A 57,671-nucleotide genomic window follows, 5' to 3' on the forward strand; every position below is an offset into this window, starting at 1 on the left:
TGTCCCACGCTACAGAACCAGTCGTCATGGCCGAACCCTCGGTGATCGCCGGACTGGACTATTGGCGTGAGCTGCCGATCAAGCAGCAGCCGTCGTGGCCGGACCAGGCGGCAGTGGCCCGTGCATCGGCCGAACTCGCCACGCTCCCGCCGCTCGTCTTCGCCGGCGAGGTCGACATCCTGCGCGACCGGCTGGCCCGCGCGGCGAGTGGGAACGCGTTCCTGCTGCAGGGCGGCGACTGCGCCGAGACCTTCGCGGGCGCAACGGCCGAGCAGATCCGCAACCGGGTGAAGACGGTCCTCCAGATGGCCGTCGTCCTGACGTACGGTGCGTCCATGCCCGTCGTCAAGATGGGCCGGATGGCCGGTCAGTTCGCCAAGCCGCGTTCGAACGACTCCGAGACGCGGGGCGACGTCACCCTGCCCGCCTACCGCGGCGACATCGTCAACGGCTACGACTTCACGCCGGAGTCGCGGACCGCAGACCCTGCACGCCTCGTGAAGGGGTACCACACCTCGGCCTCCACGCTGAACCTCATCCGTGCGTTCACGCAGGGCGGGTTCGCCGATCTCCGCGAGGTGCACAGCTGGAACAAGGGCTTCGCAGCCAACCCGGTGAACCACCGCTACGAGGGACTCGCCCGCGACATCGATCGCGCGATCAAGTTCATGGAGGCGGCGGGTGCCGACTTCGATCAGCTGCGCGGCGTCGAGTTCTACTCCAGCCACGAGGCGCTGCTCATGGACTACGAGCGTCCGATGACGCGCATCGACTCCCGGACGGGGACGCCGTACAACACCTCGGCGCACTTCGTGTGGATCGGCGAGCGCACGCGCGAGCTCGACGGGGCGCACGTCGACTTCCTCTCCCGCGTCCGCAACCCGATCGGCGTGAAGCTCGGCCCGACCACCTCGGCCGACGACATGCTCCGACTCATCGACAAGCTCGACCCCGAGCGCGAGCCGGGACGCCTCACGTTCATCACGCGCATGGGCGCGGGCAAGATCCGCGACGCCCTCCCGCCGTTGCTCGAGGCGATCAAGGGTGCCGACGCGACGCCGTTGTGGGTGACCGACCCGATGCACGGCAACGGACTCACGACGCCGACCGGCTACAAGACCCGTCGTTTCGACGACGTGGTCGACGAGGTCAAGGGCTTCTTCGAGGCACACCGCGCCGCGGGGACCCACCCCGGTGGCATCCACGTCGAGCTCACCGGCGATGACGTGACGGAGTGCCTGGGTGGCTCGGAGCAGATCGACGAGGCGACCCTCGCGACCCGCTACGAGTCCCTCTGCGACCCACGCCTGAACCACATGCAGTCGCTCGAGCTCGCCTTCCTCGTGGCCGAGGAGCTCGCCGCCGCGAAGTAGTCACGATCGACGAAGCGCCCATGCCGGGGAGACCGGGCATGGGCGCTTCGTCGTGTGACGCGCCGTTGGGGCCGTCGCAGCACAGCTCATGGAGACGACTAGAGACCGAAGTCCGTGATGTTCACGGTCGAGCCCTTCTTCACCGACTTGCCTGCGGGCGGGTCCGTCTTCTTCACCTTGAAGAGGTCCCTGAACGACTCGTTCACCGCGATGTCGCCGACGGCGAACCCCGCGTCCTGCAGGGTCTTGATGGCCTGGTTGATCGTCTGACCGGTGGTGTCAGGGATCGCGACGAGCTCGACACCCTTCGAGACGATGAGGGTGACGTCGTCGCCTGGGATGAACGCCGTCTCATTGCCGTCAGCGTCGGTCTTCGCCTGGATGCCGATGACCTGTCCGGACGGGATGGTGTCGTCGAACGCCTCCTCGGAGGTGCCGACCCCGAGCCCGACCGCCTCGAGGGCGTCGCGCGCCTGGTCGGGCGTCATGCCGGAGACCGACGGCACCTGGCCGGCGGAGACGAGCAGCGTGACCGAGGACCCTTGGAACGACGGCCCACCCTGGCCGTAGTCGGCCCCTGAGGTCGTGTCGGACGCGGCCAGGACGATGTCCTTCGCGATACTCGGGTCGAACTGCTGGTTGACACCTGAGACCGAGACGCCCAGCGCTTGAAGCTGCTGCTCGGCGTCGGACTGGGTCAAGCCGGCGAGCACCGGGATGTCGACGGGCTGCGGGCCCTGCGAGACCAGCACGGTCACGGTCGCACCCTTGTCGATCTTCGAACCGGCCGGCGGGTCGCTGCCGGCGACGGTTCCGGCGGGGACGGTGAGACTGTAGGTCGCGCCCTGGGCCGGGACGAATCCGAGCTCCGTGAGCTTCGACGCCGCTTGGTCGTAGTTGAGCTCCGTGACCCCGGGGACCTCCACGAGCGAACCTGGGCCCTGCCCGAAGTACCAACCGGTGCCGCCCGCGAGTGCCGCGAGCATGAGCACGATCGTGAACAGGGCGACACCCACCCGGCTGCGCTTGCGAGCCTTCACGGCGAGCTTGCCGGGTCCGTCCGTCGCGGCCGCACGCACGGGGACCTGCTGTGGCTTCGTCCCGCGCCCGATCACCTGGGTGACGTCGTCGGCGTGCTCGCTCGAGTACGACGCGGGCATGACGATGGTCGGCTGTGCGCCCGTGGCGACGGAGGTGAACCCGAGGTTCGACTCGATGGACCGCAGCCGCTCGAGCATCTCGCCGGCGTTCGACGGGCGATCGTCCGGTTCGCGTTCGGTCGCCCAGAAGACGAGGTCGTCGAGCTCCTTCGGGACCACGGGATTCTTCGCACTCGGAGCGGGCACCGACTCGTTCGCGTGCTGGTACGCGATCTGCATCGGCTGCTCGCCCTTGTAGGGCTGCTCACCGGTGAGCATCTCGTAGAGCATGATGCCGAGGGCGTAGATGTCGCTCCGGGCGTCGGCCTGTCCGCGGGTGACGAGTTCGGGGGAGAGGTAGGCGATCGTCCCGAGGAGCGCCTGGCCGGTCGCCGTGTTCGCACTCGCAGCCCTCGCGAGCCCGAAGTCGCCGATCTTGATGCGTCCGTCGTCGGCCAGGAGGACGTTCTCCGGCTTGACGTCACGGTGCACGATGCCGGCGCGGTGCGCTGCCGCGAGACCCGACAGCACGGCGTCGAGGATGTCGGCCGCCTGACGCGGGGTGAGAGTGCCGTTGTCGCGGATGAGGTCGCGGAGGGTGATGCCCGGCAGGTGCTCCATGACGAGATAGGCCATGTCGGAGTCCTGGCCCTGGTCGAACACGCTCACGACGTGGGGGTTCGCCAGGCGGGCCGCCGAGCGTGCCTCCTGGATGAAGCGGTTCTTGAACGTCGTGTCGTCGGACAGGTGGCCGTGCATGACCTTGATCGCGACACGTCGTTCCAGGCGCAGGTCGGTGGCCAGATAGACCGTGGCCATGCCGCCCCGGGCGATTCGTGAGCGCACCTGATATCTCCCGTCGAGGAGACGCCCGATCATCGGATCGGTCTGCTGATTGCTACTCACCAGTCGAGTGTATGGAACGACGACCACGAAGAGCTGTCAACACCCCGGGATGGAGCGGAGGCGGGGTGATCGTTACCCGAACGCGATCCACGGCGCGGCCGGAGCACCCGGCCGGACGTCGATGCGAACGGTGCCGAGCGGGCCGTGCTCGTGGCAGACTGCTCTGCGTGACTGAGCAGAATACCGAACTCGTGTGGTTCACCCTTCCCGACCTGGCGACCGAACTCGGGTTGCCGATCCGACGCATCCGTCAGTACCTCGAGGAACGCGACCTCCTGGCCGTGCGTCGCGACGGCGTCCTGCAGGTGCCGTCGTCGTTCATCTCGGACGGCGGACCGGTCCACAACCTCCGCGGCACCCTGACCCTGTTGTCCGACAACGGGTTCGACGACGAGGCTGCGATGGTCTGGATGCTCGAGGACGACGACGCCATCGGGACATCGCCGATCGAGGCACTGCGCGCTGGCCGCCGTTCCGAGGTCCGTCGCGTCGCCCAGGCGCTCGCCTGACGCCCCCTGAGGATCGCCGGCATGACCGCCGACGGTCCGGCGCGGCTCAGGTCTCGCGGCGGGCGACCGAGACGGCGAGGCCGCGCAGGTGGGCTCGAGCGTCGTCGTTGATGGGGGCTTCGCCCAGCGCTGAGAGTGCACGCGCGACGTGGTCCTGGATGAGCTTCTCCACCTGATCGACGGCGCCGCTGTCGCGGATCGTCGCCTGGAGCAGACCGATCTGGTCGTCGTCCAGCTCCGGGTCGCCGAGCATCTCGTCGAGGATGGTCCGGGCTCCCGGCTGCAGCGCCTCCCGCGTGAGGGCGATGAGGATGGTCCGCTTCCCCTCGCGGAGATCGTCGCCGCTCGGTTTACCGGTCACGGCCGGGTCGCCGTAGACGCCGAGCAGGTCGTCGCGGAGCTGGAAGGCGATGCCGAGCGGGAGGCCGTAGGCGCGCAAGGACGCGAGTTGCTGTTCGCTCCCGCCGCCGAGGAGGGCGCCGAGGGCGAGCGGCGACTCGATGCTGTACTTGGCGGACTTGTAGATCAGGACCCGTTCGGCCCGACGGCGCTGCTCGTCGTCTGCGGCGTCGCGCCACGCGCGCTCCTCGAGGATGTCGAGGTACTGTCCCGCCGTGACCTCGGTCCGCATGCGGTTGAACTCGGCACGCGCGGAGCGCGCGGCGCGTCGGTCGTCGAGGAGGTCGAGGCCGTCGTCGAGCAGTTCGTCGCTCCACCCCAGCAGCAGATCGCCGAGGAGCGTGGCCGCGCCGGTGCCGAAGGTGGCGGGGTCGCCGTCCCACCGGCTGCGACGGTGCAGTTCGGCGAAGGAGACGTGCGCGGACGGGCCGCCGCGGCGGGTGTCGGAGTTGTCGATGATGTCGTCGTGGACGAGCGCCGCCGCATGGAAGAGTTCGAGGGCTCCGCAGGCCGCGACGACGGTGTCGATACCGCCCTGACCGCCTGCGTGCCGGCCGGTCGAGACGGCCTGCCAGCCGCGGAAGCAGAACTGTGCTCGGAACCGCTTCCCACCGCTGAGAAATTCCCGGGAGAAGTCGAGGAACGGGGAGAGCTCCGGGCCGATCTGCGCGACAATGGAGCTTCGCGAGGAGAGAAAGTCGGAGAGCCCGCGGCCCACCAGGGTGGCGAGTTCATTGCTTTCGATCACGCACCTAGCCTAGTCATGCTTCGGTGACTAGACTCGATCAACAACGTCGCGTCGTGTGACCTTGAGGGGAATCAGATGCCACTTTCTGAGCAGGAGCAACGGCTCCTCGATGAGATGGAACGCCACCTCTACCGCAGCGATGCCGAATTCGTCTCCAAGGTCAGCGCTGGCGCAGGCAAGCCGAGTTACCGCGGAATCGCGCTCGGCTCCCTCATCGCGGTGGTCGGGGCGATCGGCCTCGTGCTCGGAGTCGTGATCCAGCAGCCTCTCGTCGGCCTGCTCGGATTCGCGATCATGCTGACCGGCGTGCTGGTGGCGACGAAGCCGACCCGCGCACCGCTCGAACAGCCGAGCCCTCGCCAGACCGCGCCCGCCGGCGGCCAGAAGTCGTCACGGCTCATGGACCGCTTCAACGACCGCTGGGACAAGCGGCAGTCCGGCGACGAGCGGTAGCAAGACCCCGGCGGTCCGCCGGACGGCGGTCCTCCGCTCGCGTCCACGCGACTCCACTTCCCTCCCTCGCGGCTCCGCCGCACCACGACCCAGAACGGGGTCGATCTTCGGATCGGCCCCGTTTCGTCGTTAACGCGGCGCAGCAGTGCTCCCGACTCACCCTGAACCCTCCATTTCCCTCCACCCCGTGAAGCCCAGTCTTCACGGGGTTTTTTGCGTGCTAAGCGAGGCAAAACACCCCGATATGCTGCGTTGGTGGTGCAAAGTGGAGTAAAGTGGAGCCCAACCAAGATGTTGGCCGAAACGATTGGGGGCGGGGGCGTATGTTCCTCGGTAGTCACGCCCCCAAACTCGACGAAAAAGGCCGCATCATCCTGCCGGCGAAGTTCCGCGAGGAACTCTCCGGCGGGGTCGTCATGACCAGGGGCCAGGAGCACTGCATCTACGTCTTCAGCACTCGGGAGTTCGAAGCCCTCCACGAGAAGATCCGGCAGGCCCCGGTCACCAGCAAGCAGGCGCGTGACTACCTCCGCGTGTTCCTCTCCGGAGCCAGCGCCGAGACGCCCGACAAGCAGCACCGCGTGACCATCCCCTCGAACCTCCGTCAGTACGCCGGGCTCAGTCGCGACCTCGTCGTCATCGGAGCCGGAAGCCGCGCGGAGATCTGGGATGCCGAGGCATGGGAGTCCTACCTCGCCGAACAGGAGAGCGTCTTCTCCGAGACCGCCGAGGAGGTGATCCCCGGACTCTTCTAGTGCCCTGCCCCCTGACTCCCAGCCGTCACGCCCTGACACACTTCCCCGGTGCCAGGTCGGATCCCGCCCTGACACACTTCCCCGGTGCCAGGTCGGAACGGATGGGGATCAGGGGACAGGGACCGTCCGGACGACGCATATGGCCATCAACGACATCCACACCCCAGTCCTCCTCGAGCGCTGCATCGAGCTGCTCGCTCCCGCCGTGTCCCATGAGGGCGCGGTCCTCATCGACGCCACGCTCGGCATGGCCGGTCACGCCGAGGCCATGCTCGAGCGGTTCCCGCAGTTGACACTCATCGGCCTCGACCGCGACCTCGACGCACTCGACATCGCCCAGGAGCGGCTCGCCAGGTTCGGCACCCGCGCCAGGTTCGTCAAGGCCGTCTACGACGACATCGACGAGGCGAGCGAGGAGCTCGGCTTCCCCGAGGTCGACGGCATCCTCTTCGACCTCGGCGTCTCCTCCCTGCAGCTCGACCGGACCGAACGCGGGTTCTCGTATTCGCAGGACGCTCCACTCGACATGCGGATGGACGCGTCGAGCGAGTTGACCGCCGAGACGATCCTCGCGACGTACGACGAGGTCGCGCTCCGGAAGATCTTCTGGGAGTACGGCGACGAGAAGCTCGCTCAGCGATACGCACGACGCATCGTCGAGGAACGTCAGCGCAGTCCACTGACGAGCTCCGGCCAACTCGTCGAGCTCATCGACCGAGCCACGCCTGCCGCCGCGCGCCGCACCGGACACCCGGCCAAGCGCGTCTTCCAGGCACTGCGGATCGAGGTCAACGCGGAGCTGTCAGTCCTCGAGTCAGCGGTGCCGCGGGCGCTCGACCTGTTGCGGGTCGGCGGTCGGATCGTCTTCCTGTCCTACCAGTCGTTGGAGGACCGGATCGTCAAACGCGAGCTCCAGGCGCGTGCGAAGTCGACCACGCCGGCCGGACTGCCGGTCGAACTCCCCGAACACAGCGCTGAGCTGAAGCTCCTCGTCAAGGGTGCGGAACTCGCCACCGACGCCGAGATCGATGAGAACCCCAGAGCGAAACCCGTGCGACTCCGCGCGGCCGAACGGCTGAGGAGGCCAGCATGAGCGGAGCGACCGCAGCACTCGATCTCGCACCGGAACGGCTCGGACGAGCCCGGCCGCAGCCGACCCGCGTCGCGCCGGAACGTCGGCCTCTCCGTGCCGTCGTACCGAGCGCGCGCCCGACGTTGCGCCCTCGGCCGATGTACGCGGTCGTCGTCGTCGGCGCCGTCGTGGCGATCGTCGCCGGTCAGCTCCTCCTGAGTGTCGGACTGAGCCAGGGTGCCTACCAGATCCAGCAGCTCGAGGGGCAGCAGGTCGAACTCGGCCGTACCTCGGCCGCACTGGCCGAAGACCTCGACCGCCTCGCGTCGCCCCAGTACCTCGCGGTCAACGCGCAGGCGCTCGGCATGGTCGGCAACTCCCTCCCGACCTACCTCCGACTCTCGGACGGAGCCGTGCTCGGCACCCCGACGCCCGCGTCGGCCGCCAAGAGCCCGATCTTCAACGCCGCCCTCGTGCCGAACGCGCAGACGGCGACGATCCCGCCCGTGAGCGGCCAGAACGTGCCCGCGGCCGACGGCGCGTCGGGCCAGGAAGCGACCACCCCGCCCGTACCGTTGCAGGACGGGTTGCCGTCGCCCACCACGCGATGACCGGACTGTTCACGGTGCGGGACGGCTCGCCCATATGCGGGGCGATGCCAGGAGAGGACGCGGCGACGACATCATGGTGAGGCACACGAAGACCACACGGCGCCGTCTGGCGTTCACCATCGTCGCGGTGTCCATCGTGATGACCCTCTTCGTGCTCCGGCTCGTCGACATCCAGGTCGTCCGGGCGAGTGCTCTGAGTGCCGAGTCCCTCGAGAAGACCGAGACCGGCGACACGATCCTCGCCACGCGCGGCAGCATCCTCGCCTCCGACGGTTCCGTCCTCGCCGAGGCGGTCATGCGGTACAGCATGGCGGCGTCGCCGAAGGACGCCGGCCCGTTCGAGCGCGAGGTCGACGGTGCCGAGCAGACGATCACGCTCGAGCAGGCCACGAACGAGATCGGCGCCATCATCGGCAAGCCCGGCCCGGAGGTCCTGGCGCTCATCACCGACGCCCTCGCGGCCGACAAGGACTCGCTCTACGCGCTCATCGCCAAGAAGCTCGACCTCGATCAGCTCCGAGCGCTCAAGGCGCTGGAGATCCCGTGGACCACGTTCACCGAGGACCCTTATCGCGTCTACCCCAACGGTGCCGTCGCCGGCAACGTCGTCGGGTTCGTCGGAGAAGAGGGGGAGCCGCAGGCGGGCGTCGAACTCATGGAGGACTCCTGTCTCGCCGGAGCGAACGGTCGCACGACCTACGAGAAGGGCAGTGGCGGCCTGCCGTTGCCCGGTACCACGGTGACGAAGCCCGCGAAGGACGGCGGCGACGTCGTCCTGACGATCGACAAGGACATCCAGTGGTTCTCGCAGCAGTCGTTGGCGGCGCAGGCTGAGGCCGTCGGCGCGAGCTGGGGCATCGTCACCGTCATGGAGGTGAAGACGGGCAAGCTGCTCGCCGTCGCCGAGTACCCGTCCGTCGATCCCGGCAACGTGAGTGCGACGCCCGCCGAGGATCGCGGATCACGCGCGTTCGCCGCGCCCTTCGAGCCCGGATCGACGTACAAGTCGCTGACGGCCGCAGCCCTGATCGACCAGGGCGTCGCGAGTCCCAACTCGCAGGTCATCGCGCCCTTCCGATACAAGCCCTCGAACGGTGCGGACATCAACGACAGCGAGTTCCACCAGGACATGCGGTTGACCCTCTCCGGAGTCATGGTGCAGTCGTCCAACACGGGTATTTCGCAGTTCGGCGAGAAGATGAGCGCCGACACCCGGTACGCCTACTTCCAGAAGTTCGGTCAGCTGCAGAAGACCGAGGTCGGATTCCCCAGCGAGTCCGGCGGCCTCATGGCCGACCCCGCTGACTGGGACAACCAGACGGACTACGCGACCATGTTCGGACAGGGGTTCTCGACGACCGCCGTCCAAGGCGCCAGCCTCTACCAGACGATCGCCAACGGCGGCGTGCGCATGCCCGTGCAGCTCGTCGAGGGCTGCCGGAACGCCGACGGCACCATGACGGACGTCCCGGATGCCAAGGGGACGCAGGTGGTCTCCCCGGATGCGGCCAAGCAGGTCAGTGAGATGCTCGAGATGGTCGACCAGCAGAGCTGGGTCGCGGAGAACGTCGACGTGCCCGGGTACCGGGTCGCGATGAAGACCGGAACGGCGCAGCAGCCCGACGGCGACGGCGGGTACAGCTCGAGCTACCTCGTGTCGATGGCCGGATTCGCGCCCGCCGAGGCGCCGCAGTTCGTCGTTTCGGTGAACCTGGCGGACCCGGTTAAGATGAATTCATCGGCTGCGGTCGCTCCCATCTTCCGGGACGTGACCACCCAAGTGCTGAAGAGCAGGGGAGTGCAGCCCTCAACGGAGCCGGCACCGAATCTGCCGCTCGACTTTTGAACGACCTCATGAAGGATGGGCTCAGCGTGAACAATCAGGGCCCGATCAGTCTCAGACCGGAGCATCCCCAGCGACGGGCACTCTCGCAGCTGGTGACCGAATTCGACCTCGACCTCCACGGTTCCTCCGACGGCGTGGAGATCAGCGGCGTCAGCCTCAGCTCCGGCTCGGTGGAACCGGGTGACCTCTACATCGGCATGCCGGGTGTCCGCACCCACGGAGCCGCGTACGCCACACAGGCTGCGGAACGCGGGGCGGTCGCCGTCCTCACCGATGCCGACGGCCTCGACCTGGCCACGGCGGCAGGGCTGCCGATCATCGTCGTGCCGGAGCCTCGTGCAGCGCTCGGGCACCTCGCCGCCTGGGTGTACCGCACGGCGGAGGAACCGCCGACGCTGTTCGGCGTCACGGGCACCAACGGCAAGACGAGCGTGGTGTACCTCCTGAGCGGCATGCTCGCGCAGCTCGGGATCGTCTCGGGGCTGAGCTCCACGGCGGAACGGCGCATCGGCGACCTCGCGGTCACCAGCTCCTTGACCACGCCGGAGGCCAGCGAACTGCACGCCCTGCTCGCGCGGATGCGTGAGTCCGAGGTGCGCGCCGTCGCCATCGAGGTCTCGGCCCAGGCGTTGACGAGGCACCGTGTCGACGGGATCGTCTTCGACGTCGTCGGCTTCACCAACCTCAGTCACGATCACTTCGACGATTACGGGGACTTCGACGAGTACTTCGCCGCCAAGCGCGAACTCTTCGAACCCGACCGCGCGCGCCGTGGCGTCGTCACCATCGACTCGGAGTGGGGAGGACGGCTCGTCGAACAGAGCCGCATCCCCGTGACCACGTTGACGGCACGTCCCGAGGTCGACGCCGACTGGCGGATGACGATCCTCGAGGAGGCCGCCGGTTCGACCACGTTCCGACTGGACGGCCCGGAGGACCGCACCCTCGTGACGAGCGTGCCGCTCCTCGGATGGTTCATGGCCGCGAACGCGGCCCTCGCGATCGTCATGCTCGTGGAGTCCGGTGTGGAGTTCGACATGATCGCGGGAGCGCTCGAGCGCGACGGCGGCATCGACGCCTACATCCCCGGCCGGGCCGAGCGCATCAGCGGCGATCGTGGGCCGGTCGTCTACATCGACTACGGGCACAGCCCGGACGCCTTCCTCAACACGCTCGCGGCGATCCGAGCGGTCACGCCAGGACGCGTGATCATGGTGTTCGGCGCCGATGGCGACCGCGACACCACCAAGCGTCGCGACATGGGTGCCATCGCAGCCCGCGGGGCCGATGTCGTGGTCATCACCGACTTCCATCCGCGGAGCGAAGACCCGGCGGCCATCCGGCGGGTGCTCCTGGAGGCAGCCCGGGAGGCTTCCCCCGACGGCGAGCTACTCGAGGTGGCCGACCCGGCGACCGCGTTCCGCGCCGCGCTCGCACTGGCCGGGTCGGGCGACACGATCCTCTACGCCGGCCCAGGGCACGAGGACTATCACGAGGTCGCCGGTGTGAAGATCCCGTACTCCGCCCGCGACGATTCGCGCGAGGCACTGCGTGAGGCGGGGTGGCTCTGATGATCGACCTGACGCTCACCGAGATCGCGGCGGCCACGAACGGTCGGCTGCTCGCCGGTGCCGCCCACGGCGACCTGGTCGTCTCCGGCGTCGCCGACACCGACTCCCGGCTCATCACGCCCGGCGACATCTTCGTCGCGAAGCCGGGCGAGGAGACCGACGGACACCTGTTCGCGGATGCCGCCGTCGCGAACGGCGCCGCGCTGCTGATCGTCGAGCGGGAACTGCCGGTGGCCGCTCCGCAGATCCTCGTCGAGGACTCCGTCACCGCACTCGGTGCCCTCGCCACCGAGGTCATCCGTCGGGTCCGCTCGCGGGGCGGGCTCCGGATCGTGGGCATCACCGGGTCCAACGGCAAGACCACCACCAAGAACCTGCTCGCCGCCGTCCTGGGGCGGGTCGGCGAGACCGTCAGCCCGAAGGCCTCGTTCAACAACGAGGTCGGCGCGCCGATCACCATGCTCCGGGTCACGGACTCGACGAGGTTCCTCGTCGCCGAGATGGGTGCCAGCGGCATCGGCGAGATCGCCAGACTCATCCGCATGGCGAAGCCCGACATCGGTGTCGTCCTGAAGGTCGGCCTCGCCCACGCCGGCGAGTTCGGCGGGATCGAGGCGACCGTCACGGCCAAGACCGAGATGGTCTCCGATCTGCTCCCGGAGGACGTCGCCATCCTCAACCTCGACGACGCCCGCGTCGCCGGTATGGCCGACGCGACCCCGGCGCGTGTGCTCTGGTTCGGTCTCGACGACCGGGCTGCGGTGCGGGCGACCGATGTCGTCGCGACGGCTTCGGGGACCGCCTTCACCCTGCACCTCCCCGACGGATCGTCGGCACCGGTCAGCTTCAAGGTGCTCGGCGAACACCACGTCATGAACGCCCTCGCCGCGGCGGCGGCGGCATACGAACTCGGTGTCCCGATCGACGTCGTCGTCGACGCGCTCGAGAGCGTGAGCCGGGCGGAGCGCTGGCGTATGGAACCCCTCGGCGGACGCGACGGCGTCTCCGTCATCAACGACGCGTACAACGCGAGCCCCGACTCGATGTCGGCCGCCATCAGGACCCTCGCACAGATCGGGGCGGAGCGCGGTCGGACGATCGCCGTCCTCGGCGCCATGAGTGAACTGGGCGACTGGGCAGGGGAGGAGCACGATCGCATCGGCCTGCAGGTCGTGCGTCTCGGCATCGGTCGCCTCGTCGTCGTCGGACCGGAAGCCCGGCGGATGCACATCACCGCCATCAACGAGGGTTCCTGGGACGGGGAGTCGGTGTACTTCCCGACCGCGGACGAGGCGTTCGACTATCTGAGCACCGAGATCGCCGCCGGCGACACCGTGCTCGTGAAATCCTCCAATGCGGCCGGTCTCCGGTTCCTGGGGGATCGACTGGGGGAGCTGTACACATGAGAGTCCTCTTGGCCGCTGGAGCGATCTCGCTCGCGTTCTCCCTCTTCCTGACACCGCTCTTCATCAAGGCGTTCCGCAAGCTCGCCTGGGGTCAGTTCATCCGCGACGACGGGCCGCAGAGCCATCACACCAAGCGCGGTACCGCCACCATGGGTGGGGTCATCATCATCGTGGGCACCCTGGTCGGGTTCTTCGCGAGCTACCTGATCTTCCAGGAGCAGGTCGGTGTCTCCGCGCTGCTCGTGCTGTTGATGATGGTGGGCCTCGGCATCGTCGGCTTCATCGACGACTTCCTCAAGGTCCGCAAGAAGCAGAGCCTCGGTCTCGGCGGGTGGGCGAAGGTCGCCGGACAGCTGATCGTGGCCACGGTCTTCGCCGTGCTCGCCATCAACTTCCCGAACACCGAGGGGTTCACCCCGGCCTCGACGAACATCTCGGTGATCCGCGACATCCCGATCAACTTCATGGCGATCGGCATCCCGGTCATCGGTGTCCTGCTGTACATCCTCTGGACCTCGGTGATCGTGGCGGCCACCTCGAACGGCGTGAACGTCACCGACGGCCTCGACGGCCTCGCGACCGGCGCCTCCATCCTCGCGATCGGCTCGTACATCATCATCGGGTTCTGGCAGTTCAACCAGTCCTGCTTCAGCTCCTCGCTCGCATCGGACGTGGCCTACAAGTGCTACGACGTGCGAGACCCCCTGGACCTGGCCGTGGTGGCGGCGGCGATCGTCGGTGCACTCATCGGATTCCTCTGGTGGAACACCTCGCCGGCGCAGATCTTCATGGGCGACAGCGGCTCGCTCGCCCTCGGCGGAGCTCTCGCGGCCCTCGCCATCCTCAGCAAGACCGAGCTGCTCCTCGTGCTCGTCGGCGGACTCTTCGTCATCGAGGCCGGTTCGGTCATCGTGCAACGCGTCTACTTCAAGGCGACCCACGGCAAACGCATCTTCCTCATGAGCCCCATCCACCACCACTTCGAGCTCAAAGGCTGGGCAGAGGTCACGGTCGTCGTGCGCTTCTGGATCATCGGCGGGCTCCTCGTCGCGGCCGGTGTCGGTTCCTTCTACCTCGAGTGGCTGAGCCGATGAGCGCCGACCGCCTCGACGATCTGCACAGTTGGCACGCCGACTGGCGCGGGCTGCGGGTCGCGGTCCTCGGCCTCGGCATGACCGGCTTCTCGGTGGCGGACACCCTGACCGAACTCGGATCGGAGGTCCTCGTCCTCGCGGGTGAGGCCGCCGACGAACGGGCGGAGCTCGTCGGGGTGATCGGTGCCCGGCTGATCCAGCGTGACCTCACGAGCGTGCCGGCCGAACTCGTGGAGTTCGGCCCGGAGCTGGTCGTCGTGTCCCCGGGATTCCACCCCGACCACCCGGTGGTGCTCTGGGCCCAGGAGGCGGGCGTCCCCGTGTGGGGCGACATCGAACTCGCCTGGCGCGTCCGCGACAAGGGGGGCACACCCGCCGAGTGGATCTGCGTCACCGGCACCAACGGCAAGACCACGACCGTCCAGCTCACGGCGTCGATGCTCGTGGAGGCCGGGTTCCGGGCCGCACCCTGCGGCAACATCGGTGTCCCGGTCCTCGATGCGGTCCGCGACCCGCAGGGGTTCGACTTCTTCGTCGTCGAACTGTCGAGCTACCAGCTGCACACGCTGGGCTTGCAGGGCGGGCGGAGCATCGTGACGCCGCTTGCGAGCGTCTGCCTGAACGTCGCCGACGACCATCTCGACTGGCACGGCTCGGCTGAGGCCTACCGTGCGGCGAAGGCCGTCGTCTACGAGAACACCAAGGTCGCCTGCGTGTACAACCGCGCAGACGTCGCGACGATGTCCATGGTCGAGGACGCGGAGGTGACCGAGGGGGCCCGTGCCGTCGGGTTCGGCCTCGACGTCCCAGGGCCGAGCGACTTCGGTGTGGTCGATGGCATCCTCGTCGACCGCGCGTTCCTCGACGATCGCCGGACGAGCGCCCTCGAGATCACCACGGTGGAGGCGCTCGCACAGCGGGGTCTCGCTGCTCCGCACATCGTCGCGAACATCCTCGCCGCAGCGGCGCTCGCCCGGGCGGCGGGCATCCCGCTCGAAGCGGTGCGCGACACCCTGCTGTCGTTCGGTCTCGACGCCCACCGGATCCAGCTCGTCGCCCGCAGCCTCGAGGTCGACTGGGTGGACGACTCGAAGGCGACCAACCCGCACGCGGCGGACGCCTCGCTGGCCGCCTACCGTTCCGTGGTCTGGATCGTCGGAGGTCTCCTCAAGGGGGTGTCGATCGATCGGCTCGTCGAGCGGCATGCGGATCACCTCCGCGCTGCGGTCGTGATCGGGGCCGACCGTTCGGAGGTCCTCGACGCATTCGCACGACACGCGCCGACGCTGACGGTCATCGAGGTCGACGAAGCGGAGACTGAGTCCGTGATGCCGGAGGCCGTTCGCCGGGCTGCCGAGGTCGCGCAGGCGGGGGACACCGTCCTCCTCGCTCCTGCCGCCGCCTCGATGGACCAGTTCTCGGACTACGGCCACCGTGGTCGCCTGTTCCAGGCCGCCGTCGAAGCAGAGCTGGGAGGTGAGGCGGATGATCGATCCGCCTCGCGCTGACCCGCGCCGGTCGCGGTCCGCATCGGCGTCCGGTCGGTCGACCGACGCGCTGAGCGGTGCAGGTCCGGAAGCGTCGCTGAGAGGCATGTCGAGTGCACGCATCTCCCTCGGCAAGGTGCTCCGACCGGAGTCGAAGAACTACTTCCTCCTCCTCGGGGTGACCCTGTTCCTCGTCGGACTCGGACTCGTCATGGTGCTGTCCTCCTCGTCCGTCGAATCGTACGAGGCGGGAGACGGCTACTTCGGCCTCTTCTGGCGGCAGGCGACCTTCGCGATGATCGGCGTCCCGCTGATGCTCATCGTCAGCCGCTTCCCGGCCAGGTTCTGGAAGAAGTGGGCGTGGATCTTCCTCGTCGTCGCGATGGGTCTCCAGCTGCTCGTGTTCACGCCGCTCGGCTACGAGATCGGCGGGAACCGCAACTGGATCGAGATCGGCGGCTTCACGGCGCAGCCCTCCGAGGCGGTCAAACTCGCCCTCGTCGTGTGGCTCGGACTGGTCCTCACGATCAAGCAGCCCCGATTGCTCGAGTGGAAGCACGCCCTGATCCCCGTCATCCCGTTCGCCGGCCTCTCGATCGGTCTTGTCCTGCTCGGTGGCGACCTCGGAACCGTCGTCATCATGGCCCTGATCGTGTTCTCCGCGCTGTACTTCGCCGGTGTCCGACTCCGGTACATCGCGATCCCGGTGGTCGCCGGCGCAGTGCTGTTCCTCATCATGGCGATCACGAGCGCGAACCGCATGCAGCGCATCATGGCGTTCTTCGGCGACGGCAAGGGCGACTACGAGAACGCCGACTGGCAGTCGACCCACGGCACGTGGGCCCTGGCGAACGGCGGGCTCTGGGGCGTCGGTCTCGGCAATTCCCGGGCCAAGTACGGCTGGTTGCCGGCGATCTCGAACGACTTCATCTTCGCCGCGATCGGTGAGGAGCTGGGACTCATCGGTGCCGTCCTGGTGCTCGGCCTCTTCGTCTTCCTCGCGGTCATGTTCATCCGGGTCATCCGATCGAGCGACGACTCGTTCGTGCGGATCACCACCGGTGCGGTCATGGCGTGGATCATCGGCCAGGCGCTCGTCAACATCGGTGTCGTCCTCGGCGTCCTCCCGGTCCTCGGCGTGCCATTACCGTTGCTCTCCTCGGGTGGCACCGCTCTGCTGACGACCCTCGTCGCGATCGGGATCATCCTGTCCTTCGCTCGAGAACGCGGCCGGACGGGGCCACCGCAGCCCCGGCGCCCAGCTGTCAGACGCCCCCAATCCTCCGGAGTCGCCCGATGACCACCTATCTCCTCGCCGGTGGCGGCACGGCCGGGCACGTGAACCCGTTGCTCGCCGTCGCCGACGGCCTCCGAGCCAGGGATCCCGAGGCGACCATCCTCGTCGTGGGCACCGCGGAAGGGCTCGAGGCCAGACTCGTCCCGGAGCGCGGTTACGAGCTGCTCACGATCCCCAAACTGCCGTTCCCCAGGCGCCCGAACCTCGACGCGCTGCGGTTCCCCGGACGGCTGCGGCGCGCGGTCGCCGATGTGGTCGCGATGATCCGTGACCACGACGTCGATGTCGTCATCGGGTTCGGTGGCTACGCGGCTGCGCCGGCGTACACCGCGGCGAAGCGGGCCGGCGTCCCCCTGGTCATCCACGAGGCCAACGCGCGGCCGGGTCTCGCGAACCGACTGGGCGCGCGGTACACCCCGTACGTGGGCGTGGCGTTCCACCGGACGCCGATCCGCCACGCCCGGTTCGTCGGCATGCCGTTGCGGCGCGAGATCGAGGATCTCGACCGCGACGCGCTGCGGCCGTCGGCGATCGCCGAGTTCGGGCTCGACGCCGATCGTCCGCTGCTGCTGGTCACCGGTGGGTCGCTCGGGGCGAGACGCCTCAACGCGACCATGAGCGAGAGCGCGGAGGACGTCGTCGGTGCCGGCTGGCAGGTCCTGCACATCACCGGCGCGAAGAGCGAGATCCAGGATCCCGGTGTCGAGCATTACCACCTGCTCGAGTACTGCTCCCGCATGGACCTCGCCATCGCCGCAGCCGACTTCGCCGTCTCGCGGGCGGGAAGCGCGACCGTGAGTGAACTGTGTGCCGTCGGGCTCCCGGCCGTGTACGTGCCGTACCCCGTGGGGAACGGGGAGCAACGCTTCAACGCGGCCGACGTCGTGCGCGCCGGTGGAGCGGTTATGGTAGATGACGCGCAGTTCGTGCCGACCTGGGTGCGTGAGCACCTCGTCCCACTGTTGAACGATCGGCACCGGGTCGACGACCTGGCGGCCCAGTCCAAGAGCGTGGGCGTCTCCGACGGAACGGCCCGCGTCGTCGCCCTCATCGATGAGGCGCTCCAACCATCGGTGCAGCGATCGCGCAGCCGGTGACCCAGTCCTTTCAGAAAGCGTGACACCGTGATCAAGCCAGACCCCACCGTCGAGATCCCAGCCGACCTCGGCGTCGTCCACTTCGTCGGCATCGGCGGCAGTGGGATGAGCGGGATCGCGCGTCTGTTCGTGAGCGCCGGTGCTCGCGTGACCGGTTCCGACGTCCGTGAATCCAAGAACATCGAGGCGTTGCGCGCCCTCGGTGTCCCCGTCGCCATCGGGCACGACGCCGCGAACGTCGGTGACGCGGACACCCTGGTCGTGACCGGTGCCCTGTGGGCCGACAACCCGGAGTACCTGCTCGCCAAGGAGCGTGGACTGACGATCCTGCACCGCTCGCAGGCGCTCGCCTGGTTGACGGCGGAGACCCGCCTCATCGCGGTCGCCGGCGCCCACGGCAAGACGACGTCGACCGGCATGATCATCACCGCGCTCCTCGAGCTCGGTGCCGATCCCAGCTTCGTCAACGGCGGGGTCATCGAATCCCTCGGCGTGAGTTCCGCCCGTGGCGACGGCGAGCTGTTCGTCGTCGAGGCGGACGAGTCCGACGGGTCCTTCCTGCTGTACGACACGGCCATCGCGCTGATCACCAACATCGACCCCGACCACCTCGACCACTACGGATCGTTGGAGGCCTTCGAGCAGGCGTTCGTGACCTTCGCCGGGCAGGCCCGCGAGCTCGTCGTCATCTCCTCGGACGACGCCGGCGCCGTGCGCATCACCCCGGCGCTCCGTGCGGCCACGGACGGCAAGCGGGTCCTCACCTTCGGTGAAGCAGCGGACGCCGACGTCCGTCTCCACGACGTGGGCTCGACCGGTCCGGTCTCGTTCCAGCTCAGCTACCAGGGCGGCACGTACGCCGCGACGCTCCGCGTACCCGGTCGGCACAACGCCATCAATGCAGCCGGTGCGTTCGCCGTCCTCGTGGGTGTCGGGTTCGACCCGGCGGAGGCCCTCCAGGCCATCACCGCGTTCGGCGGGACCCAGCGACGCTTCGAGCTGCACGGCGTCGTGAACGGCGTCAGCGTCTACGACGACTACGCGCACCACCCGACCGAGGTCGCCGCCGCGCTGGCGGCGGCGCGGACGGTGGTGGGGGAGGGACGGATCATCGCCGTCCACCAGCCGCACCTGTACAGCCGGACCCGTCTGTTCGCCCAGGAGTTCGCGGACGCCCTCGAACGGTACGCCGACCACACCGTGGTCCTCGAGGTGTACGGTGCGCGGGAGGACCCGGAGCCGGGCGTGACCGGCGCCACGGTGTCGACGCGGTTCGCGGACGCCGATCACGTCGCGTACATCGACGACTGGGCGCGGGCGGCGGACTACACAGCCTCCGTCGTGCAGCCGGGCGACTTCGTGATCACCCTCGGGTGTGGAGACGTGTACCGCATCGTGCCGCAACTCCTCGAGGCCATCGCCGGTCGCGAGTCCGTCTGATGGGCGTCCGGTGAAGCGCCCGGACGGCTTCGACCCCGGGGCGCGACCGAGTCCCGACCGCACGCAACGGACGACGCCGACGGCCTCCAAGCCGGCGCGCGACCGCCCCGAAGCACCCGTGACGGAGCAGGAGACGGACGTCCTCGAGCTCGACGCCGCTCGGCTGACGTCGAAGCGGGGCTCGCCGAAGGTCGCGGCCGGCCCCCGGGCGTCCTCGGCGGGTCGGACGTCGGTGACATCGGCCGACCGCGCATCGAAGACCGACGACCGTGCGTCGAAGGTCGAGGACAGCCCGTCGACGACCGAGGAACGCGATCGTCCCGGGCAACCGTCCGACGAGCACCTGCTCTCCCCGCGGGAGGCCGCTCGGCTCCGTCGGCGGCACGAAAGACAGGAGATCCGCCGGTTCACCGCCCGCAAGCGTGGGCGTCACCGGCCCTGGATGCTCGCGGCCGCCGTCCTCGCCGCGTTGGTCGTCGTGTCGTTCGCAGGCGCCTACTCGCCCCTGCTCGCCGTCCGGAGCATCGAGGTGGTCGGTGCGACGCGTGTCGACCAGGCGGAGATCACGAAGGCGCTCAGCGGCCAGATGGGTCGCCCCCTCGCACTCGTGGATCCCGGCGCCGTCAAGGCGGTGCTCGTCGGATACCCGCTCATCGCCAGCTACTCCCTCGAATCGCAGCCGCCGAGCACGCTGGTCGTCCGCATCGTCGAGCGTGAGCCCGTCGGTGTGCTCCAGTCCGGGACGGTGTACACGCTCGTCGATGCTGCAGGGGTCACGATCGAGCGCAGCGACCAGCCCATCGCCGGGTACCCGACGCTCATGGTCGCCGGTGGAGCGACCTCGAAGGGTTTCATCGCCGCGGCTGCGGTCATCCGAGCACTCCCGGCGGACCTGCGAGCCCGCGTCGCCTCCGTGTCCGCGTCCACCGCGGACGATGTGACCCTGACGCTCGTCGACTCGCCGGCCGAGGTCGTGTGGGGGAGTGCAGAGCAATCCGCTGAGAAGGCGTTGATCCTCGCCAAGACGATGGCGGCCACCGACCCGTCCCAGGTGAACCAGTACGACGTGTCGTCGCCCTCGGCGGCGATCGTCCGCTGACGGCGTGCGGGATATTCCCGTCGATGTGCCGACACGCCCGGACGCGTCCCATCAGGGATGGGGCTGGGCCCTAACGTCGTGCTCAGGACAGAAAATGCATACGCAGCATAACTTTAAACCTTAACCTGAGGTTGAGAGTTCACACGGAGGCCTGAAGTGACTACAAACCAGAACTACCTCGCCGTCATCAAGGTCGTCGGTATCGGCGGCGGTGGCGTGAACGCGGTCAACCGGATGATCGAACTCGGCCTCCGCGGCGTCGAGTTCATCGCCATCAACACGGACGCTCAGGCGCTGTTGATGAGCGACGCCGATGTGAAGCTCGACGTCGGCCGGGAGATCACCCGCGGCCTCGGCGCCGGTGCCGACCCCGAGGTGGGTCGTCGCGCGGCCGAGGACCACGCCGAGGAGATCGAAGAGGCCATCGCCGGCGCCGACATGGTCTTCGTGACCGCGGGCGAGGGTGGCGGTACCGGGACCGGTGGCGCACCCGTCGTGGCACGCATCGCGAAGTCGATCGGTGCGCTCACCATCGGTGTCGTGACGAAGCCCTTCGGCTTCGAAGGACGCCGTCGCCAGGCGCAGGCGGAGCTCGGGGTCGCACGCCTGAAGGAAGAGGTCGACACCCTCATCGTCGTGCCGAACGACCGACTCCTCGAGATCAGCGACCGTGGCATCAGCATGCTCGAGGCGTTCGCCACGGCCGACCAGGTGCTCCTCGCCGGTGTGCAGGGCATCACCGACCTCATCACCACGCCCGGCCTCATCAACCTCGACTTCGCGGACGTGAAGTCGGTCATGCAGGGGGCCGGATCGGCGCTCATGGGCATCGGATCGTCCCGTGGCGCGGACCGCGCGATCAAGGCCGCGGAACTCGCGGTCGCCTCGCCGCTGCTTGAAGCCAGCATCGAGGGTGCCCACGGCGTCCTCCTCTCCATCCAGGGTGGCTCCAACCTCGGTATCTTCGAGATCAACGACGCGGCGAAGCTCGTCCAGGAGGCCGTGCACCCCGAGGCCAACATCATCTTCGGTGCGGTCGTCGACGACACGCTCGGCGACGAGGTGCGCGTGACGGTCATCGCCGCCGGCTTCGACGGTGGCGAACCCCTCACCCGGACGGCGGCCTCGCCGGCCGACGCCGTCATCTCCGGTGGGGTCATGAGCTCTTCCGACGAGGCCGCCGGGGCGCCGATCAGCACCTCCGCGAACACCACGTCCGAACCCTCGGAGCACCGGTCGAGCGCTGCTGCGCCCGTGTCCTCGGGCGGCGACTGGGGATCCAAGCCGAGCGCGTCCTCGCCGTTCTCCGGAGCGACGCACCGTCAGCCCGAGACGGTCGTCGAGACCGCCGTCCAGGACCCCTCGTTCGACGACGAGGGCGAGCTGGACATCCCCGACTTCCTCAAGTAGTAGTGATCGACGAGTCGACCACCTCGGCCGGATCGGGCTCCTCGGAGCCCGGTCCGGCATTGCTCGATCGCCTCGCGGACATCCGGGGGCGCATCGCCGATGCGACGCGGGCGGCGGGGCGTGCGACGGAACCGACGCTGATCGTCGTGACGAAGTTCCACCCGGTGACGCTGGTGCAGGCGCTGGCCGCCGCTGGCGTCTCAGACGTGGGGGAGAGTCGGCACCCTGAGGCGCGCGACAAGGCCGCTGCCGCCGAAGGCCTCGGATTGCGCTGGCACTTCATCGGGCAACTGCAGACCAACAAGGCCAAGCAGGTCCGACGATACGTGGACGCCGTCCACTCGGTCGACCGACCCGAGCTGCTCAGGGCGCTGTCGTCCTCCGAGCGGCAGCTCGACGTGTTCCTGCAGGTCAACCTGACCGACGATCCCGGCCGGGGTGGCGTCGTGGGTGATGCCGCGCTCGAGGCGCTCGCGACCGCGGCGCTCGAAGCGGAGGGCATCGCGCTACGCGGTGTCATGGCGGTCGCCCCGCTCGACGAGGATCCAGCGGCGGCCTTCGCACGGGTCCTCTCGGCGTCCGAGCGCATGCGCTCACTCGCCCCCCACGCCGATGGGCTGTCGATCGGCATGAGTCACGACTACGTCGAGGCGATCGAAGCGGGCGCGACACACCTTCGCATCGGCACGGCAATCACCGGGAATCGCCCGGTGTGACGTTAATCTCGGAGAAGCAAGGACCGCAGATCACGGAGGAAACGATGTCGAACCCACTGAAGAAGACCATGGTGTACCTCGGGCTCGCCGACGATGATCTCGAGTACGAGCAGCAGCACGCTGCCCAGGCCGAGCCGACGCAGCAGGCCGAGCCCCGTCGCACCGAGCGTCCCGAGCGCGCTGAGCGGGTCGAGCGCGTCGAGAAGGCCGCTCCAGTGACGCCGTTGCGCAAGCCGGTTCCCGTGCGCCAGCCCGTCGCCCCGAGCTCGGACCTCAACGAGATCCTGACCGTGCACCCCAAGCAGTACCGCGATGCACAGATCATCGCCGAGAGCTTCCGCGACGGCGTCCCGGTCATCATCAACCTCTCGCAGATGAGCGACGGCGACGCTCGCCGGCTCATCGACTTCGCCAGTGGTCTCTCGCAGGGGCTGTACGGCAAGATCGAGCGCGTGACGAGCAAGGTCTTCCTGCTCTCGCCCGAGCACGTCGCCGTTTCCGGCGACAACGGACAGGGTGCTCCGGAAGCGACCGAGGCGACCTTCTTCGCTCAGTCATAATCGAGGGGTGGCTTCTCTCATCTCCGTGATCGGCACGATCCTCTATCTCGCGCTGCTCCTGTACTTCTTCGTCCTCTGGGCGAGGTTCATCCTCGACCTCGCCCGGGTGCTCCGTCCGCAGTGGCGGCCCACGGGCGTCGGGCTGGTGCTCGCCGAGCTGAGTTTCACGATCACGGACCCTCCGATCCGGTTCTTCCGCCGTGTCCTCCCGCGCGTCGCCGTCGGTCCGGTCGCGCTCGATTTCGGCTGGACCCTCACGATGTTGTGCTGCATCATCGCGATGACACTCGTCCAGCTGCTCTAGCGCGCGCGGCCTGCCCGCGAACAGCTCGCCACGATTGTGTGGCTACGATAGAACGTCCGTCACCTGACGGTCGCCTCCGACGTCGTCAACATGTCTCACCCACTGGGTCAGACTTTGCTAGCGTGGGGGCGTTGTACACAGATTTTCGATTCGACAGTGAAGGTGGTTCGCTATGGCGCTCACTCCCGAAGACGTGGTCCAGAAGCGGTTTCAGCAGACCAAGTTCCGCGAAGGCTACGACCAGGACGAGGTGGACGACTTCCTCGACGAGGTCGTCGTCGAGCTCCGTCGCCTGATCCAGGAGAAGGACGAGGTCCAGCAGAAGCTGACCGCGGCCGAGTCCAAGGTCGCCGAACTCCAGAAGGGCGGCTCGTCCGCTCCGGCGACGCTCGCCAAGGCCGAGGCTGCTCCGGCACCCGCGCCCGTCGTCGCACCGACCCCGGCTCCGGCCGCGGAGTCGACCGACAACACCGCCGAGAGCTCGAACAACCTCCTGCAGCTGGCACGTCGTCTCCACGACGAGCACGTCGCCGAGGGTGCCCAGCGCCGCGACGCGCTCATCGCGGAAGGTCACGCGACCGCCGCACGTGTCGTCGCCGAGGCCGAGGCCAAGCAGCGCGCGCAGATGCAGGTCCTCGAGCAGGAGCGTTCGGTCCTCGAGCACAAGATCGACGAGCTCCGCAACTTCGAGCGCGAGTACCGCTCGCAGCTGCGCGGCTACATCGAGGGTCAGCTGAAGGACCTCGACGCCTCGTCGTCGAGCTCCGCTCCCGATGCGAAGGCCGGCGTCACCGCCGACAGCGCAGCGGTCTAGCGCAGACACCCGGTTGTCTCCCGCATCACCGTCGAAGGCCAGCGCCAGGACTCTTGCAGTCCTGGCGCTGGTTGCCGTCGTGGCCTATTCGGCCGATCAGTTCACCAAGTTCCTCGTCACCACCAACCTGACGGTGGGCGAGTCCGTTCCGGTACTCGGCCAGGCGCTCGTCCTGTACTTCGTCAAGAACTCCGGTGCCGCCTTCTCGCTCGGCGCGGGGTACACCTGGATCTTCTCGATCCTCGCGGCGGTCGTCGTGGTCGTCATCGTCTGGTTCGCCCGCCGGATCCGTTCACGGGCCTGGGCGATCGTGTTCGGCCTGCTCCTCGGAGGGGTGCTCGGCAACCTGACGGACAGGCTTCTCCGTGAGCCGTCCTTCGGTCTGGGCCACGTGGTCGACTTCATCTCCACCCCGTGGATGCTGCCCGCGATCTACAACGTCGCCGACATCTGCATCGTGGTCAGCATGGCCCTGTTCATCCTCCTGACGCTCTTCGGCGTGAACCTCGACGGCACCCGGACGACGCGTGCGAGCGAACGGGCCGCCCAGGAGGCGGAGGACCGCGAGGCCGAAGCGGACGCGGCCACCCTCGATCCGGCGGAGCCGCGCGACGCGAGTCCGGACGCAGGCCGCCCATGAACGAGTCCCGCAGCCTGTACGTCCCCGACGGGCTCGACGGCGAACGCGTCGACGCCGGCCTGGCCAAACTCCTCGGCTTCTCCCGGAGTTACGCAGCCGAGGTCGCCCTCGGAGGCGGCGTCACCATGAACGGCAAGTCGGTCGACAAGTCCGACCGCCTCCTCGCCGGTGCCTGGCTCGAGATCGAATGGACGCCTCGCCGCGAGGCCGTGATCGTACCGATCGCCGTCCCCGACCTCGGCATCGTCCACGACGACGACGAGATCGTGGTCGTCGACAAACCCGCCGGCGTCGCCGCCCACCCCTCCGTGGGTTGGGAAGGGCCGACGGTGCTCGGTGCCCTCGCCGCAGCCGGCTTCCGCATCTCGACGTCGGGCGCCGCTGAGCGGGCCGGGATCGTGCACCGGCTCGATGCCGGGACGAGCGGCCTCATGGTCGTCGCGAAGACCGAGCGGGCCTACACCTCACTGAAGCGTGCCTTCCACGACCGCGAGGTCGAGAAGATCTATCGCGCCGTGGTCCAGGGGCATCCCGACCCGCTCGCCGGCACCATCGACGGTCCGATCGGCCGCCACCCGCGCCACGACTGGCGCTTCGCCGTCACCGCCGACGGGAAGCCGTCGGTCACCCACTACGAGACGCTCGAGGCGTTCCCGTACGCCTCGTTGCTCGACGTGCATCTGGAGACCGGTCGCACGCATCAGATCCGCGTGCACATGGCGGCCCAGCGGCATCCCTGTGTCGGCGACACGATGTACGGCGCCGACGCGGCGCTCTCGGCCCGTCTGGGGCTCACCCGGCAGTGGCTGCATGCGACGAAGCTGGGCTTCGCGCACCCTGCGGACGGGGAGTTCGTGCGATTCGAGACCGCCTACCCGACGGATCTGCAGCACGCCCTCTCGATCCTCGAACTCGACTGACGTCGCGCCGTCGCTCGGCGACCGACCACCCCCACAGGCCGGGGGCGATGGTCGGAGGCGACGATTAGGCTTGACCAAGACCACCTCGGCGTCCGCGCCGTTCCCCCAGCACGATCCCCGGAGGCGCCGTCCGTGCCCACGTCCACCGATTCGTTCGTCCACCTGCACGTCCACAGCGAGTACTCGATGCTCGACGGCGCCGCCCGGGTGAAGCCCCTCATCCAAGCCGCTGTCGAGCAGGGCATGCCCGCCGTCGCGGTCACCGACCACGGCAACATGTTCGGCGCGTTCGACTTCTGGCGGACGGCCACCGATGCGGGTATCAAGCCGATCATCGGGACCGAGGCGTACATCACCCCGGGGACGGCGCGCGGCGACCGCACCCGGATCAAGTGGGGCGACGGCGGGGGAGACGACGTGTCCGGGGCCGGCGCGTACACGCACATGACCCTCCTCTCGGAGACGACCGAGGGCATGCACAACCTCTTCCGGCTGTCTTCGAAGGCGTCGATCGAGGGGTACTACTTCAAGCCCCGCATGGACCGCGAGATCCTCAGCCAGTACGGCGCCGGCCTCATCGCCACGACCGGATGCCCGAGTGGTGAGGTGCAGACGAGGCTCCGCCTCGGTCAGTACGACGAGGCGGTCAAGGCCGCCGCCGACTTCCGCGACATCTTCGGAGCGGAGAACTACTTCTGCGAGATCATGGACCACGGGCTCGGGATCGAACGCCGGATCATGGGCGATCTCATCAGGCTCTCGAAGGACCTCGGCCTGCCACTCCTCGCGACGAACGACCTGCACTACACGCACGCGGCCGACGCCAAGGCGCACGCGGCGCTGCTCTGCGTGCAGTCCGGCTCCACACTCAACGACCCGAACCGGTTCAAGTTCGACGCGGACGAGTTCTACCTGAAGTCGGCCGACGAGATGCGCCGACTGTTCCGCGAGTACCCCGAGGCGTGCGACAACACCCTCGCGATCGCCGAACGCTGCGAGGTCGCCTTCGACACCTCCGCGAACTACATGCCGCGGTTCCCGGTCCCCGAGGGGGAGAACGAGGAGAGCTGGTTCATCAAGGAGGTCGAGGCGGGCCTCCACCAGCGATACCCGAACGGCATCCCCGCCGACGTCCGCGACCGCGCCAACTACGAGACGCGCGTGATCGTCCAGATGGGGTTCCCCGGCTACTTCCTCGTCGTCGCCGACTTCATCCAGTGGTCGAAGCGCAACGGCATCCGGGTCGGGCCCGGGCGTGGCTCCGGTGCCGGATCGATGGCCGCGTACGCGATGCAGATCACCGACCTCGACCCGCTCCGCCACGGGCTCATCTTCGAGCGGTTCCTCAACCCCGACCGCGTCTCCATGCCCGACTTCGACGTCGACTTCGACGACCGTCGTCGTGGCGAGGTGATCAAGTACGTCACCGAGAAGTACGGCGACGAACGCGTCGCGCAGATCGTCACCTACGGCACGATCAAGGCCAAGCAGGCGTTGAAGGACTCCTCCCGGGTCCTCGGCTTCCCGTTCGGCATGGGCGACAAGCTGACGAAGGCCATGCCGCCGGCGGTCATGGGGAAGGACATCCCGCTCGAGGGCATCCTCGACGCCAAACACCCGCGGTACAAGGAGGCCGTCGACCTCCGCGGCATCCTCGACACGGATCCCGAGGCGCGCACCGTCTTCGAGACCGCCCTCGGCATCGAGAACCTCAAGCGCCAGTGGGGTGTGCACGCAGCCGGCGTGATCATGTCGAGCGACCCGCTCATCGACATCATCCCGATCATGAAGCGTGAGCAGGACGGCCAGATCGTCACGCAGTTCGACTACCCGGCGTGCGAGTCGCTCGGACTGATCAAGATGGACTTCCTCGGGTTGCGCAACCTGACGATCATCAACGACGCCCTCGACAACATCAAGAGCAACCGGAACATCGACCTCGTCCTCGAAGACCTCGAGCTCGACGACCGGGGCGCGTACGAGCTGCTGTCCCGGGGCGACACGCTCGGCGTGTTCCAGCTCGACGGCGGACCGATGCGCGCGTTGCTGCGTCTCATGAAGCCCGACAACTTCGAGGACATCTCGGCACTCATCGCGCTGTACCGCCCGGGCCCCATGGGCGCGAACTCGCACACGAACTACGCCCTCCGCAAGAACGGCCTGCAGGAGATCACCCCGATCCATCCGCAGCTCGAAGAGCCGCTGTCCGAGATCCTGTCGACGAGCTACGGGCTGATCATCTACCAGGAGCAGGTGATGGCGATCGCGCAGAAGGTCGCCGGCTTCTCCCTCGGACAAGCCGACATCCTCCGACGAGCGATGGGCAAGAAGAAGAAGTCCGAACTGGACAAGCAGTTCGAGGGCTTCTCCGGCGGCATGGTGGCCAACGGGTTCTCGATGGAAGCGGTCAACAAACTGTGGGAGATCCTGCTCCCGTTCTCCGACTACGCGTTCAACAAGGCGCACTCGGCTGCGTACGGGGTCATCTCCTACTGGACGGCCTACCTCAAGGCCCACTACCCGGCGGAGTACATGGCCGGGCTGCTGACGAGTGTCGGCGACTCCAAGGACAAGATGGCGCTCTACCTCAACGAGTGCCGCCGGATGGGCATCCAGGTCCTGCCGCCGGACGTCAACGAATCGATCGGGTTCTTCGCGGCCGTCGGCGAGGACATCCGCTTCGGGCTCGGCGCCGTCCGCAACGTGGGGTCGAACGTGGTCGAGCTCATCCGTCAGGCACGCGAGCGTGAGGGGCGGTTCACCTCCTTCCACGACTTCCTGCGCAAGGTGCCGCTGCCCGTGGCCAACAAGCGGACGATCGAGTCGCTGATCAAGGCCGGTGCGTTCGACTCCATGGGCGACAGCCGACGAGCGCTCTACGAGATCCACGAGGACGCGGTCGACTCGGTCGTGAAGGACAAGCGTGCCGAGGCGTCGGGGAGCATCGGCTTCGACTTCGACAGCCTGTTCGCCGAGGTCGGTGAGGTGCCGCTCGCGAGCGTCCCCGAACGACCCGACTGGAGCAAGCGCGACAAGCTCAACTTCGAGCGCGAGATGCTCGGGCTGTACGTCTCCGACCACCCGCTGGCCGGTCTCGAGATCGAACTCGCGAAGCATGCGACGACGACCATCACCGACCTCATGACCGCCGAGAACATGGACGGCGAGACCGTCGTCATCTCGGGGCTCGTCACGAGCGTCCAACACCGCATCGCGAAGGCGTCCGGCAATCAGTACGGCATGATCCAGGTCGAGGACTTCGGCGGCGAGATGACCGCCATGTTCATGGGCAAGGCCTACCAGGAGTTCGCGTCGGAACTCGTCGGCGACTCCATCGTGGTCGTGCGTGGCCGCGTCAGCGTCCGCGACGACGGGATGAACCTGCACGCGTACAGCATCTTCTCGCCAGAGCTCCCTGAGGCGGGTGCCGATCGCATGCTCCAGCTGACGATGGCGGACGCCCGCGCGACGACTGAGACGGTGATGACCCTTCGCGACATGCTCTCGAGACACGCAGGCTCGACCGAGGTCCGACTGAAGCTCTTCCGGGGCGATGTCGCGCGGGTGTTCGAGTTGCCGCATCGGGTCAGCGTGTCCTCCGGGCTCTTCGGTGAGCTGAAGTCGTTGCTCGGCCCGAACTGTCTCGGTTGACGCGTTGCACACCACGTCGCCGGCGGGACACGACGCCGTGAACGCTAGGCTGTGACGGCCATGATCACCACCATTGACCTCAGGGGCGTCCGGCCGAGCCGGACCGAGCTCCTGGAGATGCTGCCCCGTCCCGTCGTCGACGTCACCGCCGCAGCCCATGCGGCGCAGTCGCTGATCGACGCTGTGCGGACCGAGGGTTCCGCTGCGTTGTCGGCGCAGTCCGACCGGTTCGACGGCGGACGGCCGGAGCACCTCCGCGTGCCTCAGTCCGAGATCGACGCGGCGGTGGCCGCACTGGACCCTGCGGTGCGCGCCGCACTCGTCGAGGCCATCGACCGGGTTCGCGAGGCGACGCGAGCGCAGGTCCCGCCGGAGCGCACCACCACGCTCGGCGAGGGAGCGACCGTCGTACAGCGGTGGGCGCCCGTCGGCCGGGTCGGGCTGTACGTGCCCGGGGGCAAGGCCGTCTACCCGTCGAGCGTCGTCATGAACGTCGTCCCGGCGCAGGAGGCCGGGGTCGGCTCCGTCGCGCTCGCGTCCCCACCGCAGCGCGAGTTCGACAATCGTGTGCACCCCACCATCCTCGGAGCCGCCGGTCTCCTCGGGGTCACCGAGGTGTACGCCATGGGCGGGGCCGGAGCCATCGGCGCCTTCGCCTACGGGGTCCCGGACATCGCCCTGGACCCGGTCGACGTCGTGACGGGTCCCGGGAACATCTTCGTCGCAGCGGCGAAGCGCCTCGTGAAGGGGCAGGTCGGGATCGACGCCGAGGCCGGTACCACCGAGATCCTGGTCATCGCCGACGCCTCCGCAGACGCCAGACTCGTGGCCGCCGACCTCGTCAGCCAGGCCGAGCACGACGAGGCCGCGGCGTCGTTGCTCGTCACCGACGACGAGGCCCTCGCCATCGCCGTCCAGGACTGGTTGCGTCGCTATGCAGCCGGCACCCGCCACGGCGCCCGCGTCGTCCAAGCCCTCGCCGGCCCGCAGTCCGCCATCGTGCTCGTCGACGACCTGGAGGCCGCCGTCGCATTCAGCAACGCCTACGGACCGGAGCACCTCGAGGTCCAGACCGCCGACCCGGAGGCACTGCTCGGCGCCATCACGAACGCCGGCGCCATCTTCCTGGGTGAGCACACCCCGGTGAGCCTGGGTGACTACCTCGCCGGCTCCAACCACGTCCTCCCGACGGGAGGACAGGCCCGCTTCTCGTCCGGCCTGGGCGCCTTCACCTTCCTCCGCCCACAGCAGGTCGTCCGGTACGACGAGCCCGCGCTCCGCCAGGTCTCGAGCCACATCGTCGCCCTGTCGTCGTCCGAGGACCTCCCCGCGCACGGTGAAGCGGTGACGGCGCGTTTCGGCCTCGTCGGCGCCGAGACCCGCGCAGCCGAGGAGCACACCGAGCACGCCACACCCGAGGGAGCCGTCTGATGTACTGCCCGTTCTGCCGCCACCCCGACTCCCGCGTCATCGACTCGCGGACGAGCGACGACGGGCTCGCGATCCGTCGGCGCCGGCAGTGCCCGGAGTGCGGGCGGCGGTTCAGCACGATGGAGACCTCGAGCCTCGGCGTGATCAAGCGCTCCGGTGTGGTGGAGCCGTTCAGTCGGGAGAAGGTCGTGAGCGGCGTCAGGAAGGCGTGCCAGGGTCGTCCGGTGACGGATTCCGACCTCGCGGTGCTCGCGCAGCGCGTCGAGGAGTCCATCCGGGCGACGGGCGCATCGCAGATCGACGCGAACGACATCGGTCTGGCGATCCTCGCACCGCTGCGGGAGCTCGACGAGGTCGCCTACCTCCGGTTCGCCAGCGTCTACCAGGCGTTCGAGTCCTTGGACGACTTCGAGTCGGCCATCGCGCTCCTCCGGGTCGAACACGCCGCGGGCGCGTCGAACGCCGACGAGCCGATCGTGGAGCGCTGAGTCGTGTACCGGTTCCTCTTCACCCACGTCCTGGCGAAGCTCGACCCGGAGCGCGCCCATCACCTCGCGTTCGACGTGATCCGTGCGCTTCCGTCCACCGGTCTCGGATCCGTCATCAGGCGGTGGACCGCACCCCGGACCGACCAGTCCGTCGAGGCGCTCGGCCTCCGGTTCGAGACCCCGTTCGGTGTCGCCGCCGGGTTCGACAAGGACGGCAAGGGGGTGCTCGGGCTCGGGCTCCTGGGCTTCGGCCACGTCGAGGTCGGCACCATCACGGCGATCCCGCAGGCTGGCAATCCGAAGCCACGCCTCTTCCGCCTCGTCCCGGACCGTGCGGTGATCAACCGTATGGGCTTCAACAACGAGGGTGCCACATCCGCCGCGCCACGACTGGCGCGGACGGCCCGCGTCGTCAGGCGTCCCGTCCTCGGGGTGAACATCGGCAAGAGTCGGGTCGTGGACGTCGCCGACGCCACGGCCGACTACGTCTCGAGCGCCACCCTGCTGGCACCCACGGCCGACTACCTCGTGGTCAACGTCAGTTCACCGAACACCCCTGGTCTCCGAGGTCTCCAGGAGCTCGATCAGCTGTCGCCCCTCCTGGACGCGGTGCGTGCCGCCGCCGGAACGACACCGCTCCTCGTGAAGATCGCACCGGACCTCACGGACGCCGAAGTGGACCGCATCGCTCAGCTCGTCGTCGACCTGGGGCTCGACGGGATCATCGCGACGAACACGACGATCTCCCGTGACGGCCTCGAGACCGACCGGTCGACCGTGGAGGCTGCCGGTGCCGGTGGACTCTCCGGCGCGCCACTCGCCGACCGGTCGATCGCGGTCCTGCGACGGATCCGCGCCGTCGTCCCGGCGGAGCTGTGCGTGATCTCCGTCGGCGGTGTCGAGACCGCCGCGGACGTGCGGGAACGGCTCGCCGCCGGTGCAACGCTCGTCCAGGGGTACACGGCGTTCCTGTACCGCGGTCCGCTCTGGGCGCGGCAGATCAACCGTGGGCTCGATCGCCTCGCTCGCGCCGGCCGCTGACCCGGTCGAACGCCGCTGACGACGAACGCCCGCCGGTCTGGGACCGACGGGCGTTCGTGGTGCTGGACCTACTTGTTGGGGAACTGACCGCGCTTCACCTGCGGCTTCGGCAGGCGGAGCGGGCGCAGCTGCAGCGCGCGCATGGCGGCGTACCAGCGCACGCGCGGCTCGTCCTGGCCGAACTTCGCTCGGAGCGCCTTCCGGACACGGAAGCCGAGGAAGAAGCAGTCGGCGATGGCGATGATGAAGAAGACCCAGAGGGTCAGCATGCCGTAGACCTGGATCTCGGGGACCGGCATGAACGTGAGGATGATCACGAGGAACATGACGGGGATCATGAACTCGCCGATGTTGAACCGGGCGTCGACGTAGTCGCGGACGAACTTCTTCTGCGGGCCGCGTTCGCGAGCCGGGAGGAACTTGTCGTCGCCCGCCGCCATGCCGGCCTGTGCTCGTCGTCGAGCCTCGGCCTGCTGGGCCTTCGCCGCGCGTGAGGCCTCCTTGCGGTCGGAGGGGACGAGCGGACGCTTGTTCTGCGCCTCGCGTTCGGCGCGCGACGGCGTCGGGCGGCCCTTCGCCTCCTTGGCGCCGCGGGCGAGGCGCTCGGCGGTCTGCGCCGCGGTCTCGACGAGGGGCTCTGATGCTGGGGTGCTCTGCTGTTTGGCCACGGTGGAACGTCCTTGATCGGGGGATTCGCTTAAGATTACTCGCATGACGACAGGTACCACGACGGAATCGGCCCAAGATCCACACAACGACCAGGAACTCCTCGACCGACTCCGCGAATCGGTCGCGGGCGCCCTGCCATCCTCGATCGCCGACCTGTCGGCACTCGTGCGGATCCCATCGGTGTCCTGGTCGGCGTTCGACGCCGCCGAGGTGGCCCGGAGCGCCGAGGCCGTCGCCGAACTCGCGCGCGATCTCGGTGTGTTCGACGAGGTCTCGGTGCGCCGTGCCGCCGTCGACGGGGGCACGGAGCTCGGGCAGCCCGCGGTCCTCGCCCGGCGCGAGGCCCGCAACGGTCGCCCGACCGTCCTGCTCTACGCGCACCACGACGTCCAGCCGCCCGGAAGCGACGACAAGTGGGAGTCGCCGCCGTTCGAGCCGACCGTCCGCGACGGCCGCCTCTACGGGCGCGGCGCGGCCGACGACAAAGCCGGCGTGATGTCCCACATCGCGGCGATCCGCGCGGTGACCGAGGTGCTCGGCTCCGATCTCGACCTCGGCATCGTCCTGTTCATCGAGGGGGAGGAGGAGTTCGGATCACGATCGTTCGGCTCGTTCCTGGAGGAGCACCGCAAGACCCTCGCAGCCGACGTCATCGTCGTCGCCGACAGCGACAACTGGGACGAACGGACTCCGGCCCTCACGATCGGCCTGCGCGGCAATGTGACGTTCCGGCTGCGCGTGAAGACGCTCGACCACGCCTCGCACTCGGGGATGCTCGGGGGAGCGGTGCCCGACGCCATGCTCGCGGTCGTCACCCTGCTCGCGACCCTGTGGGACGCCGACGGTTCCGTGGCGGTCGAGGGGCTCACCTCGCACGACGCCGTCACCCCCGAGTTCGACGAGGCACAGCTCCGCGCGGAGTCCGGCCTCGCCGACGGTGTCTCGCCCATCGGTCGGGGTTCCATCCTCAGCCGGATCTGGTCCCAGCCCGCGATCACTGTCACCGGGATCGACGCACCGACCGTGGCCAACGCCTCGAACACCCTCATTCCGGAGGTGGCCGTCCGCATCAGTGCGCGGATCGCCCCCGGCCAGGACCCGGCGGACGCCTACCGAGCCCTCGAGACGCACCTCATGGCCCACGCGCCCTTCGGAGCGCAACTGACCATCGACGAGGTCGACCAGGGGAGTCCGTTCCTCGTCGACACGAGCGGCTGGGCCGTCGCCGAGGCGAAGCGCGCCATGCACGACGCCTGGGAGGTCGAGCCGGTGGAGATGGGTGTCGGCGGATCCATCCCGTTCATCGCCGACCTCGTCCGGGTTTTCCCGGAGGCGCAGATCCTCGTGACGGGCGTCGAGGACCCGCACTCGAGGGCGCACAGCCCGAACGAGTCGCTGCACCTCGGGGTGTTCCAGAAGGCGATCCTCACCGAGGCGGTCCTCCTCGGTCGGCTCGCCTCGGCGCCCAAGCCCTCGGCCGGGTGATCCGCGGCGGTGGGAACACCCCCGGCATCATGGGGTGCGCCCGCCGCCCCGAGCGGTAGAATGACAGACAGGCGTCGTCCGGCGCCGCCAGACCTCGCGAGGAGCATCATGAGCGACACCATCCTGACCGAGACCAAGATCGACGCGGCCCACGGCGTCGGACTCTCCGACACGGCGGCGCAGAAGGTCAAGAGCCTCCTCGAGCAGGAGGGTCGCGACGACCTCCGCCTGCGCGTCGCCGTCCAGCCCGGCGGCTGCTCCGGACTCATCTACCAGCTCTACTTCGACGAGCGCATGCTCGACGGCGACGCGACCGTCGACTTCGACGGCGTCGAGGTCATCGTCGACAAGATGAGCGTCCCCTACCTCGACGGCGCCTCGATCGACTTCGAGGACACCATCCAGAAGCAGGGGTTCACCATCGACAACCCCAACGCCGAGGGCAGCTGCGCCTGCGGCGACAGCTTCCACTGAGGCAGATTCTTCCTGAAGGGGAAATCACCCGGTCCCGGGTGGTTTCCCCTTCGACATTCCGGTCACGATCCGGCACCGCGGACGCGAATGGTCCGGCGTTCTCCACCCATCCCCACTAGACTGGGAGGCGATCCACAGGTGTGTATTCGAAAGGTTTCAGAGGTGCGCTCGACTCGTCGTCTCAGATGGGCTGCCATTCCGGTCGCAGCCACACTCGCCATAGTCCTGGCGGGTTGTACGCAGGCGGAACTACATGGTTACCTGCCGGGATTCGTCGAGGGCGAATCTCCCGTCACGAACCACACGGACCGCATCGCGGGCCTGTGGGTGACCGCCTGGCTGGTGCTGCTGGCCGTCGGCGTGGTGACGTGGGGGCTCATCATCTGGGCCGTCATCGTCTACCGCCGCCGCAAGGGCCAGACGGGCCTCCCCGTGCAGCTCCGGTACAACATGCCGATCGAGATCTTCTACACGGTCGTCCCGCTCATCCTGGTGCTCGGCTTCTTCGCCTTCACGGCGCGCGACCAGAACGCGATCGAGACCCAGTACGAGGATCCCGACGTCGCGATCGAGGTCTTCGCCAAGCAGTGGGCCTGGGACTTCGTGTACGACGAGGCCGTCAACGGCCAGGACGTCTGGACCGCAGGCGTGCAGGCCGACGAGAAGCCCGGTGGCGTCATCGACCAGGACGCGCTCCCCACCCTGTACCTGCCCGTCGGCAAGACGGTGAAGATCGCGCTGCAGTCGCGCGACGTCATCCACTCCTTCTGGGTCATCGACTTCCTCTACAAGAAGGACATGTTCCCGGGGAAGACCAACTACATGTCCTTCACGCCCGAGCGTGAGGGAACCTACGCCGGCAAGTGCGCCGAGCTGTGTGGCGAGTACCACTCGCTCATGCTCTTCAACGTGAAGGTCGTCTCGCAGGCCGAGTACGACAAGCACTTGGAAGACCTGGCCGACTCCGGCAACATCGGTGACTACGGCACGGAATACGACCGCAACAGCAACCTCCCCGGCACCAAGGCGCCGGCAGGTCTCGAAGAGCACGGAGACGGGGAATGACCTCCACCACGCTTCCTGCAGGCCAAGCGAGCGTCGTCGGACGCACCTCGGTCGAGCGCAAGGGCAACATCCTGGTCAAGTGGATCACCTCCACCGACCACAAGACCATCGGGTACATGTACCTGATCGCCTCGTTCATCTTCTTCTGCCTCGGTGGCGTCATGGCGCTCATCATCCGTGCGCAGCTCTTCGAGCCCGGCGGAACGATCGTCGAGACGAAGGAGCAGTACAACCAGCTGTTCACGATGCACGGCACGATCATGCTGCTCATGTTCGCGACGCCGCTCTTCGCCGGCTTCGCGAACGCGCTCATGCCCCTGCAGATCGGCGCACCGGACGTCGCCTTCCCGCGGCTGAACGCCTTCGCCTTCTGGCTCTACGCCTTCGGTAGCCTCATCGCCGTCGGTGGCTTCCTCACCCCGCAGGGTGCAGCGGCCTTCGGCTGGTTCGCGTATGCGCCATTGTCGAGTACGACCTTCTCACCGGGCCTCGGAGGGAATCTCTGGGTACTCGGTCTGGCACTGAGCGGGTTCGGAACCATCCTCGGTGGCGTCAACTTCATCACCACGATCATCACCATGCGCGCTCCCGGCATGACGATGTTCCGCATGCCGATCTTCACGTGGAACGTGCTCGTGACGTCGATCCTCGTCCTCATGGCGTTCCCGGTCCTCGCCGCCGCGCTCTTCGGTCTCGCCGCAGACCGCGTGTTCGACGCCCACATCTACGATGCCGCGAACGGTGGCGTCATCCTGTGGCAGCACCTGTTCTGGTTCTTCGGTCACCCTGAGGTCTACATCATCGCGCTGCCGTTCTTCGGCATCGTGTCGGAGATCTTCCCGGTGTTCAGCCGCAAGCCGATCTTCGGTTACAAGACCCTGATCTACGCGACGATCGCCATCGCAGCCCTCTCCGTGACCGTGTGGGCGCACCACATGTACGTCACCGGCTCCGTGCTGCTGCCGTTCTTCGCGCTCATGACGATGCTCATCGCGGTTCCGACCGGTGTGAAGATCTTCAACTGGCTCGGCACCATGTGGCGCGGCTCCGTCACCTTCGAGACCCCGATGCTCTGGTCGATCGGCTTCCTGATCACCTTCGTCTTCGGTGGACTCACCGGTGTCATCCTCGCGTCGCCGCCGCTCGACTTCCACGTCTCCGACTCGTACTTCGTCGTGGCGCACTTCCACTACGTCGTCTTCGGCACGGTCGTGTTCGCCATGTTCGCCGGCTTCTACTTCTGGTGGCCGAAGTGGACCGGCAAGATGCTCAACGAGAAGCTCGGCTACTGGCACTTCTGGCTGCTGTTCATCGGCTTCCACACGACGTTCCTGATCCAGCACTGGCTCGGCGTCATCGGGTTCCCGCGTCGGTACGCGACGTACTCGCCGGAAGACGGCTTCACGTGGATGAACCAGCTGTCCACCGTCGGGTCGTTCATCCTGGCGATCTCACTGCTGCCGTTCTTCCTGAACGTGTACGTCACGATCCGCAAGGCTCCCCGGGTGACCGAGGACGACCCATGGGGTTACGGCGGATCGCTCGAATGGGCTACGAGCTCGCCGCCCCCGCGTCACAACTTCGTGTCGATCCCGCGCATCCGTTCGGAGCGCCCGGCGTTCGACCTCCACCACCCTGAGGTCGGTATCCCGGTCGGCGTCGGTCCTGCGAAGGACGCGCCTGACGCACCCACGCTCGACGTCGACTCCGGAAAGGTGAAGTAGCCGCCATGCGCGCCAATATCATTCTCTTCACGATCCTCACGGTGTTCTGTGCGCTCCTCTGTGCGGTCTACACGGTGTGGTCGCTCATCGACCCGCTGCACGGCCGCGTCGAGTGGGTCGGAACGGTCACGCTGGCTCTCGCAGCCATCCTGAGCGCCTTCCTCGGCTTCTACCTCAGCCGTGTCCACAAGAGCCAGGGAGCCGAGCTCCCCGAGGACACCCTCACCGCGAACATCGATGACGGCGACCCGGAGATCGGGCACTTCAGCCCGTGGAGCTGGTGGCCGATCATCCTCGCCGGTGCGTGTGGTCTGCTCGTGCTGGGTCTGGCCGTCGGCTTCTGGATCGCGATCATCGGGATCCCGCTGGTCGTCATCGCCGTCGTCGGTTGGAACTACGAGTACTACCGCGGATACTTCGCCCGCTGATGGTCGACTCGTTCAGCATCCGCCGGGGTCAGCCCGACGACCGCTCGGCAGTTTTCGGGCTGGCTGGCCAGCTCATCACCGGTTCGATCCCACCGGCCGCCGATGACTTCATGACTGCGTACAACAACGTCATGCGTCCCCGCGAAGATGAGACGAACGTGCTGTACGTCGCCGTGGACCAGGACGACCGCGTCGTCGGCTACACGCTGATGACCGTGTCGCGTCTGCTGCACGCCGCGGGTCTCACCGCCCACCTGCAGGAGCTGGTCGTCGATGAGAGCGCCCGCGGTGCGGGTATCGGCTCGGCCCTCGTCGAGGCGAACGAGCACTACGCGGTGGAACGCGGCGCCCGTCAGTTGACGATGTCCACGTCACGCGCCGGAGACTTCTACCGTCGCCTCGGCTACAACGTCACCGCAGAGTTCTACAAGAAGATCCTCCCGCTGGGCTGAGAGCCGAAGCGACGAAGAGCCCTCGAGCCCATCGCTCGGGGGCTTTTTCGTATCCAGCGGGGGATACGCCTCAGCTGCTCGACGACAGCCCGAGCCGGCCGCCTGCGCGGACGCTCATGCGCGCCATCCACCGCCGCCCAACACACTGGCTTACCACCGCGTTCGACGAGCAGCTTGGACGACGACGTCTCCCTCGCCAGGATCCTGCGGAGTGACCCAGCCACCAGCAGCGCGCGGTCGACGACTGTGAAGCCCCCGCCGGCCAGGGGCGCACAGGCCAGGGTGCAGACGCCGAATCCGGAGCCAGCTCCCAAGGGCGCGAGGACGGTACCCGGAGGCCGTACCCAGAGCCTCTGGGGCCGAGCTCTCCGCGGGGTGGGTGGGCGGACCAGGTGCGCCACACAACGGTCAGACCTCACGCGCGGGTGCGCTGGCCGTGTCGCACGTCGGGAGTCAAGCATGGCCGCCGTCGTCGGGGGAGCGGACCATTCCCAGGCGGCGAGACGACGCCGCTGGCCGCGTCGCGATGGCGCCAACGAACCGCCTCCGAGTACGGGACGCAATCCCGCAGTCGGTCGTCACGCAGACCCGAAGCTCCCAGCCGGTCGCAGGCTGGTCGAGAGGGGGCGTGTCGACGCAAGAGATCCGACGGTCTCCAGCGTCACGCGGTCTGCACGTCGGGAATGAGAGAAGCCCCGCAGTCCGTGTGGGCTGCGGGGCTTTCGTCGTGGGATGGCGACTAGTGGTGGTCGCCGTGGGAGCGTTCGATCTCCGTCTGCGTGACCGGAGCGATCCGATCTTCGAAGAACCACCGCGACATGGCTGCACGGGCCTTCTGCACGCCGGTGATCTTGCCCTTGGCGTTCGGACGGATCATCAACGGCTTGTGGTCGTCGTAGCTCGCCAGACGCCAGCGCTCGTACTCGTCCACCGGCTCGTGGACCTCGATGAACTCGCCACCGGGGAGGCGGACGATGCGTCCGGTCTCGTAACCGTGGAGGAGGATCTCGCGGTCCTTCTTCTGCAGCGCCAGGCAGGTCCGCTTGGCGAGGAAGTACGCGATGACCGGTCCGAGGATGAGGATGGCCTGCAGCGTGTGGATCACGCCTTCCATCGTCACCTTGAAGTGGGTCGCGATGATGTCCGAGCTCGCGGCTGCCCACAGGGCGGCGTAGAACGTGACGCCGGCAGCACCGATGGCGGTGCGGGTCGGCGCGTTGCGCGGGCGGTCGAGGATGTGGTGCTCGCGCTTGTCACCGGTGATCCACGCCTCGACGAACGGGTAGATGAACACCGTGACGATGAACAGGCCCAGGACGAGGACGGGAAGGATGATGTTGAACGAGAACGTGTGGTCCAACAGGACGAACTCGAGGTGCGGTGGCACCAGGCGGAGCGCCCCGTCGGCGAAGCCGATGTACCAGTCGGGCTGCGTACCCGCGGAGACCGGTGAGGGGTCGTACGGGCCGTAGTTCCAGATCGGGTTGATCGTGAAGAGCGACGCGATGAGCATCACGACACCGAAGACGATGAAGAAGAAACCACCCGCCTTCGCGGCGTACACGGGGAGGACGGGGAAGCCGACCACGTTCTGCTCGGTGCGACCGGCACCCGGGAACTGCGTGTGCTTGTGCACGACGACGAACACCAGGTGCAGGGCGATGAAGAGCAGCACCAGCGCGGGGAGCAACAGGATGTGCAGGGTGTAGAGCCGGCCGACGATGTCGGTGCCCGGGAACTCACCGCCGAAGAGCAGGAACGTCGTCCAGGTGCCGATGATCGGCAGACCCTTCACCATGCCGTCGATGATCCGCAGACCGTTACCGGAGAGCAGGTCGTCGGGGAGCGAGTAGCCCGTGAAGCCCTCGGCCATCGCCAGGATGAAGAGGACGAAGCCGATCACCCAGTTGAGCTCGCGCGGCTTGCGGAACGCTCCGGTGAAGAAGATCCGCAGCATGTGCAGGCCGATGGACGCGACGAACAACAGCGCTGCCCAGTGGTGCACCTGACGCATCAGGAGGCCGCCGCGGATGTCGAACGAGATGTCGAGGGTCGACGCCATGGCGACCGACATCTCGATGTTCTTCAGCGGGACGAACGAACCGTCGTAGTGCACCTCGGCCATGGAGGCCTGGAAGAAGAAGGTGAGGAACGATCCCGACAGCAGGATGATGACGAAGCTGTAGAGGGCCACCTCACCGAGGAGGAACGACCAGTGGTCGGGGAAGATCTTGCGACCGAACTCCTTGACGGCGACCGAGATGGACGTCCGTTCTTCGAGGTAGTTGGCTGCAGCGCCGGTGAAACCACCGGAGCTCTTCGCCGGAGCGGCCTTGGCCTGCTCAGGGGCGCGTGTTGCGGTCGAGGTGCTCAATGACGCTCCCAGAAGCTCGGGCCGACAGGTTCGTGGAAGTCGCTCCGCGCGACGAGGTAACCCTCATCGTCGACGGTGATCGGCAGCTGCGGGAGCGGCCGGGCGGCCGGTCCGAAGATGACCGCGCAGTGGTTCGTGACGTCGAACTGCGACTGGTGGCAAGGGCAGAGGAGGTGGTGCGTCTGCTGCTCGTACAGCGCCACCGGGCACCCGACGTGGGTGCAGACCTTGGAGTAGGCGACGATGCCGTCGTAGGACCAGTCCTTCTTGGACTCCTCCTCGACGAGATCCTCGGGCTTCAATCGCATGAGGAGGACGATCGCCTTGGCCTTCTCGTTGAGGACGTGCTCGGCCTCGTGGAGGTTCTCGGGGATGACGTGGAAGGCGCTTCCGAGCGTGACGTCGGACGCCTTGATCGGCGTGCCGGAGGGGTCGCGAGCGAGGCGCGTTCCTTCCTTCCACATCGTGTGCTGCATGAGCTCGACCGGGTCCTCGTCGTACGGCGCGAGGCCGCGGAAGAGGGCGATGCCGGGGAGTGGGAAGACGATGAGCGATCCGATGAGGCTGTTACGGATGAGCGCACGGCGTCCGATGCCGGACTCGACGTTCGCCTCGTGCATGATCTCGACGGCACGATCGCGGCTGACCTGGTTGCCGCCCACCTTGTGGCGGTAGTCGATGCCCTCCTCGTCGTGCATGAGGGCCTTCCCCCAGTGCACGGCGCCGATACCGATCGCGAGCAGGGCGAGCGCCATTCCGAGACCGATGAAGAGGTTGTTCAACCGGACGGATCCGATGTCCTCCGGCTCGATCGGGAACGCCATGTAGGCGGCGACCGCCCAGACGCTGCCGGCGATCGACAGGTAGAAGAGGGTGTAGACGGCGCGCTCGGCCCGCTTGTCCTTCTTGGGGTCGAGGTCCGTGACGCGCTTCCGGTGCGGAGGCAGACCAGGGTCGGCGATGGCATCGCGGGCGATGACCCCGGTGCCGGTCGCGACCTGCAGCTCCTGCCCGTGGGCGGACGGATCGGCAGACGAGTCGGCGGTCGGGTGACCCGAACCGCTCGAGTTGTCGTGAGCCATTGTGCTCCTTCTTACGTGTTGTCGATCCGCGTCGGTCAGTTCGACTTCGCGGTGATCCAGACGGTGAGGGCGACGATCGAGCCGAGGCCGAAGATCCAGAGGAACAAGCCCTCGGAGACGGGGCCGAGCGAGCCGAGGTCGTTACCGCCCGGTGACGGGTTGGCCTCCATGAACTTGAGCGCGGTGATGATGTCGCGCTTGTCCTCGGGGGAGAGGTTCATGTCGTTGAAGACCGGCATGTTCTGCGGGCCGGTGACCATGGCCTCGTAGATGTGGGCTTCGCTAACGCCCACGAGCGAGGGAGCGTACTTGCCCTCGGTCAGGGCGCCACCGGCTGCAGCGACGTTGTGGCACATGGCGCAGTTGATCCGGAAGAGCTGTGCTCCGTTGGAGGAGTCGCCGGCGGCGTCGAGGTACTGCTCGTCGGGGATCTCCGGGCCGGGGGCCACTGAGGCGACGTACGCGGCCAGCGAGGAGATCTGCTCCTCGGTGAACTGCACGGGCTTCTCGGGGGCCTGCGGGCCCTGGTTCTGCAACGGCATGCGACCCGTACCGACCTGGAAGTCGACCGCGGCAGCGCCGACGCCGAGCAGGCTCGGTCCGGCGGTCGTGCCCTGCATGTCGAGTCCGTGGCAGGTGGCGCAGTTGGCCGAGAACAGCTTCTCGCCCTCGTCGACCGAGGCCTGCGACTTCGCGGCGGCGACGGGCTCGGCGCTGGCCGTGCTGACGCTGACGGCCGCGTACGCTCCGCCGGTCACGAGCAGGCCGATCGCGAGGAGTGCTGCCGAGGCGAAGGGGCTGCGGCGACCGCTCTTGCGGTTCGCGCGAGCGGTCTTCTTGGACGACTTGGTGGCCGTCGGCTGGGTGGGGTCAGTCTTCATGGAGTCAGTCATTCCGGGTTAGCGCAGGATGTAGATGACGAAGTAGAGGCCGATCCACACGACGTCGACGAAGTGCCAGTAGTACGAGACGACGATGGCGCTCGTCGCCTCTTTGTGGCCGAATCGCTTGACCGCGAAGGCGCGGCCGATCACGAGGAGGAAGGCGATCAGGCCGCCGGTCACGTGCAGGCCGTGGAAGCCGGTGGTGAGGTAGAACGCCGAGCCGTACGCGTTCGAGCTGAGGGAGATGCCCTCGCTGACGAGCGTGGCGTACTCGAGCACCTGGCCGGCGACGAAGACGGCGCCCAGGGCGTAGGTGAGGAAGAACCACTCGACCATGCCCCACTTGCGTGGGCTCCAGCCCGTCATGCGGGGCTGCATGCGTTCTGCCGCGAAGACGCCGAACTGGCACGTGAACGACGAGGACACGAGGATGATCGTGTTGATCGTCGAATACGGGACGTTCAAGCGGCCGGCTTCGGCCGCCCACAGCTCGGGAGCCATCGATCGCAGCGTGAAGTAGATCGCGAAGAGGCCGGCGAAGAACATGACCTCGCTGCCCAGCCAGACGATCGTTCCAACGGCGACCGTGTTCGGTCGGTTGATCCGGGGCGCGCTCGGCGCGAGGTTGATTGAGGTGCTCGTCACCCCTCCATTATGGCCGATAGCGCGAGCGGTTTTTCGCATTTCGGGGGCGACGATGGCGTACGGAGCAGTAAGGCTATCCTTATTTCCTGACCGGGATCTTCGGTTCTGCTGCGGAATTCATGTGATCCTCGCCGGGTGGAGCGCCCCGGGCCACGGCGGGTCGCGCTTGTAAGATCGTCGTCATGCCTCTCACGACCTGGCCGACGCTCATCGGCGACCTGCTCGCCGGAACCGATCTCAGCGTGTCCGAGTCCACGTGGGCCATGGAACGCATCATGACGGGGCAGGTCACCGACGCCCAGCTCGCCGGATTCCTCATCGCACTGCGGAGGAAGGGGGAGACGGTCGACGAGATCGTCGGGTTCCGTGACGCGATCCTCGACCACGCGATGCCGCTCGTCGCACCGTCCCGCGCGCTCGACATCGTGGGAACCGGCGGCGACCGGTTCGGGACGGTGAACATCTCGACCACGGCTTCCATCGTCGCTGCGGCGACCGGCATCCCCGTCATCAAGCACGGCAACCGCGCCGCGAGTTCTGCCTCCGGCTCGAGTGACGTGTTGTCCGCCCTCGGCGTCGACCTGGCCTTGCCGACGGAACTGGTGGGGGAGGTGCTCGCATCCACGGGCATCACCTTCGCCTACGCCGCCGCCTTCCACCCGGGCTTCCGCCACGCCGGCGCGGTGCGCGCGGAGCTCGGCGTTCCGACCGTCTTCAACTTCCTCGGCCCGCTCGTCAATCCTGCTCGACCGGAGGCCTCCGCCGTCGGCGTGGCGCATGCCGACCGGATCCCGCTGTTCGTCGGGGTGTTCCAGACGCGCGGAGCCACCGCGCTCGTCTTCCGTGGCGACGACGGTCTCGACGAGCTCACCACGACGGGACACAGTCACCTGTGGGAGGTCACGCGCGGTGCCGTCACCGAACACGACCTCGATCCGCGCGAGCTGGGTATCCGGCGCGCGACGATCGACGACCTGATCGGCGGCGACGCTCAGCACAACGCCGGTGTCGTCCGGGCGACCCTCGCCGGCGAGGAGGGCCCGGTCCGCGACATCGTGCTGTTGAACGCGGCCGCCGGGATCGTGGCGTTCGAACTCTCCGAGGATCCGACGCAGGCCCAACGGCCGATCCTCGACCGGTTCGCCGCCGCGTTGCTGTCCGCGGCGGGCGCGATCGACTCCGGCGCGGCGACGGCCAGACTCGACGCCTGGGTCGAGGCGACCCGCGCCCTCGGTTCGCGCTGATCGACGCCGCGACCACGCCCGACCGGGCCCTACCGGCGGCGCGGCCCAGCGCGTAGGTTGAGACCCGATGCCGGCGCACCCGGCCGGCGGTCCCGAACCGATCTTGCAGGAGGATTCAATGAAGAAGCTCATCAATGATCCGAAGGACGTCGTCGCTGAGGCGGTGGCCGGCTTCGGAGCCGCGCACGCCGATCTCGTCTCCGTGTCCCTCGACCCCGTGTTCATCACGCGCGCGGACGCGCCGGTCGCCGGGAAGGTCGGGATCGTGAGCGGCGGAGGGAGCGGACATGAGCCCCTCCACGGCGGATTCGTCGGGTTCGGCATGCTCGACGCGGCGGTGCCCGGGCCGGTCTTCACCTCACCGACGCCCGACCCGATCGTCGCCGCGACCAAGGCCGTGGACGGGGGCGCCGGGGTGCTCCACATCGTGAAGAACTACACGGGGGACGTGCTCAACTTCGAGACCGCGGCCGACCTCGCGCTGGCCGAGGGGATCGAGGTGCGATCGGTCGTCATCGACGACGACGTCGCCGTCAAGGACTCGCTCTACACCGCCGGACGCCGCGGCGTCGCCGGGACCGTCCTGGTGGAGAAGATCGCGGGTGCCCGGGCAGAGGCCGGGGGAGGGCTCGACGAGGTCGCCGAGGTCGCCCTCAAGGTCAACGCGCGGACGCGCACGATGGGTGTCGCTCTCACCCCTTGCGTCGTCCCGCACGCCGGTGAGCCCAGTTTCACCCTCGCCGACGACGAGATCGAGATCGGCATCGGCATCCACGGCGAGCCGGGTCGCGAACGTATCCCGTTGGAACCGGCGGACCGTATCGTCGACCGGTTGCTCGGCGCCATCCTCGAGGATCTGCCGTATGCGCCGGGTGAACGGGCGCTCGTCCTCGTGAACGGCATGGGCGGGACGCCGCAGCTCGAACTCTTCATCGTGTACCGCCGCGTCGCCGAAGCCCTCGCGGAGCGGGGGATCGAGGTCGCCCGATCGTTGGTCGGCAACTACACGACGAGCCTCGAGATGCAGGGGGTGTCGATCACCCTCCTGAAACTCGACGACGAATTGACCGAATTGTGGGACGCGCCGGTGCAGACCGCCGCGCTCCGGTGGGGACGGTAGACGGATGGCACTGGATGGAGCCTGGGCGATCGCCTGGATGCGGGGGAGTGCTGCGGTGATCTCGGAGCGCCGCGTGGAGCTCATCACGCTCGACCGCGACATCGGCGACGGGGACCACGGTGAGAACCTCGACCGGGGGTTCTCTGCGGTCCTCGGGAAACTGGACGGGCAGCCGGCCGACGCGACGCCCTCGGACATCCTGAAGCTCGCGGCGACGACGCTCATCTCCACGGTCGGCGGCGCCAGCGGACCGCTGTACGGCACGGCACTGCTGAAAGCGTCGATCGCCGTGGCGGGGAAGGCCGAGTTGGATGCGGACGCCGTGGTCGCCTTGCTGACGGCGGCGCGCGACGGGATCGTGCTCCGAGGCAAGGCGACGACCGGCGACAAGACCATGGTCGACGCCTGGACACCGGCCGTCGACGCTGCCGCGGACGCCGCCGCCGCGGGGGAGACCCCGGGCGGCGTCCTCGCTGCCGCCGCTACGGCGGCCCAGGCCGGTGCCGTGTCGACCGAACCGCTCGTGGCGCGGAAGGGGCGCGCAAGCTACCTCGGTGAGCGTGCGATCGGCCATCGCGATCCCGGCGCGCAGTCGACCGCGTACCTGCTCGGTGCGGCGTCGGCGGCGGCATCGGGGGAGACTGCATGAGCGGCGGACCCGTCGGACTCGTCTTCGTCTCCCACAGCGCGCTGATCGCTGAGGGACTCGTCGACGTGGCCCGCCAGATGGCCCCAGACGCCGCTCTGGCAGCGGCCGGAGGCACCGACGACGGTGGGATCGGCACCAGCTTCGCGCTGGTCTCCGCCGGGATCACCGCCGTCGATGCCGGAGCCGGCGTCGTGGTCCTGTGCGACCTCGGCTCGGCGATCCTGACGGCCGAGACCGCGCTCGACTTCCTCGACGACGCTGTTCGCGCGCGAGTCCGCATCGTGGACGCCCCGCTCGTGGAGGGAGGCGTCGCCGCGGCCGTCGCCGCCCAGACCGGTCGGTCGCTCGACGAGGTCGTCGCTGCCGCCCGGTCCGCCGCCGGCCGACCGGACATGGACGCCCCGAGGACGGAGACCGGATCGGCGACGGCCGGGCCGACGGACATGCCCCACGCCGCAGCGACGGTGAGGCTGCGCAACAAGGACGGTCTCCATGCCAGACCCGCTGCAGAGTTCGTGCGGTCCGCCAGCAGGTTCGCGGCGAACGTCGTCGTGAACGGCAAGGACGCGAAGAGTCTGCTCGGGATCATGTCGCTCGGCCTCGTGAAGGGCGCCGAGGTGCATCTGCAGGCCGACGGGGTCGATGCCGAAGACGCCGTCCAGGCGCTCACGTCGCTCATCGAGTCCGGCTTCGGTGAGGCGTGAGGTCAGCTCCGTCGACGCCGGGCGGAGCACCTCGTGCGTGTCGACGCAACCGGGTGGGCGGTGGGGGAGCGGCGGCGTAGCATCACCCCCATGGATGAACAGACGAAGACGTCGGACACCGATGACCGCCCCTGCACGGTCTGCGGCCATCCGCTCGCCGAGCACACCTTCGATCGGTCCTCGGACCACGATCACTTCATGACCTGTCCGACGCAGGATCGACTGCCGGACCCGGCGGAGTCGTCCATCCCGGTCAACGAATTCGGGATGCCCCTGTGGGAAGAGGACCCGGACCGACAGGCTCCGCCCGCCTGACGACGCGTGGGGTCCTGCCGGGTCACCCCAGATCGAGGAGCGATCGGACGGCGACGCTCAGGCGGCCGGCGGGCCGCTGCTCGTCATCGTCGACGGCCTCGCCGTCGATGATCCATCGTGTCCATCGGGCCAGGCGCTCCGGTGGGACATCCGTGCGTGCGGCTCGGGTGCGCACCGCTTCGGTGATGTGCTCCAGGAGGAAGCGGTCGACGAGCTCCGCCTCCTCGACGAGGACGGCTCTCACCTCGGGGAGGTGTGCGGCACCGTGGACCGCTCGGGTGAATCCCGCCTGACGCTCGGCGTCGTGCTCGCGGTCGAGTGCCGTGAGGTAACTCGCAAGGGCCGGCTTCCCGCGGCCGGTGCGCGTGGCGCGGTGGAGGTGTTCCTCGGTCCACGCGGCACTGGCTCGGAGCAGGGTGAGCAGGATGTCGATCTTCGTCGGGAAATAGTGGAACAGGGTTCCGGAGGAGACACGAGCCGCTCGGCAGACGTCGGCCGTCGTGGTGCCTTCGAATCCCTGGGCGGCGAAGCACCGGTATGCCGCGGCGAGGATCACGGTCTGTCGTTCCGTGAAGCGCTGCTGGTCCACTACACGGGGCATGAGCGCCTTCCTGGTTCCTAGAGCGTGCGCTCTAGAGTGAACGCTCTAGGAATTCTAGCCTGGTGAATCAGGGATTACCGTCCGGAAACCGGCGTGGCGGTTCGGCGTACCCGTCCACGCGGACACCGCACGAGCCGGAGATGGGAGGAGGGCCCTGGATCACTGAGTTGACATAATGTGCATTATCAGCTCTCTACAGCCCGCCACGAGCGGGGTCGGATCAGCTCACCAGGTCACGGATCACCGAACCGGAAATCGCTTTGACGGTCAGCCTGCTTCAGGCGCCCACGTACCGCGCCAGATGTTCTGCAGTCAGGGTCGATCGCGCTTCGATGAGTGCTCCGGGCGTCCCGGCGAACACCAAGCGCCCGCCGTCGTGACCCGCGCCTGGCCCCAGATCGACGATCCAGTCCGCGTGAGCCATCACCGCCTGATGGTGCTCGATGACGATCACCGACTTGCCCGAGTCCACCAGGCGGTCGAGCAACCCGAGCAGCTGTTCCACGTCGGCGAGGTGCAGGCCCGTCGTCGGCTCGTCCAGGATGTAGACGTCGCCGGCGTCGGCCATCTGCGTCGCCAGCTTGAGCCGCTGGCGTTCACCGCCCGACAGGGTCGTCAACGGCTGGCCGAGGCTGAGGTACCCCAGTCCGACATCTGCGAGTCGTGCCAGGATCGCGTGTGCGGCGGGCGTCCGGGCCGGCCCCTCGGCGAAGAACGCCTCGGCCTCTGTCACGGACATGGCGAGCACGTCACTGATGTCCCGCTCCCCCAAGTGATATTCCAGAACGGAAGCGTCGAAGCGGCGGCCCTCGCACACCTCGCAGACGGCCGACACGCTCGCCATGACACCGAGATCGGTGAAGACGACACCGGCACCGTTGCAGTTCGGGCAGGCTCCGGCCGAGTTCGAGCTGAACAGCGCGGGCTTCACGCCGTTCGCCTTCGCGAACGCCTTGCGGATGGGTTCGAGCAGGCCGGTGTAGGTCGCCGGGTTGCTGCGACGCGAGCCGCGGATCGGGCTCTGGTCCACCGTCACGACGCCCGGACGTCCGGCGATCGAACCGTGGATGAGGGAGCTCTTCCCCGAGCCGGCGACGCCCGTGACGACCACCAGGACGCCCAGTGGTACGTCGACGTCGACGCCCTGGAGGTTGTGCCGAACTGCTCCGCGGACCTCGATGACCCCCGTCGGACGACGTACATCCGGCTTCAGTGCCGCCCGGTCGTCGAGGTGGCGTCCGGTGAGGGTGTCGCTGGCCCGCAGACCGTCGACCGTCCCCTCGAACATCACCTGTCCCCCGCTCCTGCCGGCTCCGGGGCCGAGGTCGACGACGTGGTCGGCGATCGTGATCGTCTCCGGTTTGTGTTCGACGACGAGGACGGTGTTGCCTTTGTCGCGGAGTCGCAGGAGGAGTTCGTTCATCCGCTGGATGTCGTGGGGGTGCAGTCCGACGGTCGGCTCGTCGAAGACATACGTCACATCGGTGAGTGACGATCCGAGATGGCGGATCATCTTGGTCCGCTGTGCTTCGCCACCCGAGAGGGTACCGGTGGCACGGTCGAGGGACAGGTACCCCAGCCCGATGGCGACGAAGGAGTCCAAGGTCTCCTGGAGGACCGTCAGCAGCGGTCGCACCGACGGCTCGTCGAGCCCCCGGATCCACGCCGCGAGGTCGCTGATCTGCATCGCGCACAGCTCCGCGATGTTCCGTCCGGCGATACGGGAGCTCCGTGCGCCCTCGCTCAGACGGGTCCCCTGGCACGTGGGACAGGTGGTGAAGGTGACGGCACGGTCCACGAAGGCGCGGATGTGTGGCTGCATCGCCTCACGATCCTTCGAGAGGAACGACTTCTGCACCTTCGGGATCAGACCCTCGTAGGTCATGTTGATGTCGCCGACCTTGACCTTCACAGGCTCCTTGTGGAGGAAGTCGTGGAGCTCGCGCTCCGTGTAGTCCTGGATGGGTTTGTCCGCGTCGAGGAAGCCGGAGCCGGTGAAGATGCGCACACCCCACCCGTCCGGTGTGTAGCCGGGGATGGTGAGCGCGCCCTCGTTGAGCGACTTCGTGGCGTCGTAGAGCTGGGAGCGGTCGATGTCGTTCACTGTGCCCATGCCCTCGCACTGCGGGCACATCCCGCCAGTGATCGAGAAGCTCCGCCGCTCCTTCGTGCTCTGTCCCCCACGCTCGATGGTCACCGCTCCGGCGCCGCTGATCGAGGCGACGTTGAAGGAGAACGCCTGCGGCGACCCGATGGCCGGGTCTCCGAGCCGACTGAAGAGGATGCGCAACATGGTGTTCGCGTCGGTCGCCGTGCCGACCGTCGACCGCGAGTTCGACCCCATCCGCTCCTGATCGACGATGATCGCCGTGGTGAGCCCTTCGAGCACGTCGACGTCCGGGCGTGCCTGCGACGGCATGAAGCCCTGGACGAAGGCGCTGTAGGTTTCGTTGATCATGCGCTGGGACTCGGCCGCGATCGTCCCGAACACGAGCGAGCTCTTCCCCGAGCCGGACACACCGGTGAAGACCGTCAGACGACGCTTCGGGAGCTCGACGTCGACGTTTCGGAGATTGTGCTCACGGGCGCCCTTGACCCGGATCACGTCGTGGGTGTCGGCGACCCGGGTGTCATGCGATGCGGCGTCCATGGCGATCAGCGTAGCCGCCGTGCTCGGTCGGCGTCCGACCGACGAAGGCGGCCGTCGAGGTGACTTCCGAGGTCATGCTGGGAAAACCCTGTACGGATGCGTCACACTGATGGCAGGCGGTCCGATCGCTCGGAGGCGCCACCGCACCGTCCACCTGTCAGGAGCCGACCATGACCGAACCGTCCGTGACCACCTACACCTTGAATGCGGCGAAACTCACCGCCGGGCAGATCTCCGGCGTCCGTTGGGCGTTCGCCGTCGGCGGTGTCCTCACCATCCTCCTCGGAGTCTTCCTGCTGCTCGCGCCGAAGGCGTCGCTCGTCGCCGTCGCCTGGATCTTCGCGATCTACTTCCTCATCGCCGGGATCGCCCGCATCGTTCGCGGCGTCCTCGCGCGGGAGCACGGTGGACTCTGGAGGGTCCTCACCATCGTGTTCGGCGTGCTGCTCCTCGCGGCAGGCGTCTACATCGTCATCGACCCGTTGCTCGGTATCGGCGCGCTCGTCTTCGTGATCGGCCTCTCCTGGATCGTCGAAGGCGTCGCCTCACTGTTCGACGCAGCACCGGACGTGTCGCGGTGGATCACGGTCCTCTACGGGGTGATCAGTGTCGTCGCCGGCGTGTTCGTGCTCGCGAACCCGCTCCTCGCCGCCTTCACGCTGCTGCTCGTCACCGCGTTCTTCCTCATCGCCGCCGGCGTCGTCGAGATCATCCAGGCGGTCACCTTCGGCAAGCAGGTGAAGCGGGCCGGTCTCGCCGGCTGAACCCGGCCGGAACACGCAGGACGCCCGGGCTCTCGTGAGCCCGGGCGTCCTGCGTGCGATGGGTGTCGACTATTCGGCGATGAAGTCGCTCGTGTCGCCGACGTACCGGGTGTGCTGCGCGGGGATCGGCTCCACCGCGGCTGCGGCGACCTCCGCAGCGAACTCGCCGACGTTGTAGAGACGTCCGGCCGACTCCTTGCGCGAGCTGATCGCACCAGGGTTCGCGCGTTCCAGCAGGGTCGCGGTGATGGTCCCCTCGATCATGTCGCCCGACACGACGACGAAGTCGACCCCGGCAGCGTCGAAGGTGTCCTGCTTGGCGCGGAGGGCGTCCTCACCGGCTCGCTTGGAGGTCGCGACGGGCACGTACTCGGGCATCGTCGGGGTGGTCCGGATGAAGTGCGCCTGGTGGCTCGTGACGAAGACGATCCGTGAGCCCGGGCGCAGCAGCGGCATGGCGTGCTCGACCACGCTCACCTGGGCGTCACGGTTGAGCTGCATGGCGTAGTCCTCGGCCATGCCGCTCTCCATGCCTCCGGAGGCGTTCAGGACCAGGACGTCGAGGTCGCCCAGCTCGGCTTTCGTCGTCGCGAACATCGCGGCGACCGAGGCCGGATCCGTGAGGTCGGCTCCGACGACGACCGCCTGCACACCGAGCGCCCGCACCTCGTCGGCGAGCTTGACGGCGCGCGCCTCCTTGTTGCGGTAGTTGATGACCACGTTCGCGCCGGCGCCGGCGAAGTATCGGATGGTGTCTGCGCCGATGCCGCGCGACGAGCCCGTCACGAGGACGTTCTTCCCGGCGAGGGATCCGGCGGCCAGAGGGTTCGTCACGGGAGGGCTCCTTCAGTTCTGGGGCCGCTTGTCGGCGGCTGGTTCCAGCCAACGACCCTACCAACAACCGGACGGACGGATCCGGTCGCGCGCACGGTCCACCTGATAGCGTTGCTGACGACCGGCGCACCGTCTCGCGCTCCCCCGGGTCACGAGGCGGCAGTCGCACGAGCCGATCCGGGAGGAATCCACATCATGGACGTCATCACCGAGTACGCCTGGATCGCCTGGCTGGTGGTGATCCTCGTGTTCGTCATCATCGAGATCCTTTCGCTGGAGTTCACCTTCCTGATGCTCGCGCTCGGAGGCGTCGTCGGGTTGCTCTCCGGCCTGGTCGGAGCCCCGTGGTGGTTGCAGCTGCTCATCGCCGCGGCCGCCGCCGTCCTCCTGCTCCTCGCCGTCAGGCCGCCCCTGCTCCGAGCGTTGCAACGCGGCGCGGACCCGGCCAGGAGCAACATCGACGCGCTGCTCGGCATGCCGGGGCTCGTCATGTCCACGGTCACCCCGCACGGCGGCCAGGTCAAGCTCGGCAACGGCGAGGTCTGGACCGCCCGCACCCCCCTGGACTCCCCCGCCTCCTCGCTGGAGCCAGGCACCCGCATCATCCTGTCCGTCGTCGACGGCGCCACCGCCGTCGTCATCCCCGTCCCAACCCACCCGACCCCGTCGGGCGAGCAGAAGGAGCAGTCGTGAACGACATCTCATCAGGAGCGATCATCGGCTGGGTGATCGCCGCCATCGTCGTCATCTTCGTGCTGGTGGTGCTGTTCCGCTCCATCCGCATCATCCCGCAGGCCAGTGCAGGCGTGGTCGAACGGCTCGGGAAGTACCACAAGACCCTCCTGCCGGGCTTGAACCTCCTCATCCCCTTCATCGACCGCCTGCGGCCGCTCATCGACCTCCGCGAGACCGTCGTGTCGTTCCCGCCCCAGCCGGTGATCACCGAGGACAACCTCGTCGTCTCGATCGACACGGTCGTCTACTTCCAGGTCACCGACGCTCGTGCGGCCACCTATGAGATCGCGAACTACCTGGGTGCCGTCGAGCAGCTCACGACGACGACCCTCAGGAACGTCGTCGGTGGCTTGAATCTCGAGGAGGCGCTCACCAGCCGAGACGAGATCAACAGCAAGCTCCGGATCGTCCTCGACGAGGCGACCGGCAAGTGGGGCATCCGCGTCGGCCGCGTCGAGCTCAAGGCGATCGATCCGCCGCTCTCGATCCAGGACTCGATGGAGAAGCAGATGCGCGCCGAGCGGGATCGCCGAGCGCTCATCCTGACCGCGGAGGGAACCAAGCAGTCCGCGATCCTGACCGCGGAGGGTGCCCGACAGGCGGAGATCCTCCGCGCCGAGGGTGACGCGCAGGCCGCCGTCCTGCGGGCGCAGGGTGAGGCCTCGGCCATCCAGACGGTCTTCAAGGCCATCCACGACGGCGACCCGGACGAGAAGCTCCTCGGGTACCAGTACCTGCAGATGCTCCCGAAGCTCGCCGAAGGTCAGGCCAACAAGCTCTGGGTGATCCCGAGTGAACTGACGGAAGCACTCAAGGGCATCGGCTCCGCGTTCGGACCCGGCAACACGCGCGACCCAGCGGCTGCCGCTCGGTCTGCTGCAGCCGCCGCCGCGGCGCCGCCGTTCACGCCGTCGTCGTCGTCGGCCCAGGCGTCGTCGGCCTCGGCGTCCACGCAAGTACCCGGCCACCCGGAGTCCTGAGCACACGGTGGCGGCATCGAGCCTCCCCTTCTTCCAGCCGGCCGGTCCTCGGGTGTTCGCGCACCGAGGGCTGGCCGGTCCTGGTGTTCCGGAGAACACGCTGTCCTCCTTCCGTCGGGCCCTCGCCACGGGCGCCGACGCTCTCGAGACCGACACGCACCGCACGCGCGACGGGCATGCGGTCCTCTTCCACGACGCGTCCTTGCGGCGGATCACCGGCGATCCGAGGCCGATCGCCGAGCTGGACCTGGCGGACCTCCAGCAGATCGACCTCGGCGGTGATCGTGTCCCGACGCTCCACGAGGCGCTCATGGCCTTCCCCGAAGCGCGCTTCAACCTGGACGTGAAGGATGCGGCTGCAGCACTGCCGGCTGCCGAGGCCATCCTCCGGGCCGACGCGCGCGATCGGGTCCTCGTCACCTCGTTCGACGAGGATCGGCGGTCGGCGGTGCTGGATGCGCTCGGCGGCGACGCCGGATCGGCGGACATCCCCACCTCGGCGTCGGCGGCGATCCTGCTCCGAGTGCTGCCGACCGTCGCCCTCCACCGCGGCGACGCGGCGCTCCGCCGGGCACTGGACGGTGTGCACGCCCTCCAGATCCCCGAGCGGTATCGCGGCGTCCCCCTCCTGACCAGACGACTCCTGCGCCGGATGCACGCCCTCGGCGTCGAAGTGCACGTCTGGACCGTCAACGACCCGGCCGACATGCGCCGCCTGCTCGATCTCGGTGTCGACGGTCTCGTCACCGACCGGTCCGACCTCGCCTTCGAGGTCCTGCGCTCGCGCTGAGCGACGTCCACCCGGAGCCGTCGCCATCCGCCAGCTGCGAGCTGGGCGTGACCTGGGAGCCGGGTGGGTGAACGGAACACTTTACCCAGCTTGTGGGTTTATAACTGTGCATGCCGAGCGAGAGGAGACCACACAATGGCAGATCGCAGTTTGCGCGGAATGCGCTTGGGCGCCCAGAGTCTACAAACGGAAGAGGGCGTCATATTCTCGGCGCGGAGCAACCACACCTACCGGTGCCAGAGTTGTGAGCGCGAGACCACGATGACGTTCGCCGCCGATGCGGAAGTCCCCGAGCTGTGGGAGTGCCGGCACTGCGGTGCCGAGGCTGTCTTGCTCGTCGACTCACAGCCGGTGGTCGTCGACCGCGGCGATGTGAAGATCCCGAGGAGCCACTGGGACATGTTGCTCGAACGTCGCTCGCGCGACGAGCTGGAGGAACTGCTCGAAGAGCGGCTGTCCTACCTCCGCGCGCGTCGCGGCCAGCAGAAGAGCGCGTAGCTCCGAGCCCATTCCAGGCCTCCCCTCGATCGGCTGATCCGACTTCGGATCGGCCGATCGTCATGTCCGGACGGGGTCGGGTGGTGTCCGTCACCGCCCTCGGCGCTGGACCCGGGCGGCGAAGCCGGCGAGCACCAGCGACGCGAGTCCCATGCCCCCGATGAACGCTTCGAATTGGCGGCCGAACGCCATCGACGGCGTCACGGTGTCGGCGAGCGGCACGTCCGACACCATGGAACCGGGCTGGAACGCCGGGATGCTGTCGATCGTCGCGCCGTCAGGGCCGATGATCTGACTCGTGCCCACGGTCGAGATGTTCACGACCGACCGTGCCGACTCGATCGCTCGCAGGCGGGCGATGGCCAGCTGCTGCTGGTTCTCGTCCGTCTGGCCGAAGTCCGCGTTGTTGGTCTGCGCGAACACGACGCGCGCCCCGCCCGCCACGGCGTCGCGGGTGAGCTGGTCGTCGGCGATGTCGAAGCAGATGCTGATGCCGGCGAGCACGCCGTCGATGTCGAAGACGTTGTCCTTCGTCCCCGGGGTGTACTCGCGCTGGATGAGACCGATGAGGTCGGGCGCGAACGGCTCCCAGAAGTCGCGGTCGGGGACGTACTCCCCGAAGGGCACCGGGTGCTTCTTGTCGTAGACGTCGCGGACACCGTCGCCCGCATCCCAGAGCAGCGACGAGTTGAAGTAGCGGTCGCCCCGCTCCGAGATCGCCCCGACGACGAACGGTGCGTCCATCCGGCGGCTCAGAGCGTCGAGTGCGGCTGCGGACTGCGGGACCCGCTGCGGATCGAGGTCGGCGCTGCCCTCCGGCCAGACCACCACGTCGACGTCCGCATCGATGACGCGCAGGGTCTCGTCGATCTGGGTCTGCATGACCGTCCCGGGGGCCGCCGCATCGAAGTACCCCGCGGGGCCGTTCCCCTGGATCGCCGCCACCCGGATGCTCCCGGTCGTGGTGGTGGGCCAGGCCGGCACGATGAGGACCGCGAGGACGGCGAGGACGGCGGTCCCGACCCTGGTGACGGCGGGGAGATCGGCCGTCGCGGCCAATTGGAGGGCCAACGCGACGAGGAGCACCATGAGGAACGACAGGCCCGAGAACCCCACCCAGGCCACGAGCGGTGCGAACGGGCTCTCCGACTGGCTGAGCGACATCCTCGCCCACGGGAACCCGCCGTACGGCCAGGTGCTCACGAGCGTCTCCCTCGCCGTCCAGAGGGCGGCAACGACGGCCGCCGTCAGCCAGACCCGCCCGGCGACACCGGGGAACGCCCGAGGGACCCAGCGGTAGGCGAGCGTCACCAGCACGGCCCCCGCTCCGAAGAACATCGCCTCCAGGGTCGACAATGCCGCCCACGGGACGGGGCCGAGGTACGCCGTCGCCCACTCGATGTGCACCAGGTAGAACGACTCCCCCGCCAGGAACCCGACGAGCAGGGCACCCCAGACGCTCCGACCCATGAGGGTCAGGAGGACGAGCGCGATGCCGACGAAGGTCAGCGGCCAGACACCGCGATCGGGGAATCCGCCGTCCAGGATGGGGCCGGCGGCGATGGCCACCACGACGGCCAGCCACAGGGGAAGCGGCGGGCGGCCGTCACCTGATGCGTCGATCGGGATGGGCCGCGCGCTCCGATGCATTCCAGCGATCACAGCGAGCTGTACGCGACGATGCCGCGCCGGATCGAATCGAGCGCCTGACGCGACGTGCGACCGACCGGCCCGTCGACGATACGCAGCTGGTCGAGCAGGTCGATGGTCTGCTTGCACCACCGAACGAAGTCGCCCGCGGCGAGCTCCGCCTCGATCAGCACCGTGTCGAGGTTGGCGCCCTTCGCCCACTGGTGCATGGCGAGGGAGAGCCCCGTGGAGATGGGGTTGCTGCCGGGGAGGCGGTGCTCGCGTTCGCTGTCGTCGAGCCGACTCCAGATGTCCTGTGTCCGTTCGAGCGCCGAGCGGAACGGTCCGCGAGGCAGGAAGCGCTCGGGCGTGTTCTGCTCTTCGCGTCGCGGCTCGTAGACGATCGCCGCGGCCATCGCCGCGAGCGATGCCGCGTCCAGCTCGTTCCAGGCACCCGTGCGCAGGCTCTCCGCGACGAGGAGGTCCCGCTCTCCGTAGATCCGCTTCAAGGTCCGTCCAGGTGCGGCGACGACGACCACCCCGTGCTCGTCGCGGGTGAGGTAGTCGTATTCGAGGAGTACGTCGACGACACGGTCGAA

54 protein-coding genes (1 of these 54 only partly in view) are annotated in these 57,671 nt (G+C 68.2%); 42 read left to right on the forward strand and 12 right to left on the reverse strand.

What is annotated here, in order from left to right; translation table 11 throughout:
* Window positions 1-26: 26 nt before the first annotated feature.
* On the forward strand, window positions 27-1,373 hold the full coding sequence (locus ASF68_RS00555; protein WP_056005400.1) for a class II 3-deoxy-7-phosphoheptulonate synthase: 1,347 nt from the start codon (window positions 27-29) through the stop codon (window positions 1,371-1,373).
* Between the two features lie 98 nt (window positions 1,374-1,471).
* On the opposite strand, the gene pknB is transcribed toward ASF68_RS00555, so the two are convergent.
* Window positions 1,472-3,418: a Stk1 family PASTA domain-containing Ser/Thr kinase gene (pknB, locus tag ASF68_RS00560; protein ID WP_056005402.1), complete on the reverse strand. Its 1,947-nt coding sequence runs from the start codon at window positions 3,416-3,418 to the stop codon at window positions 1,472-1,474.
* Window positions 3,419-3,585: 167 nt separating this feature from the next.
* On the opposite strand from pknB, the gene ASF68_RS00565 reads away from it, so the two are divergent.
* On the forward strand, window positions 3,586-3,927 hold the full coding sequence (locus tag ASF68_RS00565) for an Rv2175c family DNA-binding protein (RefSeq protein WP_056005405.1): 342 nt from the start codon (window positions 3,586-3,588) through the stop codon (window positions 3,925-3,927).
* Window positions 3,928-3,973: 46 nt separating this feature from the next.
* Here ASF68_RS00565 and ASF68_RS00570 read toward each other — a convergent pair whose 3' ends face one another.
* Window positions 3,974-5,074, reverse strand: a complete 1,101-nt coding sequence (locus ASF68_RS00570; RefSeq protein WP_056005408.1) for a polyprenyl synthetase family protein — start codon at window positions 5,072-5,074, stop codon at window positions 3,974-3,976.
* A gap of 75 nt (window positions 5,075-5,149) precedes the next feature.
* Here ASF68_RS00570 and ASF68_RS00575 point away from each other — a divergent pair, with 75 nt between their 5' ends.
* The 24 genes from ASF68_RS00575 (at window position 5,150) to ASF68_RS00690 (ending at window position 32,277) form a co-directional block, all read left to right on the forward strand.
* A complete protein-coding gene (locus ASF68_RS00575; protein WP_056005410.1) occupies window positions 5,150-5,527 on the forward strand; it encodes a DUF3040 domain-containing protein in 378 nt (125 codons plus the stop codon).
* A gap of 323 nt (window positions 5,528-5,850) precedes the next feature.
* A complete protein-coding gene (gene mraZ / locus ASF68_RS00580) occupies window positions 5,851-6,282 on the forward strand; it encodes a division/cell wall cluster transcriptional repressor MraZ (protein WP_056005413.1) in 432 nt (143 codons plus the stop codon).
* Window positions 6,283-6,421: 139 nt separating this feature from the next.
* On the forward strand, window positions 6,422-7,375 hold the full coding sequence (rsmH, locus tag ASF68_RS00585) for a 16S rRNA (cytosine(1402)-N(4))-methyltransferase RsmH (RefSeq protein ID WP_056005416.1): 954 nt from the start codon (window positions 6,422-6,424) through the stop codon (window positions 7,373-7,375).
* The gene (locus tag ASF68_RS00590; RefSeq protein WP_056005419.1) at window positions 7,372-7,965 is read left to right on the forward strand and encodes a hypothetical protein; all 594 of its coding nucleotides are present in this window, start codon (window positions 7,372-7,374) and stop codon (window positions 7,963-7,965) included. The genes rsmH and ASF68_RS00590 overlap by 4 nt, the downstream gene beginning before the upstream one ends.
* Window positions 7,966-8,041: 76 nt before the next feature.
* Window positions 8,042-9,811: a penicillin-binding protein 2 gene (locus ASF68_RS00595; RefSeq protein WP_235526729.1), complete on the forward strand. Its 1,770-nt coding sequence runs from the start codon at window positions 8,042-8,044 to the stop codon at window positions 9,809-9,811.
* A gap of 8 nt (window positions 9,812-9,819) precedes the next feature.
* Window positions 9,820-11,382 (forward strand): Mur ligase family protein, encoded by a 1,563-nt coding sequence (locus ASF68_RS00600; RefSeq protein ID WP_056005423.1) that lies wholly within the window; start codon window positions 9,820-9,822, stop codon window positions 11,380-11,382.
* Entirely contained in the window at window positions 11,382-12,788 is a 1,407-nt protein-coding gene (gene murF, locus ASF68_RS00605; RefSeq protein ID WP_056011136.1) for a UDP-N-acetylmuramoyl-tripeptide--D-alanyl-D-alanine ligase, read from the forward strand. The genes ASF68_RS00600 and murF overlap by 1 nt, the downstream gene beginning before the upstream one ends.
* On the forward strand, window positions 12,785-13,882 hold the full coding sequence (gene mraY / locus ASF68_RS00610; RefSeq protein WP_056005426.1) for a phospho-N-acetylmuramoyl-pentapeptide-transferase: 1,098 nt from the start codon (window positions 12,785-12,787) through the stop codon (window positions 13,880-13,882). Before murF ends, mraY begins: the two co-directional genes overlap by 4 nt.
* Window positions 13,879-15,390 (forward strand): UDP-N-acetylmuramoyl-L-alanine--D-glutamate ligase, encoded by a 1,512-nt coding sequence (gene murD / locus ASF68_RS00615; protein ID WP_056005429.1) that lies wholly within the window; start codon window positions 13,879-13,881, stop codon window positions 15,388-15,390. The genes mraY and murD overlap by 4 nt, the downstream gene beginning before the upstream one ends.
* On the forward strand, window positions 15,368-16,669 hold the full coding sequence (gene ftsW, locus ASF68_RS00620) for a putative lipid II flippase FtsW (RefSeq protein WP_082498422.1): 1,302 nt from the start codon (window positions 15,368-15,370) through the stop codon (window positions 16,667-16,669). Before murD ends, ftsW begins: the two co-directional genes overlap by 23 nt.
* The gene (locus ASF68_RS00625) at window positions 16,666-17,763 is read left to right on the forward strand and encodes a glycosyltransferase (protein ID WP_056005432.1); all 1,098 of its coding nucleotides are present in this window, start codon (window positions 16,666-16,668) and stop codon (window positions 17,761-17,763) included. The genes ftsW and ASF68_RS00625 overlap by 4 nt, the downstream gene beginning before the upstream one ends.
* A gap of 27 nt (window positions 17,764-17,790) precedes the next feature.
* A complete protein-coding gene (gene murC / locus ASF68_RS00630; RefSeq protein ID WP_056005435.1) occupies window positions 17,791-19,203 on the forward strand; it encodes a UDP-N-acetylmuramate--L-alanine ligase in 1,413 nt (470 codons plus the stop codon).
* A gap of 10 nt (window positions 19,204-19,213) precedes the next feature.
* The gene (locus tag ASF68_RS00635; RefSeq protein WP_056005438.1) at window positions 19,214-20,302 is read left to right on the forward strand and encodes an FtsQ-type POTRA domain-containing protein; all 1,089 of its coding nucleotides are present in this window, start codon (window positions 19,214-19,216) and stop codon (window positions 20,300-20,302) included.
* Between the two features lie 156 nt (window positions 20,303-20,458).
* Window positions 20,459-21,712, forward strand: a complete 1,254-nt coding sequence (ftsZ, locus tag ASF68_RS00640) for a cell division protein FtsZ (RefSeq protein ID WP_056005440.1) — start codon at window positions 20,459-20,461, stop codon at window positions 21,710-21,712.
* A gap of 5 nt (window positions 21,713-21,717) precedes the next feature.
* Window positions 21,718-22,428 (forward strand): YggS family pyridoxal phosphate-dependent enzyme, encoded by a 711-nt coding sequence (locus tag ASF68_RS00645; protein ID WP_369796473.1) that lies wholly within the window; start codon window positions 21,718-21,720, stop codon window positions 22,426-22,428.
* 44 nt (window positions 22,429-22,472) lie between these two features.
* Window positions 22,473-22,988 carry a cell division protein SepF gene (locus tag ASF68_RS00650; RefSeq protein ID WP_056005444.1) on the forward strand — a complete coding sequence of 172 codons (516 nt, stop codon included), beginning with the start codon at window positions 22,473-22,475 and terminating at the stop codon, window positions 22,986-22,988.
* A 7-nt stretch (window positions 22,989-22,995) separates the two neighbouring features.
* A complete protein-coding gene (locus ASF68_RS00655) occupies window positions 22,996-23,292 on the forward strand; it encodes a YggT family protein (protein ID WP_056005447.1) in 297 nt (98 codons plus the stop codon).
* Window positions 23,293-23,464: 172 nt separating this feature from the next.
* A complete protein-coding gene (locus tag ASF68_RS00660; protein WP_056005450.1) occupies window positions 23,465-24,106 on the forward strand; it encodes a DivIVA domain-containing protein in 642 nt (213 codons plus the stop codon).
* Complete coding sequence (gene lspA / locus ASF68_RS00665; protein WP_082455736.1) at window positions 24,066-24,746, forward strand: signal peptidase II; 681 nt, start codon at window positions 24,066-24,068, stop codon at window positions 24,744-24,746. Before ASF68_RS00660 ends, lspA begins: the two co-directional genes overlap by 41 nt.
* Window positions 24,743-25,666: an RluA family pseudouridine synthase gene (locus ASF68_RS00670; protein ID WP_056005453.1), complete on the forward strand. Its 924-nt coding sequence runs from the start codon at window positions 24,743-24,745 to the stop codon at window positions 25,664-25,666. Before lspA ends, ASF68_RS00670 begins: the two co-directional genes overlap by 4 nt.
* A 132-nt stretch (window positions 25,667-25,798) precedes the next feature.
* Window positions 25,799-29,317 (forward strand): DNA polymerase III subunit alpha, encoded by a 3,519-nt coding sequence (dnaE, locus tag ASF68_RS00675; protein ID WP_082498423.1) that lies wholly within the window; start codon window positions 25,799-25,801, stop codon window positions 29,315-29,317.
* Window positions 29,318-29,377: 60 nt separating this feature from the next.
* The gene (gene hisD / locus ASF68_RS00680) at window positions 29,378-30,748 is read left to right on the forward strand and encodes a histidinol dehydrogenase (protein WP_056005456.1); all 1,371 of its coding nucleotides are present in this window, start codon (window positions 29,378-29,380) and stop codon (window positions 30,746-30,748) included.
* Window positions 30,748-31,236, forward strand: coding sequence for a transcriptional regulator NrdR (nrdR, locus tag ASF68_RS00685; protein WP_056005459.1), 489 nt, complete (start codon window positions 30,748-30,750; stop codon window positions 31,234-31,236). Before hisD ends, nrdR begins: the two co-directional genes overlap by 1 nt.
* Window positions 31,237-31,239: 3 nt before the next feature.
* Window positions 31,240-32,277 (forward strand): quinone-dependent dihydroorotate dehydrogenase, encoded by a 1,038-nt coding sequence (locus ASF68_RS00690; RefSeq protein ID WP_056005462.1) that lies wholly within the window; start codon window positions 31,240-31,242, stop codon window positions 32,275-32,277.
* A gap of 68 nt (window positions 32,278-32,345) precedes the next feature.
* Here ASF68_RS00690 and ASF68_RS00695 read toward each other — a convergent pair whose 3' ends face one another.
* Window positions 32,346-32,945: a DUF3043 domain-containing protein gene (locus ASF68_RS00695; RefSeq protein WP_056005465.1), complete on the reverse strand. Its 600-nt coding sequence runs from the start codon at window positions 32,943-32,945 to the stop codon at window positions 32,346-32,348.
* A gap of 43 nt (window positions 32,946-32,988) precedes the next feature.
* Between ASF68_RS00695 and ASF68_RS00700 the strand changes: the two genes are divergently transcribed.
* The 6 genes from ASF68_RS00700 (at window position 32,989) to ASF68_RS00725 (ending at window position 38,574) form a co-directional block, all read left to right on the forward strand.
* Window positions 32,989-34,431 carry a dipeptidase gene (locus ASF68_RS00700; protein ID WP_056005468.1) on the forward strand — a complete coding sequence of 481 codons (1,443 nt, stop codon included), beginning with the start codon at window positions 32,989-32,991 and terminating at the stop codon, window positions 34,429-34,431.
* A 108-nt stretch (window positions 34,432-34,539) separates the two neighbouring features.
* Window positions 34,540-34,905, forward strand: coding sequence for an iron-sulfur cluster insertion protein ErpA (erpA, locus tag ASF68_RS00705; protein ID WP_056005471.1), 366 nt, complete (start codon window positions 34,540-34,542; stop codon window positions 34,903-34,905).
* A 162-nt stretch (window positions 34,906-35,067) separates the two neighbouring features.
* Window positions 35,068-35,970, forward strand: a complete 903-nt coding sequence (gene coxB / locus ASF68_RS00710; protein WP_056005474.1) for a cytochrome c oxidase subunit II — start codon at window positions 35,068-35,070, stop codon at window positions 35,968-35,970.
* Entirely contained in the window at window positions 35,967-37,694 is a 1,728-nt protein-coding gene (gene ctaD, locus ASF68_RS00715) for a cytochrome c oxidase subunit I (RefSeq protein WP_056005477.1), read from the forward strand. The genes coxB and ctaD overlap by 4 nt, the downstream gene beginning before the upstream one ends.
* A 5-nt stretch (window positions 37,695-37,699) precedes the next feature.
* Complete coding sequence (locus ASF68_RS00720; protein ID WP_056005480.1) at window positions 37,700-38,122, forward strand: cytochrome c oxidase subunit 4; 423 nt, start codon at window positions 37,700-37,702, stop codon at window positions 38,120-38,122.
* Complete coding sequence (locus tag ASF68_RS00725; protein WP_056005483.1) at window positions 38,122-38,574, forward strand: GNAT family N-acetyltransferase; 453 nt, start codon at window positions 38,122-38,124, stop codon at window positions 38,572-38,574. The genes ASF68_RS00720 and ASF68_RS00725 overlap by 1 nt, the downstream gene beginning before the upstream one ends.
* A gap of 739 nt (window positions 38,575-39,313) precedes the next feature.
* On the opposite strand, the gene ASF68_RS00730 is transcribed toward ASF68_RS00725, so the two are convergent.
* Genes ASF68_RS00730 through ASF68_RS00745 form a run of 4 tightly spaced genes read right to left on the reverse strand, consistent with a single transcriptional unit; the run spans window position 39,314 to window position 43,598 of the window.
* Complete coding sequence (locus ASF68_RS00730) at window positions 39,314-40,948, reverse strand: ubiquinol-cytochrome c reductase cytochrome b subunit (RefSeq protein ID WP_056005486.1); 1,635 nt, start codon at window positions 40,946-40,948, stop codon at window positions 39,314-39,316.
* Complete coding sequence (locus ASF68_RS00735; RefSeq protein WP_056005489.1) at window positions 40,945-42,030, reverse strand: ubiquinol-cytochrome c reductase iron-sulfur subunit; 1,086 nt, start codon at window positions 42,028-42,030, stop codon at window positions 40,945-40,947. Before ASF68_RS00735 ends, ASF68_RS00730 begins: the two co-directional genes overlap by 4 nt.
* A gap of 35 nt (window positions 42,031-42,065) precedes the next feature.
* Window positions 42,066-42,911, reverse strand: a complete 846-nt coding sequence (locus tag ASF68_RS00740) for a cytochrome c (protein WP_056005492.1) — start codon at window positions 42,909-42,911, stop codon at window positions 42,066-42,068.
* A gap of 18 nt (window positions 42,912-42,929) precedes the next feature.
* Window positions 42,930-43,598: a heme-copper oxidase subunit III gene (locus tag ASF68_RS00745; protein WP_082455740.1), complete on the reverse strand. Its 669-nt coding sequence runs from the start codon at window positions 43,596-43,598 to the stop codon at window positions 42,930-42,932.
* 143 nt (window positions 43,599-43,741) lie between these two features.
* Between ASF68_RS00745 and trpD the strand changes: the two genes are divergently transcribed.
* The 5 genes from trpD (at window position 43,742) to ASF68_RS00770 (ending at window position 47,591) form a co-directional block, all read left to right on the forward strand.
* On the forward strand, window positions 43,742-44,803 hold the full coding sequence (gene trpD, locus ASF68_RS00750) for an anthranilate phosphoribosyltransferase (RefSeq protein ID WP_056005495.1): 1,062 nt from the start codon (window positions 43,742-43,744) through the stop codon (window positions 44,801-44,803).
* Between the two features lie 118 nt (window positions 44,804-44,921).
* Window positions 44,922-45,923: a dihydroxyacetone kinase subunit DhaK gene (dhaK, locus tag ASF68_RS00755; RefSeq protein ID WP_056005499.1), complete on the forward strand. Its 1,002-nt coding sequence runs from the start codon at window positions 44,922-44,924 to the stop codon at window positions 45,921-45,923.
* Window positions 45,924-45,927: 4 nt separating this feature from the next.
* Window positions 45,928-46,572, forward strand: a complete 645-nt coding sequence (gene dhaL / locus ASF68_RS00760; RefSeq protein ID WP_056005503.1) for a dihydroxyacetone kinase subunit DhaL — start codon at window positions 45,928-45,930, stop codon at window positions 46,570-46,572.
* Window positions 46,569-47,276, forward strand: a complete 708-nt coding sequence (dhaM, locus tag ASF68_RS00765; protein WP_056005506.1) for a dihydroxyacetone kinase phosphoryl donor subunit DhaM — start codon at window positions 46,569-46,571, stop codon at window positions 47,274-47,276. Before dhaL ends, dhaM begins: the two co-directional genes overlap by 4 nt.
* Window positions 47,277-47,309: 33 nt before the next feature.
* The gene (locus tag ASF68_RS00770; RefSeq protein ID WP_157579774.1) at window positions 47,310-47,591 is read left to right on the forward strand and encodes a hypothetical protein; all 282 of its coding nucleotides are present in this window, start codon (window positions 47,310-47,312) and stop codon (window positions 47,589-47,591) included.
* 22 nt (window positions 47,592-47,613) lie between these two features.
* Here the strand turns inward: ASF68_RS00770 and ASF68_RS00775 are convergent, their stop codons facing one another.
* Together ASF68_RS00775 and ASF68_RS00780 are read right to left on the reverse strand one after the other, a co-directional pair.
* Window positions 47,614-48,192, reverse strand: coding sequence for a TetR/AcrR family transcriptional regulator (locus tag ASF68_RS00775; RefSeq protein WP_082498424.1), 579 nt, complete (start codon window positions 48,190-48,192; stop codon window positions 47,614-47,616).
* 277 nt (window positions 48,193-48,469) lie between these two features.
* A complete protein-coding gene (locus ASF68_RS00780) occupies window positions 48,470-50,842 on the reverse strand; it encodes an excinuclease ABC subunit UvrA (RefSeq protein ID WP_056005515.1) in 2,373 nt (790 codons plus the stop codon).
* Between the two features lie 170 nt (window positions 50,843-51,012).
* On the opposite strand from ASF68_RS00780, the gene ASF68_RS00785 reads away from it, so the two are divergent.
* Window positions 51,013-51,606, forward strand: coding sequence for an HdeD family acid-resistance protein (locus ASF68_RS00785; protein ID WP_056005518.1), 594 nt, complete (start codon window positions 51,013-51,015; stop codon window positions 51,604-51,606).
* Window positions 51,607-51,675: 69 nt separating this feature from the next.
* On the opposite strand, the gene ASF68_RS00790 is transcribed toward ASF68_RS00785, so the two are convergent.
* Window positions 51,676-52,440 (reverse strand): SDR family oxidoreductase, encoded by a 765-nt coding sequence (locus tag ASF68_RS00790; RefSeq protein ID WP_056005521.1) that lies wholly within the window; start codon window positions 52,438-52,440, stop codon window positions 51,676-51,678.
* Between the two features lie 195 nt (window positions 52,441-52,635).
* Here ASF68_RS00790 and ASF68_RS00795 point away from each other — a divergent pair, with 195 nt between their 5' ends.
* The 4 genes from ASF68_RS00795 (at window position 52,636) to ASF68_RS00810 (ending at window position 55,443) form a co-directional block, all read left to right on the forward strand.
* Window positions 52,636-53,133: an NfeD family protein gene (locus ASF68_RS00795; RefSeq protein WP_056005524.1), complete on the forward strand. Its 498-nt coding sequence runs from the start codon at window positions 52,636-52,638 to the stop codon at window positions 53,131-53,133.
* On the forward strand, window positions 53,130-54,155 hold the full coding sequence (locus ASF68_RS00800; RefSeq protein WP_056005527.1) for an SPFH domain-containing protein: 1,026 nt from the start codon (window positions 53,130-53,132) through the stop codon (window positions 54,153-54,155). Before ASF68_RS00795 ends, ASF68_RS00800 begins: the two co-directional genes overlap by 4 nt.
* Window positions 54,156-54,162: 7 nt before the next feature.
* Window positions 54,163-54,945 (forward strand): glycerophosphodiester phosphodiesterase family protein, encoded by a 783-nt coding sequence (locus ASF68_RS00805; RefSeq protein ID WP_056005530.1) that lies wholly within the window; start codon window positions 54,163-54,165, stop codon window positions 54,943-54,945.
* A gap of 135 nt (window positions 54,946-55,080) precedes the next feature.
* Entirely contained in the window at window positions 55,081-55,443 is a 363-nt protein-coding gene (locus ASF68_RS00810; RefSeq protein ID WP_056005533.1) for an RNA polymerase-binding protein RbpA, read from the forward strand.
* Between the two features lie 90 nt (window positions 55,444-55,533).
* Here ASF68_RS00810 and lnt read toward each other — a convergent pair whose 3' ends face one another.
* Together lnt and ASF68_RS00820 are read right to left on the reverse strand one after the other, a co-directional pair.
* On the reverse strand, window positions 55,534-57,093 hold the full coding sequence (lnt, locus tag ASF68_RS00815) for an apolipoprotein N-acyltransferase (RefSeq protein WP_056005535.1): 1,560 nt from the start codon (window positions 57,091-57,093) through the stop codon (window positions 55,534-55,536).
* Window positions 57,094-57,101: 8 nt separating this feature from the next.
* Window positions 57,102-57,671 carry the end of an RNA helicase gene (locus ASF68_RS00820; RefSeq protein ID WP_056005538.1) on the reverse strand. Its footprint extends 1,851 nt past the window's final position, so 570 of the gene's 2,421 nt are visible here — the last part of the coding sequence; its start codon lies beyond the right edge, outside the window; its stop codon occupies window positions 57,102-57,104.

Source organism: Plantibacter sp. Leaf314 (assembly GCF_001423185.1).
Classification (GTDB): Bacteria; Actinomycetota; Actinomycetes; order Actinomycetales; family Microbacteriaceae; genus Plantibacter.

Bases quoted from the DNA above. Each gene is read 5' to 3' on its own strand.
- ASF68_RS00780 (WP_056005515.1), bottom strand. From the start codon at position 50,842: ATGGACGCCGCATCGCATGACACCCGGGTCGCCGACACCCACGACGTG.
- ASF68_RS00660 (WP_056005450.1), top strand. From the start codon at position 23,465: ATGGCGCTCACTCCCGAAGACGTGGTCCAGAAGCGGTTTCAGCAGACC.
- murF (WP_056011136.1), top strand. From the start codon at position 11,382: ATGATCGACCTGACGCTCACCGAGATCGCGGCGGCCACGAACGGTCGG.
- ASF68_RS00720 (WP_056005480.1), top strand. From the start codon at position 37,700: ATGCGCGCCAATATCATTCTCTTCACGATCCTCACGGTGTTCTGTGCG.
- hisD (WP_056005456.1), top strand. From the start codon at position 29,378: ATGATCACCACCATTGACCTCAGGGGCGTCCGGCCGAGCCGGACCGAG.
- ASF68_RS00795 (WP_056005524.1), top strand. From the start codon at position 52,636: ATGGACGTCATCACCGAGTACGCCTGGATCGCCTGGCTGGTGGTGATC.
- mraY (WP_056005426.1), top strand. From the start codon at position 12,785: ATGAGAGTCCTCTTGGCCGCTGGAGCGATCTCGCTCGCGTTCTCCCTC.
- dhaM (WP_056005506.1), top strand. From the start codon at position 46,569: ATGAGCGGCGGACCCGTCGGACTCGTCTTCGTCTCCCACAGCGCGCTG.
- ftsW (WP_082498422.1), top strand. From the start codon at position 15,368: ATGATCGATCCGCCTCGCGCTGACCCGCGCCGGTCGCGGTCCGCATCG.
- ASF68_RS00575 (WP_056005410.1), top strand. From the start codon at position 5,150: ATGCCACTTTCTGAGCAGGAGCAACGGCTCCTCGATGAGATGGAACGC.
- ASF68_RS00745 (WP_082455740.1), bottom strand. From the start codon at position 43,598: ATGCGAAAAACCGCTCGCGCTATCGGCCATAATGGAGGGGTGACGAGC.
- ASF68_RS00785 (WP_056005518.1), top strand. From the start codon at position 51,013: ATGACCGAACCGTCCGTGACCACCTACACCTTGAATGCGGCGAAACTC.
- ASF68_RS00700 (WP_056005468.1), top strand. From the start codon at position 32,989: ATGACGACAGGTACCACGACGGAATCGGCCCAAGATCCACACAACGAC.
- ASF68_RS00600 (WP_056005423.1), top strand. From the start codon at position 9,820: ATGAAGGATGGGCTCAGCGTGAACAATCAGGGCCCGATCAGTCTCAGA.
- nrdR (WP_056005459.1), top strand. From the start codon at position 30,748: ATGTACTGCCCGTTCTGCCGCCACCCCGACTCCCGCGTCATCGACTCG.
- trpD (WP_056005495.1), top strand. From the start codon at position 43,742: ATGCCTCTCACGACCTGGCCGACGCTCATCGGCGACCTGCTCGCCGGA.
- ASF68_RS00555 (WP_056005400.1), top strand. From the start codon at position 27: ATGGCCGAACCCTCGGTGATCGCCGGACTGGACTATTGGCGTGAGCTG.
- ASF68_RS00590 (WP_056005419.1), top strand. From the start codon at position 7,372: ATGAGCGGAGCGACCGCAGCACTCGATCTCGCACCGGAACGGCTCGGA.
- ASF68_RS00625 (WP_056005432.1), top strand. From the start codon at position 16,666: ATGACCACCTATCTCCTCGCCGGTGGCGGCACGGCCGGGCACGTGAAC.
- ASF68_RS00735 (WP_056005489.1), bottom strand. From the start codon at position 42,030: ATGGCTCACGACAACTCGAGCGGTTCGGGTCACCCGACCGCCGACTCG.
- murD (WP_056005429.1), top strand. From the start codon at position 13,879: ATGAGCGCCGACCGCCTCGACGATCTGCACAGTTGGCACGCCGACTGG.
- erpA (WP_056005471.1), top strand. From the start codon at position 34,540: ATGAGCGACACCATCCTGACCGAGACCAAGATCGACGCGGCCCACGGC.
- rsmH (WP_056005416.1), top strand. From the start codon at position 6,422: ATGGCCATCAACGACATCCACACCCCAGTCCTCCTCGAGCGCTGCATC.
- ASF68_RS00725 (WP_056005483.1), top strand. From the start codon at position 38,122: ATGGTCGACTCGTTCAGCATCCGCCGGGGTCAGCCCGACGACCGCTCG.
- ASF68_RS00650 (WP_056005444.1), top strand. From the start codon at position 22,473: ATGTCGAACCCACTGAAGAAGACCATGGTGTACCTCGGGCTCGCCGAC.
- ASF68_RS00670 (WP_056005453.1), top strand. From the start codon at position 24,743: ATGAACGAGTCCCGCAGCCTGTACGTCCCCGACGGGCTCGACGGCGAA.
- lnt (WP_056005535.1), bottom strand. From the start codon at position 57,093: ATGCATCGGAGCGCGCGGCCCATCCCGATCGACGCATCAGGTGACGGC.
- dhaK (WP_056005499.1), top strand. From the start codon at position 44,922: ATGAAGAAGCTCATCAATGATCCGAAGGACGTCGTCGCTGAGGCGGTG.
- lspA (WP_082455736.1), top strand. From the start codon at position 24,066: ATGCGAAGGCCGGCGTCACCGCCGACAGCGCAGCGGTCTAGCGCAGAC.
- ctaD (WP_056005477.1), top strand. From the start codon at position 35,967: ATGACCTCCACCACGCTTCCTGCAGGCCAAGCGAGCGTCGTCGGACGC.
- ASF68_RS00740 (WP_056005492.1), bottom strand. From the start codon at position 42,911: ATGAAGACTGACCCCACCCAGCCGACGGCCACCAAGTCGTCCAAGAAG.
- ASF68_RS00775 (WP_082498424.1), bottom strand. From the start codon at position 48,192: ATGCCCCGTGTAGTGGACCAGCAGCGCTTCACGGAACGACAGACCGTG.
- mraZ (WP_056005413.1), top strand. From the start codon at position 5,851: ATGTTCCTCGGTAGTCACGCCCCCAAACTCGACGAAAAAGGCCGCATC.
- ASF68_RS00810 (WP_056005533.1), top strand. From the start codon at position 55,081: ATGGCAGATCGCAGTTTGCGCGGAATGCGCTTGGGCGCCCAGAGTCTA.
- dhaL (WP_056005503.1), top strand. From the start codon at position 45,928: ATGGCACTGGATGGAGCCTGGGCGATCGCCTGGATGCGGGGGAGTGCT.